This is a genomic window from Promicromonospora kroppenstedtii, from assembly GCF_044389675.1.
Lineage (GTDB): Bacteria > Actinomycetota > Actinomycetes > Actinomycetales > Cellulomonadaceae > Promicromonospora > Promicromonospora kroppenstedtii.
Genome location: NZ_JBIRYI010000001.1, coordinates 400587 through 456195, shown reverse-complemented (window position 1 = coordinate 456195; position 55609 = coordinate 400587). Strand labels below are relative to the sequence as shown.

Annotated in this window: 54 protein-coding genes (2 of these 54 only partly in view); 28 read left to right on the top strand and 26 right to left on the bottom strand. The window is 73.7% G+C overall.

All coding sequences use genetic code 11. The features are described 5' to 3' along the window. Nucleotides 1–1794, bottom strand: partial view of an isoleucine--tRNA ligase gene (ileS, locus tag ACH47X_RS02045; protein WP_397400924.1) — the 5' portion only. 1512 nt of this gene lie to the left of the window's left edge; 1794 of the gene's 3306 nt are visible here — the first part of the coding sequence; its start codon is at nucleotides 1792–1794; its stop codon lies beyond the left edge, outside the window. A 319-nt stretch (nucleotides 1795–2113) separates the two neighbouring features. Between ileS and ACH47X_RS02040 the strand changes: the two genes are divergently transcribed. The 5 genes from ACH47X_RS02040 to ACH47X_RS02020 all read left to right on the top strand — a co-directional run bounded on the left by ACH47X_RS02040 (nucleotide 2114) and on the right by ACH47X_RS02020 (nucleotide 6004). Further along, nucleotides 2114–2740 carry a SigE family RNA polymerase sigma factor gene (locus ACH47X_RS02040; protein ID WP_397400922.1) on the top strand — a complete coding sequence of 209 codons (627 nt, stop codon included), beginning with the start codon at nucleotides 2114–2116 and terminating at the stop codon, nucleotides 2738–2740. Beyond that, entirely contained in the window at nucleotides 2737–3468 is a 732-nt protein-coding gene (locus ACH47X_RS02035) for a hypothetical protein (RefSeq protein WP_397400920.1), read from the top strand. The genes ACH47X_RS02040 and ACH47X_RS02035 overlap by 4 nt, the downstream gene beginning before the upstream one ends. Before the next feature lie 133 nt (nucleotides 3469–3601). Continuing rightward, entirely contained in the window at nucleotides 3602–4633 is a 1032-nt protein-coding gene (locus ACH47X_RS02030) for a type IV toxin-antitoxin system AbiEi family antitoxin domain-containing protein (protein WP_397400918.1), read from the top strand. Nucleotides 4634–4810: 177 nt separating this feature from the next. Beyond that, nucleotides 4811–5458: an FMN-dependent NADH-azoreductase gene (locus ACH47X_RS02025; protein ID WP_397400916.1), complete on the top strand. Its 648-nt coding sequence runs from the start codon at nucleotides 4811–4813 to the stop codon at nucleotides 5456–5458. Between the two features lie 93 nt (nucleotides 5459–5551). Further along, nucleotides 5552–6004 carry a MarR family winged helix-turn-helix transcriptional regulator gene (locus tag ACH47X_RS02020; RefSeq protein ID WP_397400914.1) on the top strand — a complete coding sequence of 151 codons (453 nt, stop codon included), beginning with the start codon at nucleotides 5552–5554 and terminating at the stop codon, nucleotides 6002–6004. Between the two features lie 17 nt (nucleotides 6005–6021). Here the strand turns inward: ACH47X_RS02020 and ACH47X_RS02015 are convergent, their stop codons facing one another. The 3 genes from ACH47X_RS02015 to ACH47X_RS02005 form a co-directional block, all read right to left on the bottom strand. Beyond that, complete coding sequence (locus ACH47X_RS02015; RefSeq protein ID WP_397400912.1) at nucleotides 6022–7599, bottom strand: molybdopterin-dependent oxidoreductase; 1578 nt, start codon at nucleotides 7597–7599, stop codon at nucleotides 6022–6024. An 80-nt stretch (nucleotides 7600–7679) separates the two neighbouring features. Then, nucleotides 7680–8483 carry an SDR family oxidoreductase gene (locus ACH47X_RS02010; protein WP_397400910.1) on the bottom strand — a complete coding sequence of 268 codons (804 nt, stop codon included), beginning with the start codon at nucleotides 8481–8483 and terminating at the stop codon, nucleotides 7680–7682. A 74-nt stretch (nucleotides 8484–8557) separates the two neighbouring features. Beyond that, nucleotides 8558–9061 carry a hypothetical protein gene (locus ACH47X_RS02005; protein ID WP_397400908.1) on the bottom strand — a complete coding sequence of 168 codons (504 nt, stop codon included), beginning with the start codon at nucleotides 9059–9061 and terminating at the stop codon, nucleotides 8558–8560. 352 nt (nucleotides 9062–9413) lie between these two features. On the opposite strand from ACH47X_RS02005, the gene ACH47X_RS02000 reads away from it, so the two are divergent. From ACH47X_RS02000 to ACH47X_RS01965, 8 genes are all read left to right on the top strand, one after another. Next, the gene (locus tag ACH47X_RS02000; protein WP_397400906.1) at nucleotides 9414–10424 is read left to right on the top strand and encodes a putative F420-0 ABC transporter substrate-binding protein; all 1011 of its coding nucleotides are present in this window, start codon (nucleotides 9414–9416) and stop codon (nucleotides 10422–10424) included. Continuing rightward, entirely contained in the window at nucleotides 10421–11470 is a 1050-nt protein-coding gene (locus ACH47X_RS01995) for a putative F420-0 ABC transporter permease subunit (RefSeq protein ID WP_397400904.1), read from the top strand. Before ACH47X_RS02000 ends, ACH47X_RS01995 begins: the two co-directional genes overlap by 4 nt. Further along, nucleotides 11467–12318: an ATP-binding cassette domain-containing protein gene (locus tag ACH47X_RS01990; protein WP_397400902.1), complete on the top strand. Its 852-nt coding sequence runs from the start codon at nucleotides 11467–11469 to the stop codon at nucleotides 12316–12318. Before ACH47X_RS01995 ends, ACH47X_RS01990 begins: the two co-directional genes overlap by 4 nt. A gap of 67 nt (nucleotides 12319–12385) precedes the next feature. Next, a complete protein-coding gene (locus tag ACH47X_RS01985) occupies nucleotides 12386–12781 on the top strand; it encodes a nitroreductase family deazaflavin-dependent oxidoreductase (RefSeq protein ID WP_397400900.1) in 396 nt (131 codons plus the stop codon). A gap of 56 nt (nucleotides 12782–12837) precedes the next feature. After that, nucleotides 12838–13320 (top strand): GNAT family N-acetyltransferase, encoded by a 483-nt coding sequence (locus ACH47X_RS01980; protein WP_397400898.1) that lies wholly within the window; start codon nucleotides 12838–12840, stop codon nucleotides 13318–13320. 19 nt (nucleotides 13321–13339) lie between these two features. Then, nucleotides 13340–13828 carry a GNAT family N-acetyltransferase gene (locus tag ACH47X_RS01975; protein WP_036963994.1) on the top strand — a complete coding sequence of 163 codons (489 nt, stop codon included), beginning with the start codon at nucleotides 13340–13342 and terminating at the stop codon, nucleotides 13826–13828. A gap of 122 nt (nucleotides 13829–13950) precedes the next feature. Further along, nucleotides 13951–14112, top strand: coding sequence for a hypothetical protein (locus tag ACH47X_RS01970; RefSeq protein ID WP_397400895.1), 162 nt, complete (start codon nucleotides 13951–13953; stop codon nucleotides 14110–14112). Then, nucleotides 14112–14633 (top strand): alpha/beta hydrolase, encoded by a 522-nt coding sequence (locus ACH47X_RS01965; protein WP_020016904.1) that lies wholly within the window; start codon nucleotides 14112–14114, stop codon nucleotides 14631–14633. Before ACH47X_RS01970 ends, ACH47X_RS01965 begins: the two co-directional genes overlap by 1 nt. A gap of 23 nt (nucleotides 14634–14656) precedes the next feature. On the opposite strand, the gene ACH47X_RS01960 is transcribed toward ACH47X_RS01965, so the two are convergent. Beyond that, nucleotides 14657–15454, bottom strand: coding sequence for an alpha/beta fold hydrolase (locus ACH47X_RS01960; protein ID WP_397400892.1), 798 nt, complete (start codon nucleotides 15452–15454; stop codon nucleotides 14657–14659). An 84-nt stretch (nucleotides 15455–15538) separates the two neighbouring features. On the opposite strand from ACH47X_RS01960, the gene ACH47X_RS01955 reads away from it, so the two are divergent. The 3 genes from ACH47X_RS01955 to ACH47X_RS01945 all read left to right on the top strand — a co-directional run bounded on the left by ACH47X_RS01955 (nucleotide 15539) and on the right by ACH47X_RS01945 (nucleotide 18410). Beyond that, nucleotides 15539–17116, top strand: coding sequence for a hypothetical protein (locus ACH47X_RS01955; RefSeq protein ID WP_397400890.1), 1578 nt, complete (start codon nucleotides 15539–15541; stop codon nucleotides 17114–17116). Nucleotides 17117–17193: 77 nt separating this feature from the next. After that, nucleotides 17194–17826, top strand: a complete 633-nt coding sequence (locus ACH47X_RS01950) for a ClpP family protease (RefSeq protein ID WP_142033615.1) — start codon at nucleotides 17194–17196, stop codon at nucleotides 17824–17826. Next, nucleotides 17823–18410, top strand: a complete 588-nt coding sequence (locus ACH47X_RS01945; protein ID WP_397400888.1) for a ClpP family protease — start codon at nucleotides 17823–17825, stop codon at nucleotides 18408–18410. The genes ACH47X_RS01950 and ACH47X_RS01945 overlap by 4 nt, the downstream gene beginning before the upstream one ends. Before the next feature lie 31 nt (nucleotides 18411–18441). Here ACH47X_RS01945 and ACH47X_RS01940 read toward each other — a convergent pair whose 3' ends face one another. Continuing rightward, a complete protein-coding gene (locus ACH47X_RS01940; RefSeq protein WP_397400886.1) occupies nucleotides 18442–18825 on the bottom strand; it encodes a helix-turn-helix domain-containing protein in 384 nt (127 codons plus the stop codon). A 99-nt stretch (nucleotides 18826–18924) separates the two neighbouring features. On the opposite strand from ACH47X_RS01940, the gene ACH47X_RS01935 reads away from it, so the two are divergent. Then, entirely contained in the window at nucleotides 18925–19518 is a 594-nt protein-coding gene (locus ACH47X_RS01935; RefSeq protein ID WP_397400884.1) for an HhH-GPD-type base excision DNA repair protein, read from the top strand. A 32-nt stretch (nucleotides 19519–19550) separates the two neighbouring features. On the opposite strand, the gene ACH47X_RS01930 is transcribed toward ACH47X_RS01935, so the two are convergent. From ACH47X_RS01930 to ACH47X_RS01910, 5 genes are all read right to left on the bottom strand, one after another. Further along, complete coding sequence (locus tag ACH47X_RS01930) at nucleotides 19551–20438, bottom strand: hypothetical protein (RefSeq protein WP_397400882.1); 888 nt, start codon at nucleotides 20436–20438, stop codon at nucleotides 19551–19553. Between the two features lie 222 nt (nucleotides 20439–20660). Continuing rightward, the gene (locus ACH47X_RS01925) at nucleotides 20661–21764 is read right to left on the bottom strand and encodes an alpha/beta hydrolase (protein WP_397400880.1); all 1104 of its coding nucleotides are present in this window, start codon (nucleotides 21762–21764) and stop codon (nucleotides 20661–20663) included. 209 nt (nucleotides 21765–21973) lie between these two features. Beyond that, nucleotides 21974–22843, bottom strand: a complete 870-nt coding sequence (locus ACH47X_RS01920; RefSeq protein ID WP_397400878.1) for a putative RNA methyltransferase — start codon at nucleotides 22841–22843, stop codon at nucleotides 21974–21976. A gap of 34 nt (nucleotides 22844–22877) precedes the next feature. Next, on the bottom strand, nucleotides 22878–23933 hold the full coding sequence (locus ACH47X_RS01915) for a diaminopropionate ammonia-lyase (protein WP_397400876.1): 1056 nt from the start codon (nucleotides 23931–23933) through the stop codon (nucleotides 22878–22880). 41 nt (nucleotides 23934–23974) lie between these two features. Further along, nucleotides 23975–24430: a DUF1772 domain-containing protein gene (locus tag ACH47X_RS01910; RefSeq protein WP_397400874.1), complete on the bottom strand. Its 456-nt coding sequence runs from the start codon at nucleotides 24428–24430 to the stop codon at nucleotides 23975–23977. Nucleotides 24431–24623: 193 nt separating this feature from the next. Here ACH47X_RS01910 and ACH47X_RS01905 point away from each other — a divergent pair, with 193 nt between their 5' ends. From ACH47X_RS01905 to ACH47X_RS01895, 3 genes are all read left to right on the top strand, one after another. After that, the gene (locus tag ACH47X_RS01905; RefSeq protein WP_397400872.1) at nucleotides 24624–25247 is read left to right on the top strand and encodes a DUF4126 domain-containing protein; all 624 of its coding nucleotides are present in this window, start codon (nucleotides 24624–24626) and stop codon (nucleotides 25245–25247) included. Further along, nucleotides 25231–26340 carry a winged helix DNA-binding domain-containing protein gene (locus ACH47X_RS01900; RefSeq protein WP_397400870.1) on the top strand — a complete coding sequence of 370 codons (1110 nt, stop codon included), beginning with the start codon at nucleotides 25231–25233 and terminating at the stop codon, nucleotides 26338–26340. The genes ACH47X_RS01905 and ACH47X_RS01900 overlap by 17 nt, the downstream gene beginning before the upstream one ends. Before the next feature lie 73 nt (nucleotides 26341–26413). Beyond that, entirely contained in the window at nucleotides 26414–27097 is a 684-nt protein-coding gene (locus ACH47X_RS01895; protein WP_020016921.1) for an SIMPL domain-containing protein, read from the top strand. Here ACH47X_RS01895 and ACH47X_RS01890 read toward each other — a convergent pair. Further along, nucleotides 27067–28167, bottom strand: a complete 1101-nt coding sequence (locus tag ACH47X_RS01890) for a P1 family peptidase (RefSeq protein ID WP_397400867.1) — start codon at nucleotides 28165–28167, stop codon at nucleotides 27067–27069. The two genes, ACH47X_RS01895 and ACH47X_RS01890, sit on opposite strands and share 31 nt — an antisense overlap. 89 nt (nucleotides 28168–28256) lie before the next feature. On the opposite strand from ACH47X_RS01890, the gene ACH47X_RS01885 reads away from it, so the two are divergent. Then, a complete protein-coding gene (locus ACH47X_RS01885) occupies nucleotides 28257–28706 on the top strand; it encodes a TIGR03668 family PPOX class F420-dependent oxidoreductase (RefSeq protein WP_397400865.1) in 450 nt (149 codons plus the stop codon). 188 nt (nucleotides 28707–28894) lie between these two features. Here the strand turns inward: ACH47X_RS01885 and ACH47X_RS01880 are convergent, their stop codons facing one another. Then, nucleotides 28895–29272 (bottom strand): VOC family protein, encoded by a 378-nt coding sequence (locus ACH47X_RS01880; protein ID WP_036964004.1) that lies wholly within the window; start codon nucleotides 29270–29272, stop codon nucleotides 28895–28897. A 91-nt stretch (nucleotides 29273–29363) separates the two neighbouring features. Here ACH47X_RS01880 and ACH47X_RS01875 point away from each other — a divergent pair, with 91 nt between their 5' ends. After that, nucleotides 29364–30086 (top strand): TetR/AcrR family transcriptional regulator, encoded by a 723-nt coding sequence (locus tag ACH47X_RS01875; RefSeq protein ID WP_397400863.1) that lies wholly within the window; start codon nucleotides 29364–29366, stop codon nucleotides 30084–30086. A gap of 9 nt (nucleotides 30087–30095) precedes the next feature. Here ACH47X_RS01875 and ACH47X_RS01870 read toward each other — a convergent pair whose 3' ends face one another. The 5 genes from ACH47X_RS01870 to ACH47X_RS01850 all read right to left on the bottom strand — a co-directional run bounded on the left by ACH47X_RS01870 (nucleotide 30096) and on the right by ACH47X_RS01850 (nucleotide 33789). Further along, complete coding sequence (locus tag ACH47X_RS01870) at nucleotides 30096–30689, bottom strand: 1-acyl-sn-glycerol-3-phosphate acyltransferase (protein WP_397400861.1); 594 nt, start codon at nucleotides 30687–30689, stop codon at nucleotides 30096–30098. Between the two features lie 132 nt (nucleotides 30690–30821). After that, on the bottom strand, nucleotides 30822–32078 hold the full coding sequence (locus ACH47X_RS01865; protein WP_397400859.1) for an NAD(P)/FAD-dependent oxidoreductase: 1257 nt from the start codon (nucleotides 32076–32078) through the stop codon (nucleotides 30822–30824). A gap of 51 nt (nucleotides 32079–32129) precedes the next feature. Beyond that, on the bottom strand, nucleotides 32130–32516 hold the full coding sequence (locus ACH47X_RS01860) for a DUF1232 domain-containing protein (protein WP_397400857.1): 387 nt from the start codon (nucleotides 32514–32516) through the stop codon (nucleotides 32130–32132). Between the two features lie 84 nt (nucleotides 32517–32600). Further along, on the bottom strand, nucleotides 32601–33284 hold the full coding sequence (locus ACH47X_RS01855; protein WP_397400855.1) for a YdcF family protein: 684 nt from the start codon (nucleotides 33282–33284) through the stop codon (nucleotides 32601–32603). Between the two features lie 190 nt (nucleotides 33285–33474). Then, entirely contained in the window at nucleotides 33475–33789 is a 315-nt protein-coding gene (locus ACH47X_RS01850) for a helix-turn-helix domain-containing protein (RefSeq protein WP_036967456.1), read from the bottom strand. Between the two features lie 179 nt (nucleotides 33790–33968). Between ACH47X_RS01850 and ACH47X_RS01845 the strand changes: the two genes are divergently transcribed. From ACH47X_RS01845 to ACH47X_RS01835, 3 genes are read left to right on the top strand one after another with little or no spacing between them, the layout of a single operon-like run. Continuing rightward, entirely contained in the window at nucleotides 33969–35483 is a 1515-nt protein-coding gene (locus tag ACH47X_RS01845) for a DUF3375 domain-containing protein (protein ID WP_397400852.1), read from the top strand. Continuing rightward, nucleotides 35480–36184 carry a DUF4194 domain-containing protein gene (locus tag ACH47X_RS01840; protein WP_142033593.1) on the top strand — a complete coding sequence of 235 codons (705 nt, stop codon included), beginning with the start codon at nucleotides 35480–35482 and terminating at the stop codon, nucleotides 36182–36184. The genes ACH47X_RS01845 and ACH47X_RS01840 overlap by 4 nt, the downstream gene beginning before the upstream one ends. Continuing rightward, a complete protein-coding gene (locus tag ACH47X_RS01835; protein ID WP_397400850.1) occupies nucleotides 36181–40287 on the top strand; it encodes an ATP-binding protein in 4107 nt (1368 codons plus the stop codon). Before ACH47X_RS01840 ends, ACH47X_RS01835 begins: the two co-directional genes overlap by 4 nt. An 85-nt stretch (nucleotides 40288–40372) precedes the next feature. On the opposite strand, the gene cofE is transcribed toward ACH47X_RS01835, so the two are convergent. Further along, nucleotides 40373–41167 (bottom strand): coenzyme F420-0:L-glutamate ligase, encoded by a 795-nt coding sequence (cofE, locus tag ACH47X_RS01830; RefSeq protein WP_397400848.1) that lies wholly within the window; start codon nucleotides 41165–41167, stop codon nucleotides 40373–40375. A 147-nt stretch (nucleotides 41168–41314) separates the two neighbouring features. On the opposite strand from cofE, the gene ACH47X_RS01825 reads away from it, so the two are divergent. Continuing rightward, a complete protein-coding gene (locus ACH47X_RS01825; protein ID WP_397400846.1) occupies nucleotides 41315–42811 on the top strand; it encodes a serine/threonine-protein kinase in 1497 nt (498 codons plus the stop codon). A gap of 4 nt (nucleotides 42812–42815) precedes the next feature. Here the strand turns inward: ACH47X_RS01825 and ACH47X_RS01820 are convergent, their stop codons facing one another. Genes ACH47X_RS01820 through ACH47X_RS01810 form a run of 3 tightly spaced genes read right to left on the bottom strand, consistent with a single transcriptional unit; the run spans nucleotide 42816 to nucleotide 45473 of the window. Then, nucleotides 42816–43808, bottom strand: coding sequence for a TIGR03557 family F420-dependent LLM class oxidoreductase (locus tag ACH47X_RS01820; RefSeq protein ID WP_397400844.1), 993 nt, complete (start codon nucleotides 43806–43808; stop codon nucleotides 42816–42818). A 26-nt stretch (nucleotides 43809–43834) separates the two neighbouring features. Next, on the bottom strand, nucleotides 43835–44710 hold the full coding sequence (locus ACH47X_RS01815) for a hypothetical protein (protein WP_397400842.1): 876 nt from the start codon (nucleotides 44708–44710) through the stop codon (nucleotides 43835–43837). Nucleotides 44711–44720: 10 nt separating this feature from the next. Then, entirely contained in the window at nucleotides 44721–45473 is a 753-nt protein-coding gene (locus tag ACH47X_RS01810; RefSeq protein WP_397400840.1) for an AraC family transcriptional regulator, read from the bottom strand. A gap of 81 nt (nucleotides 45474–45554) precedes the next feature. Between ACH47X_RS01810 and ACH47X_RS01805 the strand changes: the two genes are divergently transcribed. Further along, nucleotides 45555–49205: an ATP-binding cassette domain-containing protein gene (locus tag ACH47X_RS01805; RefSeq protein WP_397400838.1), complete on the top strand. Its 3651-nt coding sequence runs from the start codon at nucleotides 45555–45557 to the stop codon at nucleotides 49203–49205. Between the two features lie 8 nt (nucleotides 49206–49213). Here the strand turns inward: ACH47X_RS01805 and ACH47X_RS01800 are convergent, their stop codons facing one another. The 4 genes from ACH47X_RS01800 to ACH47X_RS01785 form a co-directional block, all read right to left on the bottom strand. Next, a complete protein-coding gene (locus ACH47X_RS01800) occupies nucleotides 49214–50998 on the bottom strand; it encodes a dipeptide ABC transporter ATP-binding protein (protein ID WP_449582142.1) in 1785 nt (594 codons plus the stop codon). Continuing rightward, nucleotides 50995–52701, bottom strand: coding sequence for an ABC transporter substrate-binding protein (locus ACH47X_RS01795; protein WP_397400836.1), 1707 nt, complete (start codon nucleotides 52699–52701; stop codon nucleotides 50995–50997). Before ACH47X_RS01795 ends, ACH47X_RS01800 begins: the two co-directional genes overlap by 4 nt. 90 nt (nucleotides 52702–52791) lie before the next feature. Continuing rightward, on the bottom strand, nucleotides 52792–53799 hold the full coding sequence (locus ACH47X_RS01790; protein ID WP_397400834.1) for an ABC transporter permease: 1008 nt from the start codon (nucleotides 53797–53799) through the stop codon (nucleotides 52792–52794). Further along, the gene (locus ACH47X_RS01785) at nucleotides 53796–54764 is read right to left on the bottom strand and encodes an ABC transporter permease (protein WP_397400832.1); all 969 of its coding nucleotides are present in this window, start codon (nucleotides 54762–54764) and stop codon (nucleotides 53796–53798) included. Before ACH47X_RS01785 ends, ACH47X_RS01790 begins: the two co-directional genes overlap by 4 nt. A 289-nt stretch (nucleotides 54765–55053) precedes the next feature. On the opposite strand from ACH47X_RS01785, the gene valS reads away from it, so the two are divergent. Next, nucleotides 55054–55609: the 5' portion of a valine--tRNA ligase gene (valS, locus tag ACH47X_RS01780; RefSeq protein ID WP_397400830.1), read on the top strand. The gene runs 2210 nt beyond the window's last position; only the first 556 of its 2766 coding nucleotides appear in the window; its start codon is at nucleotides 55054–55056; the stop codon falls past the right edge of the window.

Below are 55609 nucleotides of genomic sequence, written 5' to 3'. Positions count from 1 at the left end.
CCAGTCCGAGTTCTCGAACGGGTAGTGCACCTGGCCATAGGGCATGGAACCGGAGTCGAACCAGACGTCCAGCACGTCCTCGACGCGGCGCATCGTGGACTGTCCCGTCGGGTCGTCCGGGTTGGGCCGGGTCAGGTCGTCGACGTAGGGGCGGTGCAGGTTCGGCTTACCGTCCTCGTCCAGCGGCAGGCGGCCGAAGTCACGCTCCAGGTCCGCGAACGACCCGTAGACGTCGATGCGGGGGTAGGCCGGGTTGTCGCTCTTCCAGACCGGCACGGGCGAGCCCCAGAACCGGTTGCGCGTGATGGACCAGTCGCGGGCGTTCTCCAGCCACTTGCCGAACTGGCCGTCCTTGATGTGCTCCGGGACCCAGGTGATCTCCTGGTTGAGCTCGCCCATGCGGTCCTTGAACTTCGTCACCTCGACGAACCACGAGGACACGCCCATGTAGATCAGGGGGTTGCGGCAGCGCCAGCAGTGCGGGTAGGAGTGCGCGTACTGCTCGCGACGCAGCAGCACGGTGCCCGGCGTCGTCCGCCCGGCCTCGTCGTCACCCGCGCCGCGTGTACGGGCCTTGAGGTGGTCGATGATCGGGGCGTTCGCCGCGAAGACCTGCAGGCCGGCGTACTCCTCGACCGGGAAGGTGAAGGCGCCGTCCGCGCCCACGGGGATGACCGGCTCCACACCCTCACGGTCGCTGACCTGCTTGTCCTCCTCACCGAAGGCGCCCGCGTTGTGCACCAGGCCGGTGCCGTCGGTGGTGGTGACGAAGTCGGCCTCGACCACGCGGTGCGCGCCCGCGTGCCCCTCGTAGTAGGCGAACGGCGGCTCGTAGGCCGCGCCGAGCAGGTCGCTCCCCTTCAGGTGCCCGACGACGGTGGGCTCCTCGTTGCCCTCGTCCGTCAGCTCGCGCGCGTACGCCGCCACGCGCGCCTCGGCCAGCACGTACCGCTGCGGGGTGCCGGTGAAGGACGACTCGACGATCGCGTAGTCGACGTCCGGCCCCACCATGACCAGGAGGTTGGACGGCAGGGTCCACGGCGTCGTGGTCCAGATCAGCAGGTGGTCGTCCGCGCGCAGCGTGTCCGCGCCCGCCGGCACCTCCGTGACCCGGAAGCCGACCGTGACGGCCGGGTCCTGGCGCTGCTGGTAGACGTCGTCGTCCATGCGCAGCTCGTGGTTGCTCAGCGGCGTCTGGTCGTTCCAGCAGTAGGGCAGCACGCGGAAGCCCTCGTAGATCAGGCCCTTGTCGAACAGCGACTTGAAGGCCCAGACGACGCTCTCCATGAACGTCGGGTCGAGGGTCTTGTAGTCGCCCTCGAAGTCCACCCAGCGGGCCTGGCGCGTCACGTACGCGCGCCACTCGTCGGTGTACTTGAGCACGCTGGAGCGGCACGCGGCGTTGAACTTGTCGATGCCGAGCTCGACGATCTCGTCCTTGGTCTTGATGCCGAGCTGGCTCATCGCCTCCAGCTCCGCCGGCAGGCCGTGCGTGTCCCAGCCGAAGCGCCGCTCGACACGCTGCCCCTTCATGGTGCGGTAGCGCGGCACGACGTCCTTGGCGTACCCGGTCAGCAGGTGCCCGTAGTGCGGCAGGCCGTTGGCGAAGGGCGGGCCGTCGTAGAAGACGAACTCGTTGCTGCCGTTCTCGCCGGCCGGGCGGGCCTCGACCGAGGCGCGGAAGGTGTCGTCCTTCTCCCAGTAGGCGAGGATGTCGCGCTCGAGATCGGGCAGGCTGGGCGACGCGGGCACGGGGTCGGCGGCGTCGCTGGGACGGTGCAGCGGATAGGCCATGGTTCTTCTGGCTCCTGGCGGGTTCAGCGGTTCGGCAGCAGGTGGACTTCTGTGGTGCTCTGCTGCGAGGACGCCGCACCTGGGTGCGCCGCGGTACCACCCCGCTTGCCGTCCGCTGGCGCGGTCGGCCGCTCGTTGACGGCTGTGACGGGCCTACCCGTCCGGGTCTAGTAGGGCTCTCCCGCTGTGGGTTCGCCTGTTCTTCCGGAGGCTCACCGGTGATGGCCGGGTCGATGCCTGTGGGGCAATCGTACCGGGCGTCGGCAAGCCGAAAGATCCTGCGTGCAACCTGATCGCGCCCGGGGTGCGTCCAGGGGGCATGAGCACAATCAGCGAAGCGACCGGTCCCCCGGTCCGCGCCTCCCGGCAGACCGCGCCGCACGTGGGCCCGGACGGCGGGTCCTCGGCGGCCCCCGGGTTCGCGGTGGTCCGCACCGGCGCGTCCGCCGAGGAGCAGTTCCGGCTCTTCGCCGTCGAGCACACCGCGGCGCTGCACCGCATCGCCTACCTCCTGTGCGGGGACGACCACCGCGCGCACGACCTCACCCAGATCGCGCTGGAGCGCACCTACCGCCGCTGGTCCCGGATCGACGGCAACCCGTTCGCCTACGCCCGGAAGGTGCTGGCCACCGCCCGCATCGACGGTTGGCGACGCACCCGCCGCGAGGTGCTCCAGCCGCCGGAGGACGTGGTCGGCGCGCAGGAGGCGCGGCAGGACGCCGTCGGCGACGGCAGTGCCCAGGTCGCGGAGCGGGAGCGCCTCGTGCGGGCGCTCCGGCAGCTCGGGCCGGGCCAGCGGCGGGTGGTGGTGCTGCGGCACCTGCTCGACCGGTCGGAAGCCGACGTCGCCGAGGAGCTCGGCGTCAGCATCGGCACCGTGAAGTCCCAGGGCGCACGCGGCCTCGCCCGCCTGCGCACGTTGCTCTCGGAAGGAGCAGAAGCATGACCAGGAACGACAGCAACCCGCCCGTCGACGACGGCTGGGTGGACCACCTGCGGGACGTGGTGGGCGGCGTGGTGCCGCCGACTCCCGCCGACCCGCACGACCTGGCCCGGGTCGCGGTGCGACGCACACGCACGCGCCGGGCTCTCCTCGCGAGCGGGGGCGGCCTGACGGCCGTGGCGGCCTTCGCGGGCGCTGCGTTCGGCCTCGGGGGCCCGACGACGTCGGGCGAGCTGCTGCCGGCGGCGTCGGCGTCGGCCTCCGATCCTGTTGCTTCCCGGGAGGTTCCGGCGGGGTGGCACACGGAGGAGCTGGAGGGCCTCACCTACGCCCTGCCCCCCGAGATCGTGACGAGCGGACCTGTCGCGGACGAGCCCGGCGAGACGTCGGAGATGTGGCACAGCAAGGAGGACCCCGACTCGCCGCCGTTCCTCCGGATGGCCTACTACGACGAGGGATCCGAGAGCGCGACCTGGCCGGGCATCGCCGAGCGGGGCGACGGCGAACCCTTCGAGCTGACGGGAGCGGCGAGCGCCCTCGAGTTCGACGTCGCCGCCGAGGCGGGAGGGCTGCCGACGGGCACCGAGGTCCCCGACCACGCGCAGGGCCCGACCATGCTGGTCATCGAGCCGACCGCAGGAGATGGCGCGTACGTCATCACGATCACCCAGTTCGGCGACACGGCCGAGGACTTCGTCGAGGCCTTCCTCCCGACGCTGTCGCTCGCCTGACCCTTCGCCGACAAACTACCGACCATGCACCTGCTGCCAAACCCGGACCCGGCCTGGCAGCAGGTGCATGGTCGCTCCCGCACTTGTGGACAACAAGAGCGATCAACGGACGGCATCCGCTGTAATTGAACCCATGCCGCCGAAGCTGCCCGTGCCACCATCGCTGCTGGACCTGGCGCGCAGGCAGGCCGGGCTGGTGTCCTCCGAGCAGTGCGACGCCGTCGGCGTCGGACCGTCTGCGCGGCGCAACCTCGTCGCACGAGGCGGGTGGCGGCGCCTGACCCGCGGGGTCTACGACACGGGCAAGGCCCCGAGCGACCTGCACCTCTTCGACGTCGATCGGCTGCGCGCCGCCTGGACGGCGCTCCTGGCCAACCGCCGCGCGATCGCCGTCGGCGCCTGCGGGCTCGTGCTGCACGGGGTCCAGGGTCTGCCGCGACGGATCGCCCCCGAGGCGACTTTCGCGGGCGGCGTCGCACGCAAGTCACGGGACGGGATCACGTTCCGCCAGTACGCGAGCGAGCTCACCACCGTCGAGGTCCAGGGCCGCCAGGTGGTCGAGATCGTCCAGGCGCTCGTCCAGGCACTGCCGACGCTGTCGCGCGAGCAGGCGGTCGCCTGCCTGGACAGCGCCCTGCACCAGGGGCTGATCAACGCGGAGGACCTGACCACCATCCGGCGCCGACTGGTGAACCGACGAGGATCACGCCGCGTTCTCGACTGGCTGCCGCTGGCGGACGGCCGCGCCGAGTCCCCGCCCGAGAGCCACGCCAGGCTGCGGCTGCACGACGCCGGGATCGCGCCCGACGACCTGCAGCGCGACTTCTTCGACGAGCGCGGACGCTTCCTGGGCCGTGCCGATCTGGCGTGGCATCTGGGCGCCGGTCGATGGCTGATCGTCGAGATCGACTCGCGGGAGTTCCACGGCGCCGACCGGCAGGTACGGCACGACGCCGTCCGCCAGAACGGACTGGCCGGCGAGGGCCAGAACATCGTCCTGCGGTTCTTCCCCGGCCACGTGACGGGTGGCCACCTCGCCGGGGAGGTCGCCCTGGTCCTACGGCGGGAGGGCTGGCAGCCAGGCTCGGCCCTCCCGCCCCGACCGGCCCGATACCTGTCGACAGCGGGCCAGCGGGGCCGCAGGCAGCGCGCCCAGGCGAAATGACCATGCACCCATTGCCAGGACGTGCCCGAGCTTGGCAGCAGGTGCATGGTCGATCGGGACGACCACCAAGAGGAGTGAGCCAGATCACACCCGCCGTGGAAATACTATGTGGTTCACGAATGATTGACCCTGGAGGCCAGATCAGCCGGACACGACACCTCCAGGAGGAACCCGACCATGGCAACACTGCTGCACATCGACGCGAGCATCCAGGGCGACAGCTCGGTCAGCAGGCAGCTCACCGCGCGGGCCGCGAGCGCCTGGCGCGCCGCGCACCCGGAGGGCACGGTGACCTACCGCGACCTCGGCGCCCACCCGGTGCCGCACTTCGATGCCGCCGCGAACCAGAGCCGTGGCCTACCGGCCGACCAGCACACGCCCGAGCAGGCCGAGTCGTGGGCCCGGATCTCGGAGCTTGTCGGTGAGGTCGCCGCCGCCGACACCGTGCTGCTCGGCCTGCCGATCTACAACTACGGGGCCCCGAGCACCGTGAAGTCCTGGGTGGACCACCTGATGGCGCCCGGGCTCTCCTTCGACCCCGAGACCGGGAAGGGCCTGCTGGGCGGCCGCGACTTCGTCGTGGTGGTCTCCCGCGGCGGCGGGTACGGCGAGGGCGCGCCGCGCCAGGGCTGGGACCACGCGACGGCGTGGCTGCCGCACGGTGTGGCGATGGTGGGACTGGAGCCGCGCTTCATCACGGCCGAGCTGACGCTCGCCGGGACCAACCCCGCAATGGCTGGGCTGGTGCCGCTGGCGGAGGAGAGCCGCCGCCAGGCCGAGGCCGAGATCGACGACCTGTGGGCACCTGCGGTCGTCACCGCCTGAGCCGCGCCTGAGCCGCCGCTCACGGCGTAATTCCCCACGTCGCGACCCCGCGCTCCCGTAGAGTTGCGGGGTCGCGACGACGAAGGAGAAGCCGTGGAGGAGTCGCCGGTCCTGGACCAGTCCGTACGCCGGTCGGGCGCGCTCATCGACTACCTGGCCCGCCACCTTCGCCGGCGCAGCGAGTCCGCGCTGGCACCGCTCGGCCTGCGCACCCGGCACCTGGTGGCACTCACCGTGCTGCGCGACCGGACCGAGATCACGCAGCGCGACCTGGCGACGGCGCTCGTGCTGGACAGCACCAACATCGTCGGTCTGCTCAACGAGCTGGAGGAGCGGCACCTGGTCGAGCGCCGCCGGTCCCCGCAGGACCGGCGCCGGCACGTCGTCTCGCTGACCGACGACGGCGTCACGCTGCTCTGCCGGGCGGAGACCGCGCTCAGTGCCGTCGAGGACGAGGTCTTCGAGACCCTCGACCCCGAGCAGCGCGCCCAGCTCCACGAGCTGCTGGTGGCCGCGACGTCGGCGGCACCCGACTCCTTCTGCTGAACCCCGGCTGAGCCGGCTCAGCCCACCGAGACGGTCACGGTGTGCCAGCCCGACGCGCCGTCGGGGGCGGGCGGCGCCTCGGTCTCGGTCTGCACCTGGCCGTCGGCGTCCGTGGCGCGCACCGCGAGCGTGTGGTTGCCCGCGTCGAGGTCGATCGAGACGTGCCACTGACGCCACGTGTCGGGGCCGACGGTCTCTGCGAGCTCGGCGGTGACCCAGTCGCCGTCGTCGGGCCGGACCTCCACCTTGGCGATGCCCGTGTGCTGGGCCCAGGCGACGCCGGCCACGGTCACGGCGCCGGCGGGCGCGGAGCCGCGGGGCACGTCGATGCGCGACTCGATCTTGATGGGCCCCAGGGCGGACCAGCCACGCGGCGTCCAGTAACCCTGGTCGGCGTCGAAGGTGGTCACCTCCAGCGAGGTGACCCACTTCGTGGCCGAGACGTACCCGTACAGGCCCGGCACCACCAGCCGCGCCGGGAAGCCGTGCTCGACGGGCAGCGGCTCGCCGTTCATGCCGATCGCCAGCAGGCTCTCGCGGTCCGGGTCCTGCAGCACCTCCAGCGGCGTGCCCGCGGTGAACCCGTCGCTGCTGCGGGAGAGCACCATGTCGGCGCCGGCGCGCGGCTTGGCCCGCTCCAGGAGCGCGCGGATCGGGTAGCCGAGCCAGAGGGCGTTGCCGATGAGGTCGCCGCCCACGGTGTTGCTCACGCAGGCCAGCGTCACGTGGTGCTCCTCGAGGGGCAGCGCCAGGAGCTCGTCCCAGGTGAGGGTGAACGGCTCGTCCACCAGGCCGCGGACCTCCAGCGACCAGTCCTGCGGGTTCAGCTGCGGCACGATCAGCGCGGTGTCGATGCGGTAGAAGTCCGGGTTCGGCGTGATGTACGGCGTCAGGCCGTCGAGCTCCAGGTCGGCCCCCGCGGGCACGGCGGGGGCCGTGGTGCGCGCGGTCGGCAGGCGCAGCTTCTCGCGGACGGCGCTCACCGCCGTCGAACCCGCCGACAGCACGCGCGAGCCCACGAGCGCCAGCGCGGCGACGCCCACGGCGATGCCGGACACGGTCAGGAAGCCGCGACGGTCGACCGCGCCGTCCGACGTCGACGACGCCCGCTGGGCCGCCGCCGGGCGCAGCCGCGCGACGGCCGCCCGCAGCAGGAGCACCGCGGCGCCGAGGCCGATGATGCTCGGCAGCGCCCACAGCGCCGTCGCGTCCGGCCGCAGGACGGCGACCATCGCCCCGACCACGCCGACCGCCCCGACGAGCACCGAGCCCGCCGGTGGGCGGCGCAGCTCCAGCCAGCCCGCGAGCGCGGCGCCCAGGGCCAGGACCACGCCCATCGTCCCGAGCAGGACCGCCTTGTCGTTCGTACCGAACCACTGGACGGCGAAGTCCTTGAGCCAGCCCGGCACGGCGTCGATCACGGCGGACCCGCCCGCGAAGAGCGTGCTCGAGCCGGGCGCCACGACGGCCGCGACGAGCTCTGCCACGGCGAGCCCCGCGCCTCCGGCCAGCACCCCGGCCAGTGCCGCCCAGCCCGCGTCGCCCGGTGAGCGGTCGGCCTGCGGGGCGGCCGGGCTCTCGGTTTCCTGCGTCATGGGCTCAGCCTGGCACGGCTTCCTGTGCGGGCCGAGCCCCGGCGAAGATCATGACGATCTCGTAAGAACTGCCGGCGGTTTCAGATCCCGGTGCCGCGCACGATCTTCGAGTTGTGTGCCTGGGCGCGCGGCCGGACCGTCACCAGGTCGATGTTGACGTGGTCGGGGCGGGACACGGCCCAGGCCACGATGTCTGCGACGTCGTCGGCCACGAGCGGCGTGTAGCCCTCGTAGACGGCGGCGGCCTTCGCGGCGTCGCCGCCGAACCGGACCAGCGAGAACTCCTCGGTCGCCACCGCCCCGGGCGCCACCTCGATGACCCGCACCGGCTCGCCCGCGATCTCCCAGCGCAGCGTCTGGGACAGCATGTGCTCGGCGTGCTTCGCGCCCGTGTATCCCGCACCGCCCTCGTACGCGCCCTGGGCGGCGGTCGAGGTCATGTTCACGACGTCGGCCACGCCCTTGGTGGCGCCCGCCTCCCGCAGCAGCGGCAGCACGGCCTTGGTCACGCGGAGCGTGCCGAGCACGTTGATCTCGTACATCCGGCGCCAGCCGTCGATGTCGGCGTCCTCCACGCGGTCCAGCCCCAGTGCGCCGCCCGCGTTGTTCACCACGGCGTCCAGCCCGCCGGTCGCGGCGAGGTGCTCCGCGAGGGCGGCCACGGCGTCGTCGTCGGTCAGGTCGACGGCGTAGACCTCGCAGCCGGTCTCCGCCGCGAGCGCCTCCAGCCGGTCCGCGCGGCGCGCGGCCGCCACGACCTGCCAGCCGTCGGCGCGCAGGCGGCGCACGGTGGCGGCGCCGATGCCGGACGATGCCCCGGTCACCAGGGCTCGCCGGGTCGTGGTGGTCTCGGGGCCGGTCTGCGGGGCGGTGCTGTCGCTCATGTCGGCACCCTAACCTCGTCGATGCCCCGCCCGCGGGGTGGTCCGCGGGCGGGGCCGGCCGGACAGGTCGACGGTCAGCGGCGGATCCAGAACGAGCTGATCCGGTCGTTCATGAACGCCCCGACGTAGTCGACGTCAGGTCCGTCGCTGACCGAGCTGAACCAGTAGGCGCTGTCGCCGTCCTGGCTGTAGCCGTCGTACGCAGTGACCTCGTGGCACTGACCGTAGGTGTAGAACCCGGAGATCTCGTTGTCCCAGATGATGTTCGTGCCGAGCCGGTACCCGGAGGAGTCGCACGGGCCGTCCTCCCCCGAGACGATGATCCGGGTGATGTGCGGCGGGCTGTTGTAGGCGTTCCAGAACCACTCCATGAGCAGCACATCGGGTCTGTCGGCGGCCACGAAGGCTGCCGAGGTCGGATCGTCGCTGCACGTCTGCGACTTCACCGGGGAATTGCCCCCGTCCGCCGCCTTCTCGATCTCGACGACGCAGAATCTTCCCTTCCCCGGTTCCTGCGCCGCCGCGGCAGCTGCGGTGCTCGTCGAGATGCTCAGCACGAGCAGTGCTGAGGCGGCCATTGCGGCCGACTGTCGGGCACGTCTCCTGGCGTTGAGTCCCATCGGATCTCCCCTGGTCATCCGGATTCGTGGAGCTTGACGGTTCCCACGGTGTCGGTCCCGAGTCGAAGACGCACCAACGTTCGGTCGAGGGCGAAATTGCCGGTCCACCGGGTGCCCGACGCCGAGAGCGAAAGCGCCCGGGACGCGCAGATCAGCCGGTGTAATGTGGCGGCCGGGTCGCGGGCCACACTTTGGCCCGCCGACGCGGCTCTCGTCGTGAGCCGCTTTCCCACCGGACGCGAGATGGCGCGTCGCTGTGCACCCATGGCATCCACGCCGTGGGCTGTTCGTCGACCCCTGGAGACTCCGCGTGAACCCCCGCGTCCGTCCGTCCCGTCAGTACGCCCTGCCCGCGCTCGCCGCGGCCGCCGTCCTGTCCCTTGCCGCCTGCTCGGCCTCCGCCCCCGGTACCGCCGACGCCGCGGGCGCGTCCCCGGCGTCGGGCGGCTTCCCCGTCACGCTCGACAACTGCGGGTTCGAGACGCAGGTCGATGCGCCGCCGGAGCGCGTCGTGACCATCAAGTCGTCCACCACGGAGATGCTGCTCGCGCTCGGCCTCGGTGACCGGATCGTCGGGTCGGCGTTCCTCGACGGGCCGGTGCCAGACTCGCTGGAGTCCGTGCCCGCCGTCGACGAGCCGTTCGCCGACGAGGCGCCGGGGTCGGAGGCGACCCTCGCCCTGGAGCCCGACCTGGTCTACGCGGGCTGGGAGTCCAACCTGACGGCCGAGACCGCGGGCGACCGCGAGACGCTCGCCACGCTGGGCGTGGCCACCTACGTCTCTCCCGCCGCCTGCAAGGCGGAGGGGTACATGCCGGACCCGCTCACCTTCGACACGGTGTTCGCGGAGATCGAGGAGGTCGGCTCGCTGTTCGACGCCGACGACGCCGCGGCCGCGCTCGTCACCCGGCAGCGGGCGGCGCTGGACGCGATCGAGCCCGACGACCGCGGGCTGACGGCGCTGTGGTGGTCCTCGGGCGACGACACCCCGTACGTGGGCGCGGGCATCGGCGCGCCCCAGATGATCATGGACGCGGCCGGGCTGACCAACGTCTCGGCCGGCGTGCACGACACCTGGACGTCCCTGGGCTGGGAGAACGTGGTCGAGGCCGACCCGGACGTGATCGTGCTGGTCGACGCCGCCTGGAACAGCGCGGACGCCAAGATCGAGGCCCTGGAGTCCAACCCCGCCACCCGCGAGATGAGCGCCGTCAGGGGCGACCGGTACGTGATCGTGCCCTTCCCGGCGACCGAGGCCGGTGTGCGGAACGTCGACGCCGTGGCCTCGGTGGTGGACCAGCTGGCCGAGCTCGGCCTGTGAGCGCCGCCGTGCGGGTGCCCGCCGGGCCGAGACGGCCGGGGAGCGTGCTCGCCCTGCCCGTCGCGGCGCTTGTTCTGGTGCTGAGCGTCGGCGTCGCGGTGACGATCGGGCCGGCCGACATGGCCCTGGCCGAGGTCGGCCGGTCGGTCGCGACGCACCTCGGGCTGGGCGGGCTGCTCGGCCTGGAGCCGCTGCCCGCGCTGCGCGACGGCATGGTGTGGCAGCTGCGGATGCCCCGGATCCTCACGGCGGCGGCGGTCGGGGCCGGCCTGGCGGTGTGCGGCGCGGTGATGCAGTCGCTCACGCGCAACCCGCTCGCCGACCCGTACCTGCTGGGGCTGTCGTCGGGTGCGTCGCTGGGCGCCGTGCTGGTGCTGCTGGCCGGCGTGCCGCTGCTGCTGCCGGTCGCCGCGTTCGCCGGGGCGGTCGGTGCGCTGGCCCTCGCGCTCACCCTGGCCGGGGCACTCGGCACGATCACCCCCACCCGCACGGTCCTGGCGGGGCTGGCGATCAGCCAGCTCTGCGCCGCGGCGGTGTCGTTCGTGGTCTTCTGGTCGGCCAAGGGCGACGCGTTCCGCGAGGTGCTGTCGTGGCTGATGGGCTCGGTCGCATCGGCGACCTGGACGTCTGTGGCGATCGCCGGGGGCGCCGTCCTGGTGCTCGGCACGCTGCTGGCGCTGACCGGGTCCGTGCTCGACGCGTTCACGTTCGGCGACACCGCGGCCGCCGCCCTCGGCGTCCCCGTCAACCGCGCCCGCTGGATCCTGCTGATCGGCGTCGCGCTGCTGACCGGGGCGCTCGTGTCGCAGAGCGGGTCCATCGGGTTCGTCGGGCTGATCCTGCCGCACGCGGTGCGGCTGTTCACCGGCGCGCGGCACCGGCTGCTGCTGCCGCTGTCCGCGCTGGCGGGCGCGTCGTTCCTGGTCTGGGCCGACACCCTGGCCCGCACCGTGTTCGAGCCACGCGAGCTGCCGGTCGGCATCGTCACCGCGGCGATCGGCGCCCCGGTCTTCGCGTTCCTCCTGTGGAAGGGAAACCAGCGGTGAGTGACGAACGTCTGCGGGACCCCGGAACGCCGGGCGCCGGGCTGGCGGCCGACGGCGTGTTCTGGGAGATCGGCTCCCGGGCGATCCTGGACGACGTCGGGGTGCTCGCCCCGGGCGGCGCCGTCACGGGGCTGCTCGGGCCGAACGGGTCGGGCAAGTCCACCCTGCTGCGGGTGCTGGCGGGGGCGCAGCAGGCGGGCCGGGCCGGGTCGGGCGACGCGGCGCCGTCGTCGGCCTCCGGACCGTCGCTGGAGTTCGACGGCGCCGACCTGGCCGCCCTGCCCCGCCGCGAGCGCGCCCGCGTGCTCGCCCTCGTGGAGCAGGACGCCACGACCGACCTGCCGCTGACGGTGCTCGACGCGGTGCTGCTGGGCCGCATCCCGCACCGCTCGTTGCTGGCGGGCGACTCCGACGCGGACCGTGCGGCCGCGCACGCGGCCCTGGACGCCGCGGGCGCCAAGGAGCTCGCGGACCGCGAGGTGGGCACCCTGTCCGGCGGGGAGCGCCAGCGGGTGCACATGGCCCGGGCCCTGGCCCAGACACCGCGGCTGCTGCTGCTCGACGAACCGACCAATCACCTGGACATCGCGGCCCAGCTGCACGCCATGCGGGTGCTGCGGGACCTCGCGGCGGACGGCGTGACGGTCGTCGCCGCCCTGCACGACCTGAACCTCGCCGCCGCGACCTGTGACCACCTGGTGCTGCTCGACCACGGCCGGGTGGTCGCGGCGGGGCCGGTCGGCGAGGTGCTCGTCCCCGAGGTCCTGGAACCCGTGTACGGCGTGCGGGTCGACGTGCTGCGCCACCCCCGGACGGGCCGGCCGGTGCTCTCCTTCGAGCGCGGCTGACGCCCGGCCGCGGACGGATCCCCCTCCTGGGCTGACGGATGCGCCGACCTGTTCCATGATGGGAGCCATGGCCGCACCAGATTTCGTCGTCCAGGCAGCGAAGGTCCTCAACCCGTGGGTGCTCCGGGTGGCGGGCCGGGTCCCGCCGTGGGTGGTCCTGCACCACGTGGGCCGTCGATCGGGCGCCGAGTACCGCACTCCCCTGGTCTCGTTCGCGGCCCGGCCGGACGAGCAGGTCCTGGCGGTGCTGCCGCTGCCGTGGGGTTCCGGCACCGACTGGGCCCGCAACACGATGAGCGCCGGCACGGTACGGCTGACGCGCGGCGGGTCCGAGTTCGTCGTCAAGGACGTGCGGCTCGTGCCGGCGTACGAGGCCGTCGGCTGGCTCGCGACCGTGCCGTCCCGGCTGCTGTCGGCGGTCGGCGTCGAGGAGTGCCTGGTGGGGACGCTGCACAAGGGCTGATCCGCGGGTCGGCCGCGTGTCATCGGACACCCCGGCGCGGGAGTATGTTTCGCGTCGTGATCTTGCGCACAGCCACTCTGTCTGATGCCGCCGCGGTCGCCCAGGTGCACCACACCACCTGGGTCACGACCTACGGGGCGATCCTCCCGCCCGAGTTCTGGGCCACGGCCACGCTCGAGCGGCGCGTCACGACCTGGGAGCGCTGGCTGTCGAACGGCGCGGCGCCCGTGGTAGCCGACGCCGACGGCGAGGTGGTCGGCATCGCGATGGCCGGCGACGCCGTCGAGCAGGAGGACGTCGCCCCTGTTCGCGCCCGGCAGCTCTACCTGCTGTACGTGCTCGCGGCATACCACGGGACCGGCGTCGGGCAGGCGCTGCTGGACGCCGTCGTGCCGCCCGGGACCCCCGCCCAGCTGTGGGTCGCCGAGGACAACCCGCGGGCGCGCCGCTTCTACGAGCGCAACGGGTTCGTCATGGAGGGCGCCCGGGTGGTCGACACGAGCACCGCTGACCTCGCAGAGGTCCGGATGGTCAGGTAGTCGGGTTACCGTTCCCCCCATGTCTGACTTCCACGTCCGCGCCTCGACCCCCGACGACGCCGTCGGCATCGCCGCCGTGCACTGGACCACCCGGCGCGCGATGTTCGAGGATCTGCTGCCGCCCGAGCACTGGAACACCGAGACCCTCGGTACCCGGACCGAGGGGTGGATGCGGATCCTGGCCGCCGGCAACAAGGCGCTCGTCGCCGAGGTGGGCGACAAGATCGTCGGCTTCGCGATGAAGAACCCGTCCGGCCCGCACCTCGGGCAGCCGCCGGCCAAGTCGGTCGAGCTGCACGAGCTGTACGTCGACCCGGCCTTCCACGGCACGAACGTGGGCCACGCGCTGCTGGAGAACATCCTGCCGCCCGGCACGTCGGCCCAGGTCTGGACGTTCGCGTCGAACCCGCGGGCGCGCAAGTTCCTGCAGCGCGCCGGGTTCCTGCCCGACGGCGTCACGGCCACCGACCCGGACACGGACCTGCTGGAGGTCCGGCTGGTCCGCTGAGGACTGCGGCGCGGCGTGGTCGGCAACTGGTGGGTGGTCGGCAGAAGGTCAGGTGGTCGGCAACTCGGAATACCGACCACGTGACATTCTGCCGACCACCCGAAATCGCAGCCGCGGCACTCGTGGCCGGCGTCGCGCAGCGGGTGCTCGACGCCGGACACCGGGTCTGCCTCTACACCGACCAGGTCAACCTGGCCGTCGACCCGGTCATGCAGCCGGGTGAGGCGGTAGCGTCCGCCCCGGAACGGACGCACCCGTCCGTTCCCGCGACGAAGGAGAGCTGATGGGACGCAGGGCGATCATCTTCCACGGGACCAACGCCAGGCCCGAGTGGATCTGGTACCCGTGGCTCGCGGACCGCCTGCGGGAGCGCGGGTACGACGTCGAGACGCCGTACCACCCCGGGACGAACGTCGAGCCGGTCGCCACGTTCCTGCCGACCGTGCTGGACGCGCACACCTTCGACGCCGACACGGTGCTGGTGGGCCACTCGGGCGGGGCAGCCCTGCTGCTCGCGCTGCTGGAACACCTCGACGTGACGGTTGCGCAGGCGGTGCTGGTCGGCGGCTACTCGACCAACCCGAACCCCGGCCCGGAGCCGGTGCTCCAGGAGTCCTACGACTGGGACGCGATCCGCGCGCACGCCCGGGACCTGGTGTTCCTCAACTCCGTCACGGACGAGTTCGGCTGCGACGCCGAGCAGGGCCGCGCGATGTTCGACCGGCTGGGCGGCACGCTCGTCGTGCGCGACGACGGGCACTTCACCGAGGACACCCTCGAGATCGCGGACCGGCTGATCCCCTGACCCCAGCGGCGCCAGGGCACGCGCTACCTGGCCAGGAATTCCAGCAGGCCGCGGTTGAAGGCCGCGGGCTGCTCGATGTTGGCGGCATGGCCGTCCTTCGCGATGACCGCCGCCGTGCCGTGGGGCGCGATCCGGGCCGCCGCGGCGGCGTGGCCGGAGGGCCAGAGCTCGCTCTCGGCGCCCGCCACGAACAGGGCGGGCACGTCGCACCGGGCGATCACCGGCCGCCAGTCCGCGCGGGCGTGGTCGCCGAGGACCTCCAGCTCCGGGTCGGTGATGGTGCGCGAGCCGCCGGCCATCGCCCGCAGGAGGCGCAGGGTGCGCATGCCACGCAGCCAGACGGAGCTGCCGTGCCCGGTGGGCGGCGGGCCGGCCGCGAAGTACGTGTCACGGTTCGACTCGTCGTAGCCGTAGTACCCGTACGGCCAGTCGGCGGTGTTGAGCATCTTCGGTGTCTGGTCCACGATCACGACGCTGCGCAGGCGCGCGGTGCCGCGCTCGGCCACGTACGCCCACACCGTGTTGCCGCCCATCGAGCCGCCCACCAGGGTCACGTCGCGCAGGTCGAGCTGCTCCAGCACGGCGCCGACGTCGCGAGCGCGCCGCCGCATGGTGGCACCGGGCGCCATCGGCTCGGTGGCGCCGTGCCCCGGGAGGTCGACGGCGAGCACGCGGTAGCCCGCCCGCGCCAGCGCGGGGACCTGGAAGCGCCAGGAGGCCGCAGCCGCCTTGAACCCGGCGAGCAGCACGACCGGTCTGCCGTCGGCGGGGCCGGATTCGGTGAGATCGAGGCGGACGCCGTCGTCGGTGCGCAGGTGCATGCCGTCACACTAGCCAGGGGCGACGACGGACCGCCCTGCGAGACGGACCGCCCCTGACGCACAGCCGCGACATACTGGCGGGCGATGCGACACGAACGGCTCACTCGCCATGCCCGTGACCTGACGACACGCTCCCTGGACTGGATGGACCAGCAGTGGGACCCGGAGGCCGGCCTGCTGCGCGCACCGGAGGAGCCCGGGGGCGGGGGCGGCGCGCCCGTGGGGCACATGGTGCGCGAGACCGGCTGGTACGCGCTCGGCCTGCTCGTGCGAAACCTGCCCGCCCGCTCCGGTGCGGACCCAGCCGACGACGCCGCGGAAGCGGACCTCGACCGCGCGCGGCAGGCCCTCGGGCGCGTCCTGGACCACCAGCTCGATGCCCCGGGCGAGCGGTTCCACGGTACGTGGCTGCGCGGTCCGCACGAGCAGCGCCCGACGACGGAGTCCGTCGAGTGGCGCGACTACGACCCGAACTGGCGCGAGTTCATCGGCACCACGCTGGTCATCGTGGCGACCGAGTTCCCCGAGGCCCTGGACGGCGAGCTGGGCCGCCGCGTCGACGCCGCGCTGCGGCTGGCGGTCGAGGGCACGCTGGCCCGCGGTGTCGACCCGAGCTACACGAACATCGCGCTCATGACCGCTTTCCTGCTGCAGGACGCCGCCGTCCGCCTGGGCGAGCCCGCCTGGGACGCGCCGGCGCTGCGGCTCGCGGAGCAGGTGCTCGCGCGGTTCCGGGTGGACGGGACGTTCGACGAGTACAACTCCCCCACCTACTACGGCATCGACCTGTACGCACTGGCGCTGTGGCGGCGGTACGCGCACCAGCCCCTGCTGCGGTCCGCCGGCGCCGAGATGGAGGCGGGCCTGTGGCAGGACACCGCGCGGCACTACCACGCGGACCTGCGCAACCTGGCCGGACCCTACGACCGGAGCTACGGCATGGACCTGCGGCACTACGCCTCCGGGATCGGGCTGTGGATCTGGGCGGCCGTCGGGCGCGACCTGGCGCCGTTCCCGGAGACCGGCCGGCCGTTCCGGCACGCGTGGGACCTCGCGCTCGGCCCGGTCGTCGCCGTCCTGGGCGCCGAGGTGCCGGACGACGCCCTGGCCCACCTGACCGGGTTCCGCGGCGAGCGGCAGGTGGACCAGGTGATCGTGCGCGACCCATGCCGGGTCGCCACGTCGTGGGTCGGCGAGCAGCTGCTGGTCGGCGCGGAGGACGTCGGGGGCGAGCGCGGGAACCTGGCCGACCAGTTCCACCCGGCGACGGTGCACTGGGCGGTCGGGTCCGGAGCGGACGACGGCGGAGCGGACGACGGCGATGCCGGACCAGTTGCCGACGTCGGCTGGATCCGGCTGGTCAGTGACCTGACCGTCGATGCCCGGGCCGATGGGCAGTCGCTGGCCCTGACCTGCACCGGGCACGGCGGCGGCGACCTCGCCCTCGCGTTCCAGGTCCGGGCCCCGGGCCTGGACCCGGCCGGGTTCGCGGCGGACCGCTGGGCGCTGCCGGGAATGGGGGCGGTGGTGCAGGCGGAGGCCGACCTGGTCGCCGTCGAACCCGACCCCAGGGACGACACCTGGTGGGTCCGTTACGTCGCCCGCGCCGTCCCGGCCGACCGGCCGGTCCGGTTCGCGCTCGCCCTGCGGATCACGGACTGACCGCTCGCTGCTCTGAGCAGTGCTGCTGAGGGCAGATCCGCCTCCCCGAGGGCTGCCCGCCGGGGCACGGTGGGCGCATGACCGAATCACCGAAGGCGCCCCAGTTCGGCGAACGCTCCCGCCGCGACCTGTACGAGCGGCGTGTCCTGGTCCTCGACGGACCGCTCGACGACGACAACGGCACGCTGCTGATGACGCAGCTGATCGCGCTGGCCACGGAGGACCCGGCGTCGGACATCGACCTCTGGATCCACTCACCGGGCGGGTCGGTACCGGCGATGCTGGCCATCCGCGACCTGATGCGCACCATCCCGAACGACGTGTCCACGCTCGTGCTGGGTATCGCCTACAGCGCGGGCCAGTTCCTGCTGTCGGCGGGCACGCACGGCAAGCGCCGCGCGCTGCCGAACGCCCGCGTGCTCATGCATCAGGGGTCCGCGGGGATCGCGGGCACCGCCGTCGACATCGAGCTGCAGGCCGACGACCTGCGGCACACCCGCGACACCGTGCTGCGCCTGATCTCGGAGGACACCGGGCAGCCGGTAGAGCGCATCTTCGACGACTCGCTGCACGACCACTGGTACACGGCCGAGGAGGCGCTGGAGTTCGGGTTCATCGACACGATCGTGAGCGGCTTCGACGGCATCCGGCCGCGGGAGCGCGCCCGGACCGGGTTCAGCACGGCGACGACCGAGGGGGACGCGCGATGAGCAGCTACACGATCCCCAACGTCATCGCGGCGCACCCGCGGGGCGAGCGCATCATGGACGTCTACTCGCAGCTGTTGAGCGAGCGGATCATCTACCTCGGCACGGCGATCGACGCCGGTGTGGCAAACGCGCTGATCGCCCAGCTCATCCACCTGGAGTCGAGCAGCCCGGACAGCGACATCCAGCTCTACATCAACTGCGAGGGCGGCGACCCGAGCGCGGGGATGGCCATCTACGACACGATGCGCTACATCCGGTCGCCGGTGTCGACCACCGTCGTGGGGCAGGCGGTCGCCGTCGGCGCCGTGCTTCTGGCCGCCGGCGCCGAGGGCAAGCGGGCGGCGCTGCCGCACGCGCGGGTCATTCTGCACCAGCCGGCCGCGCAGGGCCGGGGCGCGATCCCGGACCTGATCCTGCAGGCGGACGAGGTGGTCAGGATCCGCGCCGACATGGAGGCCGCGCTCTCCCGGCACACGGGGCAGAGCGTCGGCACGCTGCGCACGGACACCGACCGGGACCGGATCTTCACGGCCGGCGCCGCGCTGGAGTACGGGCTGCTGGACCACGTGATCGAACAGCGCTGAGCGGGGCGGCCTGGGTCGGACGCCGTCCGACCTAGGCCGCCAGCGCGAACGCCGCCCGGCAGGTCGGCTGCCCCCAGGTCCCCTGGACGGTGGCCAGCCGGTCGGCGACCGCGCTGACCAGGTCGACCAGCGTGATGTCCAGGGCACCTGCGATCGCGGCGATCATCTCGCTCGACGGCTCCTTGACCCCCCGCTCGATCTCCGAGAGGTACTGGGGCGAGATCCCTGCCCGTCGCGCGGTCCGGTCGAGGGTCTCGCCGCGCTCGTGCCGCAGCTGCCGCAGCCGCTCCCCGACCAGGTGCCGCCACAGGGGCTCGCGTCTCGTCCATGACGGCCGGGCCGACGGCGGCGGGGCGTCGGTGTCCGGAGGCACGTCGTCGTGCACGGGCTGCGGAGGCGGGGCGGTCTCGGCCATGGCTTCGAGCGTAGGGCGGCCCCGCCGACGGGGCGGGGCGTTCTGCTGAGAGCAGCGGGCGCCCGGGACGACGGTGGACGGATCGGGCACTATGGAGGCATGGCTACCGACCTCTGGATCACCGGCGACCCCGACACGGACCGGCTGCTCAGCGACGACCCGTTCGCCCTGCTGGTCGGCATGCTGCTCGACCAGCAGTTCCCGATGGAGCACGCCTTCGCCGGCCCCGGCAAGATCCGTGACCGCATGGGCTCGTTCGACGTCCGCGCGATCGCGGAGGCCGACCCGGACGAGTTCGTGACGATGGCGACCACTCCCCCGGCGATCCACCGGTACGGCCGCTCGATGGCGGGTCGCGTGCTGGAGCTCGCCCACGTCGTCGTCGACGAGTACGACGGCGACGCCGCCCGGATCTGGACCAACCCCGGGGCCGATGGCGGCGCCCCGACCGGCCGCGAGGTGCTCAAGCGGCTCAACGCGCTGCCGGGCTACGGCGAGCGCAAGGCCAAGATCTTCCTGGCGCTGCTCGGCAAGCAGCGCGGCGTCCAGCCGGAGGGCTGGCGCGAGGCTGCGGGCGAGTTCGGCGAAGACGGATCGCGCCGCTCCATCGCGGACGTGACCAGCGCGGAGACGCTGCAGGAGGTCCGCACGTTCAAGAAGGCCCAGAAGGCGGCCGCCAAGGCTGCTGGCTGAGCGGAGACCGCCGAGCCGCGGAACGGGCGGGCTCAGTCGGGCAGCACCTCGACGTACCGTCTCGCCTCCTGGTAGAACGTCCAGTCCGACATCGCACGCAGGTGCTCGAACGCCTCGGCCAGGTCGGCCTCGTCAGACGCGCCGAAGCTGACGAGCCGCACCTCGAAGCCGGGCCCGTTCGCGACGCACTCAAGGGCCGCCTCACCGTTGTCGAACGGTTTCTCGTGACACTCCCCGAACGTGAGACCGTTCCTGGAACGGTCGTCGTGCACCGTCGCGGTCGAGCTGACATGGACCTCTTCGCCGTCCGGCATCTGGTACACCGCGACGGAGGATCCCTCACCGAGCGCGATGTACTGCTCTTCGTAGCCGGGTCCGGCCAGCGTGTACGGCACGCCGTGCGCCGCGGCACGCTCCCGGAAGTCACCAGTCGCCGTGACCGCGAACCAGACGGCCGGGACCAGCACCGGGCTCAGCAGGACGAACCCCGCGATCGCCCGACCCACCTTTCCGATCCGGGGCTGCCCGACCGCCGCCGTCGCACCGGCGATGATCCCCGTGGCGAGCATCGCGAGGCCCGGACCCACCGACATGGGCGATGCCGCCTGCAGGTACCAGGCAGCCAGGGCCGCAGAGGCGACGACCGGCGCCACAACCCCTGCGGCAACCGATCCGCCTGCCCAGCGCACGACGGCGCCGCACGCGACCCCTAGCAGCAGGACGCAGACGCCGAGGACGAGCGCTGCCAGCAGCAGTGAATCCGCGCCCCAGACCAGCAGGATCGACCAGAACCCGACGGGAACGAGTGCCAGCCCGCAGATCAGGCCGACCAGCAAACTGGCCCAGGCGGCACGGCGCCGGTCGGGGCCGTCGCCGGGCTCGTCGGAGTCACGCTCGACGAGGTGATCCACATCCGACACAGGAACCTCCGCATCCCTCGGCGACGCCGAGTCTGCCAGGGGCAGTGGCGGGTGTCATGGAAACTGACGGACAGGCTTGACGCGCCTCACCGGCTTACCGTCGCACCGTCACGGACGAGCGGATGCGCGAGCGGGCCGCCCGCCTGGGCGAGCGTCTGCGCCAGGAGGACGGCATCGGCCGGACGGCGGAGCTGTTCACCAGCTCCCTGCGCACGACCCCGGCTACCGGACCCGCTGCCGCGCGAACGCCTCGGCGGTGAAGGCCTCGACGGCGTTGACGACCGCCGCGAACCGCGGAGACCAGTACAGGTCGAACCCGTGGTGGGCGCCCGGGAGCTCCGCGTGGACGACCAGGTTCCGGGAGTCCGCGCGCAGCCGCTCGGCGAACCGGCGGGCGTCGGCGACGGGCACGAGTGAGTCGTGGGTGCCGTGCACGACCATGACCGGCGGCGAGTCGGGACGGACGCTCTCGGTCGGCGACGTCTCCGGGCGGTCGTCGAAGTAGCGCCCGAGGTAGCCGCCGAGGGACACGACGGCACTCACCGAGGTGTCGGCTTCCTCGAAGCCGGGCTGGTAGGCCGGGTCGCCGTGGGTGAACGCGGCCATCGCCGACATGTGCGCGCCGGCCGAGGAGCCGGACAGGACGATCCGTTCGGGATCTGCGCCCCACTCCGCGGCGTGCTCACGGACCCAGGCGACCAGCCGCTTGGCGTCCACGACGTGGTCCTCGAAGCCCGCGGCGGGGCGCAGCCGGTAGTTCGCACTGATGCAGATCCAGCCCCGCTCCGCGAGGCGGTGCAGCATCGGCAGGGACTGGGAGCTCTTGTGCCCGGTGGTGTAGTAACCGCCGTGGAAGTGGATCAGCACGGGCGCACCGGCGACCGTCCCGCGGCGACGGTACAGGTCCATGCGGTTGCGCCTGCTGGCGGGACCGTAGGAGAGGTCCGCGAACCGCTCGACCGACCGCGGACGGACGGCGAAGGGGAAGCCGAGGACTCGCCACAGCGGCACCCGGCCCGAGACCGCGATCGGCCCCATCGCCCGGCGAAGGACCGACGGCGTCGTGGCCCCGCGCCAGATCTGCAGGCCCAGGCAGGCGGCCGCGACGATCGCGGCGCCGAGCGCGACGGGCGAGGCGAGGTCGCCCTCGGCAAGCGCGAGCGCCGTGCTGGCACCGAACGCGAGCGCCGCGAGGACCGGCAGCTCGTTGATCGACATGGTGATGAGGAAGACCGACGTGCCCAGCGGCATCGGCACGCGCGGCAGGCGCAGCACGGGGAAGGCGAGGATCGCGAGGCCGATGAGGTAGCCGAGGGGGATGCTCATGGCTCCCAGCCTTCCGGGCGCGGCGGCCGGACACATCGGTCGACGGGCCACGGGCCACCCTGCCGCCGGACCGGGTGCCCCCTACTTTGGTCGGTCGGTCGGGCGCTCGCCACGGCACGATGCCTGGTAAGGCTCGTTGCCGACAGAGTGGCCGGACCCACGCGTGGAGCAGGAATCGCGGGCCGGTGCCGGTGCCGGTGCCGGTGCCCTCACCGCCGCCGGTAGGCCGTGGCCAGGACCGACACCGTCACCTCCGCGGGGAGTGTGCCCTCGTCGTCGCGCAGGTCCGCCTCGGTGACGTGGCGCGCGCTGGGCGTCATCAGCACCAGGTCGACCGCCTCCTGGCGGGTCAGCGGCGTGGTGTACTCGACGCGCTCGGTGCGGGCCTCCTCGAACCAGGGGTCGAGTGCCTGGTGGAGGCGGTCCTCCTTGTCCGGGTCGACGGACACCATCCCCGCGACCTGCCGGCGCAGCTCGGCCAGGTGCCCGCCGAACGGCCGCACGACGACCAGCGTCCCGCCCGGCCGCAGCACCCGGTGGAACTCGGCCGGGTTCCGCGGCGCGAACACGTCGAGCACCACGTCGACCTGCTCCGAGCCGATCGGGAACGGCCGGAAGACGTCCCACGTAGCGGCCGCGGCCCGCTCGTGGGCCTTGGCCGCCGTGCGCAGGGCGTGCGCGGAGGTGTCCAGCCCCAGGCCGACGGCGCCCGGCATCGCGTCCAGCACGCCCGCGAGGTAGTAGCCGGTGCCGCAGCCGACGTCGACGACGGTGGCGGGCGGCCTGGCGCCGTCGCCCGCGCCCGCGGACTCGCCCGCCAGGTCCGCGACGGCGTCCTGGACCGCCTCGTACCGGCCCGCGGCCAGGAAGTCGCGGCGGGCGCGCGCCATCGGCCCGTCGTCCCCGCTGGTGGCCCGCGTGCCCGTCAGCAGGCTCACGTACCCGTGGCGGGCGACGTCGAAGCTGTGCCGGCGCGAGCAGCGCAGCGCGCCGGGCGCCGTGGTGAGCGCCTCGCCGCACGACGGGCAGCGCAGCAGCGGGAGGATCGGGTCGAGGGCGGCGGGGACGGCGACGGGCACGGAAAGCTCCTGGCGGGGTGGTCGAGAGGGCGGGCTAGACGCGGTCCTGCGGGACCGGGTTGGCGGCCCGGCCCTCGGTCGACAGGAGCAGGACGACGGCGTCGGCCCCCAGGCCGATCGCCTGGCGCCATCCCGGCTGCCCCAGGACGAGGCGGGCCGCGGCGAGGGTCGCGGCGCCACACGGTCCGGCGTCGACCCCGGAGCGGGCCAGGTCGTCGACGGCGGCGGCCGCCTGGTCGTCGGAGACGGTGACCGCGCCGTCGAGCCCGTCACACAGGACGGGCCAGGCAAGGGCCGAGACCGTGCCGCAGCAGAGGCCGGTCATGATGGTGTCGCCCACCGGCGCGGTGACGGGCCGACCCGCGCGCAGCGACGCGACCAGCCCCGCCGCACGGTCGGGTTCGACGGCGAGCAGCGTGCCGCCGCCGGCCCCCGCGGTGCGGTAGTGGCTCACCACGGCCTGGGCGAACGAGCCGACGCCCACCGGGACCACCACCAGGTCGGGCGCGGCGACGCCGAGCGCCGCGAGCTGCCGGTCGGCCTCGAGGCACAGCGTCGTGTAGCCGTCGACGATCCACTGCGGGATGTCGGTGTAGCCGTCCCAGGACGTGTCCTGCACCAGCAGCGCCGTCGGGTCGGCGGCCGCGTCGGCGGCGGCACGGGCCACGACGTCGTCGTAGTCACCCTCGGACTCGACGGTCCGCGCGCCCTCGGCCGCGATGGCCTTCTTGGCCGCTTCGGTGATGCCGGGCGGGTAGTAGATGGTCGCCTCCGCGCCGACCAGCGCCGCGACGTGCGCGACGGCGCGGCCGTGGTTGCCGTCGGTGGCGGCGTAGAGGCGGACGGCGGTGCCGCGCACGGCGTCCCGGACGGCGTCCAGCGTGATCGTGGCCAGGCCGAACCGCTCCCCCAGGGCGCGCGCGATCGCGTACGACGCCCCGAGCACCTTGAAGGCTGGCAGCCCGAGCCGGCTCGACTCCTCCTTGACGAGCACCCGTCCGACGCCGAGCTCCGTGGCGAGGCGCGGCACGTCCCGTAGCGGTGTGGGCGCGTAGCCGGGCAGGGTGCGGTGGAAGTCGATGGCGGGCACGTCGACGATTGTCCCCGACGCCCGGCCCGGCGCCCGACCCGTCAGAGGAGCCCGACCGCCGCGAGCGCCGTCGCCACGACGCCCGCGAAGGTGCGCACGTGGTTCCAGGAGGTCCACGGCCGCCGGTAGGCGCGCCATTCCGCGGCCTTGTCGTGCGCCGCGAGGAGACGGTTGTTCAGCGGTACGTTCAGCGCCATCGTCACGCCGAAGGTGCCGACCAGATAGACCGCCGCGGCGGCGAGGATCCAGGCTCCGCCGGCGCGCCCGTCCACCAGACCCCAGATGCCGGTGATCCCCGGGACGAGCAGCGCGCCGAAGAAGATGCTCATGAAGGCGGGCAGCGGGGCGGTCTCGTTGATGCCGTTCATCGCCTCGCCCGCCGCTTCGTCGGACGCGCGGGCGAGGCCGCTCATGACGAACGACGAGAACCCGAAGAAGACGCCGGCGGACAGGCCCAGCAGCACCACCGATGCGACGGCGAAGATCGTCCAGATCATGCAAGCCTCCAGGTCAGCGCAGCGGCGCGGCGTATCACAACCACTCTTCCACGTGGAGGCCCGTCAGTTCCAGGAGTACGCCGACAGGTGAACCCGGACCGCCCGGGTCCCCCGTGACACTCGGATAACAGATCGGGCACACCGGACACGTTTGACCCACGGAGTGTCGGTGTGCCATGGAACACTTCGGCTCATGCTCGAAATTGCCACCGGAAGCGGGCTCGCCTTGTCGGCGGGCCTCAACGCATGGATCCCGCTCATCTTCCTCGGCGTGCTCTCGCGCTTCACCGACCTGGTGGAGCTGCCGGGTACGTGGGCGTGGCTGGAGAACGGCTGGGTGATGGCGATCCTGGTCGTGCTCCTGGTGCTCGAGTTCGCGGCGGACAAGATCCCGGTGCTCGACTCGATCAACGACGTGGTGCAGACCGTGATCCGGCCCACCGCGGGTGGTATCGCGTTCGGCGCGGGCTCGATGTCGGAGACGGCGACCGTCACGGACCCGGCGGCCTTCGTGCAGTCCGGGCAGTGGATCCCGATCGTCGCGGGTGTGGTGCTGGCCCTCGGCACGCACGCGGCCAAGGCGGGCGGCCGCGTGGTCGCCAACACGGTGTCGGGTGGCACGGCGGCCCCCGTGGTGAGCGCGGCGGAGGACGCGACCAGCATCGGTGTCTCGTTCCTGGCGGTCCTGGCGCCGCTCGCGATCATCCCGGTGATGATCCTGTTCGTGGTCGGTGTGATCATGCTGATCCGGAGCCTGGTGAAGCACCGGCGCGCCCGGTTGGCGGGGCAAGGCGGCGGGGATGCCTACTACGTCTGAGGTCGAGGGCCTCCAGCGCGCCCGGCTCACCTCCGTGGGCCTGGGCGCGCTGCGGACCCCGGGCGACGACAGGGCCGACGACGGCGCCGTGCCCGGGGTCGTGGCCCGGCTCGGTGCCGTGCAGTCGCAGGAGCTGCACTCGTCGGCCTGGGGCGTGGCGCAGCGCCTGACCGCGCCCGCCACGCTGGAACAGGTACAAGCGGCCCTGGCCGACGGCTCGGTCCTGCGCACGCACATCCTGCGACCCACCTGGCACTACGTGGTCCCCGAGGACCTGGCGCCCCTGATGACGGCCACCGCGCCTCGGATCCGCCGGGCGATGGCCTCGACGGAACGGTCCTACGGCTTCGACCACGCGGCCCTCCCTCGCAGACATGACGTCGTCGTCGACGCGCTGGCGGACGGCCCGCTGACCCGCAAGGAGATCGGCGCCGCGCTCGCCGAGGCCGAGGGCGCACCGCTGGATGCCTGGCACCTGGGCCAGCTCATGATGCACGCAGAGCTCGACCTGATCGTGGCGAGCGGTCCGATGCGTGGCAAGCAGGCCACCTACCGGCTGCTGCCGGAGCAGCGGCCCTGGGACGAGGACGCCGCCCGCGCCCACCTGGCCCGCGTGTACGTGCGGGGGCACGGTCCGTGCCGCGCCGAGGACGTGGCCTGGTGGGGCACCCTGACCAAGACCGCGGCCCGGGCAGCCGTGGCCGACGCCGGGCTCACCCCGCACGAGATCGCGGGTCTGACGCTCTGGACCGACGGCGACCTGCCCGGCCCGGCCCCGGCGGGCACCGTGCGCCTCCTGTCGGTCTACGACGAGTTCTTCTGCCACGACTTCAAGAGCTGGCCGTCCCTGACCCGTGACGGCATGCCGAGCCGCTGGCTGTACACCGGCCTCGTCGTGGTGGACGGGATGATCGCCGGCGGGTGGTCGCGGGTGCTCAAGGCCCAGACCGTGGAGCTCACGGTCGAGCTCATGGACGAGCCGTCGGCCGCGGTGTGGTCGGCGCTGGAGGCCGAGGCCGGGCGGTACGGCGCGTTCTGCGGCCTCGAACCCACGCTGGCCCGCGGCCCGGTGGGCAAGGGCACCATCGGCTGACCCGCCGACGAGCAGCGCGCGGTACGGCGCGCCGGGGTGGCGTCGTCCGCGCCCGGGTGGGCAGACTCCGCACATGACTCGTATCGCCGTCGAAGGTCAGGCCAAGCGCACCCACCCCGCCGAGCGCGGGACCGTCAACCTGCACGTCGCGTTCTCGGGCACCCTCCGCAACGACGTGGTGGAGCAGGTGGCCCGGACCCACACGATCCTCGTGGACCAGGCCAAGGCGCACGTCGAGTCGGGCGCCGCGGAGAAGTGGGACTCCGCCTCCGTGCACTCGTACGTCTACGACGACCGGGTCAAGAGCTCCGGCTCGGGCGGCAAGCAGCGCATCCGCCGGTTCCGGGCCTCGGCGCGGCTCTCGGTCACGTTCAGCGACTTCGAGGTCCTGTCCACGTGGCTCGCGGACATCATGGACGTCGAGGGCGTCGAGATCGACTGGCTGAACTGGACCCTGACCGACGAGACCCGCAAGACGCTGCAGGCGGAGGCCCGCGTCGAGGCCGCCGAGGAGACGGTGGTGCGCGCCCAGTCCTACGCCGACGCGCTCGGCCTGGGCCCGGTGTCCCCCGTCGCCATCTACGAGGCAGGGCTGCGTGGGGGCAACGACGGCGGGAACACCCCGATGTACGCCATGCGGGCCGGCGCGATGGCCGCCCCCGGCGGCGGCGCACAGGTCGAGCTGCAGCCCCGCGACATCGACGTCGAGATCACCGTGTCCGCCGACTACGAGACGGGCCCCGTCGTCGAGGCCTGAGGCAGCACCCCGGCGGAGCGCAGCCGGCCGAGCACCAGGTCGTGGGGCACGGCGGTCGCCGTGCCGCGGTGCCCCACGGTGGTGGTCGCCGTGAACAGCGAGTTGAGCAGGGCCTCCTCCGTCGCGTCCATCGTCGCCGCGAAGAGGGGGTCCAGGTCGCCGTCGGCCACGCTGCCCGACGGCGCGACACCCGGCGCGGCGGCGCTCGTGCTGAACGCCAGGGCGTAGTCGCCGCTGCCGCCCGTGAAGTCGGAACCCACCCGCGCCATCGCGAACACGGCCCGGCGCGCGACCCGGCCGAGCTGGCGCGCGTCCAGGGGCGCGTCGGTGGCGACGACGATCATGCAGGAGTTGCCCTCGGGCTGGTTCGTGGCGTTCGTCGGCGCGCCGGCGGCACCGGCCGGGCTCGCGCCGTCGTCGACCGGCCGGATCGGGACGCCGCGCACGGTGAGCGTGCCCGAGAAGTTGGACTGCACCAGCACGCCCACCGTCCGGCCATCGACCAGGCGGGACGACGTGCCGATCCCGCCCTTGAACCCGAGCGCTATGGTGCCCGTCCCGGCGCCGACGCAGCCCTCGCCGGGCAGGCCGGGGGCCGCGCCGTCGAGGGCTGCCAGTACGTGCGCCTCGGTGACGGGCCGGGCCCGGATGTCGCTGAGCCTGCCGTCGTTGGTCTCGCCCACGACCGGGTTGAGGGTGCGGGTCTCCTCGTGCCCGGGGCCGGCGAGCACGTGCGTGACCAGGGCGTCCGCGGCACGAAACGCGCTCAGCGTGGCCGTCAGCAGGATCGGCGTCTCGATCTCGCCCAGCTCGGCCACCTGGGTGGCGCCGACCAGCTTGCCGAACCCGTTCCCGACGAACAGCCCGCACGGCAGGCTGCGCCCGCCGTCGCCCAACGCGTCAGGGACGATCGCCGTGACGCCCGTATGCAGGCGGGGCGGGTCCACGATCGTGGTGTGCCCCACCCGCACACCAGGCACGTCGGTGATCGCGTTCAGGGGGCCGGTCGCGAACGGCCCGACGAGAATCCCGAGCTCGCGCACCCGCCGGGGTCGCTGGTTGTCCGTCATGGGAACAGCATGCGCGATCGACCCAGCCGACCTTTGCGGATGAGCGGCAACCGAACCGGCGGGCACCCGCGGCGCGGCAGAATGGCAGCGTGCGCCTCGATGCCGACACCTGCCGCTCCCGGTTCGCCGCGGCCCGGCACGCCTGTCTCGCCACGGCCGACGACGACGGTGTGCCGCAGCTCGTGCCGATCACGTTCGCGCTGGTCAGCGCCGTCGGCGGCACGGCTGCGGACGCACCGGCCGACGAGATCGTCGTCGCCGTCGACCACAAGCCGAAGACCACACGGGACCTGAAGCGCCTGCGCAACATCGCGGCGAACCCGCGCGTCGCCGTACTCGCGGACCGGTACGACGACGACTGGTCGCGCCTGTGGTGGGTGCGGGCGGACGGCGTCGCCGCCGTCGAGCACGACGGCGAGCCGCGGGAGGCGGCCCTCGACGCGCTGGCCGCGCGGTACCCGCAGTACCGCGATCACCGGCCCGACGGCCCGGTGATCCGGGTCCGGGTGGGCCGGTGGTCGGGCTGGGCGCACGGCTAGGTGCCGGCAGCTGTCACCGCCGCCCGACGGCGAACGTAGGGTCGGTCGGCTTGAGACGGCTCTTGGGCCGAGCAACCCTACGTTCGACGCCGAGCAACTCCCCCACGAGGCCTAAGTTTCTTCGCTTTGACGCGGCCGAAAGCGAAGAAACTTGGGCCTCGAAGGGGACTTCCGGGTCGGAAGAACCGTCAGACCCACTGCACCAGCTGCCACACGATCCCGTTGGGGTCGGCGAACTGGCAGTAGCGCTCGCCCCAGGGCTCGGTCTCGGGCGGTGTGACGACCTCCGCCCCGGCGGCGGAGATGCGGGCGAACTCGGTGTCGAGATCGTCCACGACGAACGCGATCAGCAGCCCCTGGCCTGCGGGGCCGGCGATCCGCTCGGGCTTGAACGTGCCGAGCCCGACACGCAGGAACACGATGTTGAGGCCGGCCGTCGGGTGCTCCAGCGACACGAACCCGTCGTCGGACATGGCCTCGGTGAACCCGAGGTGCTGCTTGGCGAACTCGGCCGACGCCGCGACGTCGGGCACGTTGAGGGACAGGGCGGTACCGGTGATCTTCAAGCTGACTCCTCGCTCCATAAACCTTGTACGGCGTACAACGTAAGATGGTTGCAGAATGTTCCCGGCCCGTCACTCGGATTCTGGAGACCCCATGCCCCGCGAGCTGATCGACCTGCTCTGGCGCGACCATCCGGCCGCCCCGCGGGGCGGGGCACGCGGTCCGCGGACCCGCGTCTCGACGGGCGCCGTGGTCGAGGCTGCCATGCGGCTGGCCGACGCCGAGGGGCTGCCCGCCGTCACCGTCCGGCGGCTGGGCGAGGTGCTCGGTGTCTCCGCGATGTCCGTCTACACGCACGTGAACAGCCGCGACGACCTGCTGGTCCTCATGGCCGACGCCGCGTTCGCCGCCATGCCGCGGCCGGACCACGGGACGGCCGGCTGGCGCACGCGGGTGCGGCGCGTCGCCGACGCGAACCTGGCATTGCTCGGCGAGCACCCCTGGCTGCTGGAGATCGACGACGACCGCACGGCGTTCGGCCCGGGCACGATCGCCAAGTACGACCACGAGCTGCACGCGCTCGACGACCTGCCGCTGGACGACGTCGCCCGCGACGCCGCGCTCACGTTCGTGCTGGACTTCGTCCGCGGGGCCGCGCGGGCGCAGCGGCCCGACCCGCGGGCCGACGAGATGCCGCAGGCCTGGGCCCGCTGGGCGGAGCGACTGGCGGAGTACCTCGGCGACGACCATGAACTGGCCCAACGGGTGGGTGGGGCCGCGGGTGCGGCCATGAACGCACCGTCGAGCCCGACCCACGCCTGGGCCTACGGCCTGGAGCGCGTCCTGGACTCCCTCACCCCGCCCGCCGAGCGGTGAACGCGGGCGTCAGGGCTGGGCGTCCGGGGTCTCGTTGCGCAGGCGGGGCTCCGTGCGGTTGGCCGGCTTGACCCCCGACTTGTCCTGGTAGAACGCGCGGATCACATCCATGTCCGCGGCGACGTCGCCGGTCAGCTCGATGCTCGGGCCCAGGCCCGCGACCTTGGTGACGCCGTCCACGTACCCGAGCGTCACCGGCAGGCCGGCCTTCAGGGCGATGCGGTAGAACCCCGACTTCCAGTAGCCCGAGCCCTTGCCGCGCGTGCCCTCCGGCGTCACCACGAGGTGGAACTCCTCGCCCCGCTCGACGGCCGCGAGGATCTCGTCGACGATGCTGGCCGGGTCGCTCCGGTCCACGGGGATGCCGCCCAGCGAGCGCATGACACCGGCCATCGGCCCCTTGAACCAGGAGTCCTTGATGAGGAACCGGATGCGCAGGTCCATCTGGAACGCGATGGCCAGCATGAGGAAGAAGTCCGTGTTGGACGTGTGCGGCGCCCCGATGAACACCGTCGGCCGGGTCGGCGCGGGTTCCGTGCGCAGCCGGTAGCCGGTGCCGGCCCAGATCAGTCGTGCAACGGCCCGGCGGATGGTGCGTGACATCGTCGTCCTCGGTTCAGGGGATCGGCGGAAAACCTCAGGCTGCGCTGAGCTTCAGGGTCTGCAGTGTGACAGAACCACGACCCGCTCAACGAGTACCGTCCGCTGCCCGTTCCGCAGCGACCGTCCGGCTCCTCAGCGGCGCAGCAGCGGGCGCACGCTGCTCGCCGCCAGCCGCACCAGTCCTCGCGAGCCGGCCGTCTGCTCGTCGAACAGCATGAGCGCCACGTGCGCCATCGCCTCGTTGGACGCCGCCACGGCGCGCGTCGCGATGCCGGCCCACGTCTTGGAACGCATGAGCTGCTGCGCCAGGTAGCACTCGCGGTAGTGCCGCCCGAACCGGCGGCGGTGTGCTCGCTCGAACCCCGCCAGGGCGTCGGAGAGGCCAGCGCCGGCCCACGTCCCGCCGGCCCGCTCCACCTGCCCCAGGTGCTCCGCGAGCTGCACGCCGGCGGCCATGCCGTAGAAGATCCCCTCGCCGCTGAGCGGGTTGATCGTCGCGGCCGCGTCGCCGACCAGCACCGCGGCCCGGCCCCGCGCCGTCATCGGCGTCCGGGCGGCGGCGTGCGGCAGCTGGTGCGTGGCGACGCGCTCGATCCCGGAGACCGAGAAGCCCCGGCGCTCCAGGTCCTCGACGTACAGGTCGAACAGGTCGCGCAGCTTGCGGCCGTGTCGCGCGGTCTGCCGCTTCAGATGGTTCACGGGGAGGCCGACGCCGATGTTCGCGCCGTCGTCGGGCAGCGGGAAGACCCAGCCGTAGACGGGTAGGAGCGACTCCAGGAAGTCGAACCGGAGGGTGTCGCTCACGGGCTTGTCCGGGTGGGTCACCTCGCCGTACGCGCGCATCGCGATGTGGGTGTGCCGCATCGACGGCCGCTCGACGCCGATGGCGCGGCGCACCGCCGAGTAGGCGCCGTCCGCGCCGACGACCAGGTCGTACGTCTCCTCGCCGTCGGACAGGGCGACCCGCTCGCGCGCGCCGTCCGACGTCGTCCCCTCGAACGAGACGCCCTCGCGCACCTCGGCGCCCGCGTCGCGCGCCGCGCCCAGCAGCAGGTGGTCCAGCTCGAGCCGGGGTGTGACGTAGCCCGCCAGGTCGCGACCCTCCATGAGCGGGCCGCGCGCCATGGCCTCGACCCCGCCCGGGCCGCTGATGGCCACCGACATCGGCATGTGGAACGGCTCGAGCAGTTCCGAGAGGCCGAGCCCGTCCAGCACCCGGCGGGCGCCCGGACCCAGCCCGTCCCCACAGGTCTTGTCGCGCGGGAACGTGGCCTTGTCGACCACGCTCACCTGGGCACCGGGAACCTCACGGCGCAGCGCGATCGCCGTGGCGGCGCCGGCAGGCCCGCCCCCGACGACGAGGACCCGGGGTGCGTTGTCGCTGACCACGCCGTCGACCCTAGACCCGCCCGGACCGGCCGGCCAAGGCAGGCCTTCCGGTCAGCGGCGCGGCTTGCGGTCCGTCACGTCCTCGGCGGTGCCGGGCACGGTCTTGCCGTTGGCGAACCTCGCACCGCCCGAGGTGGTTCCCCCGCTGGTCGTCGTGCCGCCGTGCGAGGCATCGGCGCCCGACGTGCCGCCCGGCGTCGTGTCACCGGTGGTGCCCGGCACGGTGCGGTGCTGCCGGAACCGCCGGATGGCCTTGTAGAGGGTGACGCCCGCGATGACGATCGCGATGGCGTCGTCGCCGAGGCCGAGCGGCCCCAGCACGCCTTCGGACAGGAGGTCGATCGGGCTCGCCACGTACCCGGCGCCCGCGACGAACGTGAGGATCTCCTGCCAGGTGAACTTCCTGGGATCCTTGCCCCGCTTGTTTTCCTCGCGCATGCCCCGGAACGTAACGGAGAACGAGGAAACTCGCCAGGGATGTCCCAGAAGCCCGTTTCATGACAGGACCTCTGGCGGCGTGGATCAGACGTCTATCGGACGCCGGTCCTCCACCAGCCGCGACGTGAACCCGGCCGCCACGAGCCGGTCGAACGCGCCGATGACGTCGCCGGGCACCTCCTCCTCGTGGGAGATGAAGCCCAGCTCGGCGTAGAGCGTGAGGCGCTGCGTCTCGCCGACGAGCATGTCGACCACGCGGTCGGCATCGCCGACACCGGCCACGTACTCGTCCAGCGTCTGGGGCCGCGACACGCACAGCACGTCGACGTCTGGCCACACCATCTGGCTCGTCGCGAACGCCCGACGCTGCTGGTAGGGGTGCGACACGAGCAGCACGGAGGTCGGCTCGACACCGTGCTCGACGAGCAGGTTGCGGCTGTACTCCAGGTTCTCACTGGTGTTGGTCGCCTCCGGCTCGACGAGCACCGCCTCAGCGGGCACGCCGCTCGCGATCGCGTGGTCTCGGTAGCCGAGCGCCTCGCCCTCGGGAAAGGCATCGACGGTGGTGGGCGCGTTCGCGCCCGTGAAGACGATCTGCCGGAACAGTCCCTGGTGGTAGAGCTCAGCGGTGTACTCGGCCACGCCGAGGTCGTGGCCGCCCAGGCCGATGCAGACGTCGACCTGCCGTGGCTCGTGCTGCAGGTCGTGGAACACCCACAGTGTCTCTACGTCCTCCCGCACCTCGGCGGGGATCATGACGTTCGGCATATGACGACCATATTGCTCGGACGAATGGGGGGCACAACCAGAGCGAGAGCGCGCACCTGGATTCCACAGGAATTGCGTGCAATGTCACATTTACCGGGAACGGCCCACAAGCGCCGTCGCTCTCCGTCCCCGCACCCCCCGCACCGGCATCCCATACCGAGACAAGGTAGCGGACCCCGGAGAAACCGCCCTACCGCGGGGGATCCTCGTCCTCCTCCGGCTCACCGGCCGGGTCGGCCGCGACGGGGACCACGTCGTCCTCGAGCTTGCCCGAGAAGAGGTCGTAGTACTGCAGGTGAAGGTGGTAGCCGGCGCCCAGCGCGATGCGCCGGACCATTCCGAGCGTGGGCTCGATCTGCCCCGACTCGATACGACTGATCGTCGACGTGGGCACGCCCGCGAGCACCCCGAGGGAACTCATGCTGAGCCCTCGCTCGGCACGGATCCGGGCAATGATCTGGGCTGCGTTCGTGAGCAAGATGCCCTCCCGTCGACGCTCTGCCATCGAAACGTGCCATGACGCACGACAGGGCCTGCCGGAAAGTGAAGATCTGTTTTCCGGCAAGCCCTGTGGGACCTGACTCTATACGTCTATGGCCGTCGCGGCTCAGCGACGGGGCATGTGCCGCGATGTTTCCTCCGGGGGTGCCGCACCGACACGTTGGCCTACTACTCTCAGCCCCCATGGGTACTGCGAGCTCACCGGGGGACGCCGCGCCCCGGCCGGCCGCCGGGCACGGGACAGGTCGTCGCGGCCAGGCGGCACGCGCCGTGCGCGCCCTTCTCCAGGAGCACCCCGCGTGGGTGCTGCTGCGGTCGAGGAACGCCGCGGCCGCCGTCGTGCTGCTCGACCGCAACCTCGGGGCCTCCCGCCGCCGGCTCCCCGTGGAGCAGCTCGCGGAGCGGATCGACGACGACGTCCCCGAGCTGCGTCGCGCCGGCTTCGAGCTGCCCTACTCGGGCTACTTCTACGTCTCGGAGTGGATCGACGAGGGCGTGCTGGTACGCCGCCGCGCCGCGTCGAGCGGGGGCGAGCCCGGCACCGAGACGGTCGAGCTGTCCGACGGCGCGCTGCTCGCCATCCGCTTCGTCTCCCGCCTGAGCCGGCCCCACCCCGCGGTGACGCCGTCCCGGCTGGGCGCGGTGCTCGACGGCCTGCACCGGCTGGCCGACGAGGCCGACCCCGACCCGGAGGCCCGGCTCGCGGCCCTGCTGGAGCAGCGCGCCGCCCTGGACGCCAAGATCGAACGCGCCCGCCGCGGCGACTCGGAAGCCCTGCCCGCGGACGTCGCCGTCGAGCGTGCCCGGGAGATCCTCGCCCTGGCGGGCGACATCCCCGCCGACCTGGCCCGGGTGCGGACCGAGCTGGAGCGCACGGACCGCGAGCTGCGGCGCCGGCTCCTGGAGTCCGACGGGTCGCGGGACACCTTCCTCGACGACATCTACCGCGGCGTGGACCACCTGGCCGAGTCGGAGGCGGGCCGCGGCCTGGTCGCGTTCCGCGAGCTGCTGCGCCGGTCGGAGCACACCGCGCAGGACGACCTGGGCCGCGTGCTCGACTCCGTGCACCTCGCGCCGAGCGAGGCCTCGGCGCTGCGCCGCCTGCTGCCCACGCTGCAGGACGCCGCCGACGAGCTCACCGACACCATGGGCGTGCTGCGCCGCGCGCTGCAGCGGATGGTGCGCTCCGGCGAGCTCCCGGCCGAGCGCGCGCTGCGCCGGCTGATCGGTGAGGCGCAGGACGCCGCGCTGGCCGCCGCACCCGACGTCGCCCCTGGCGCCGAGCTGCGCCTGAGCCTGCAGCTGGGCGCGGTGGCACCCCGCTCCGTGGGCGGCCTCGCGCCGCACAACCCGGGCGGGGAGGACGTCGAGGCACCGCTCGCCGACCCCGCCCTGCCACCCCGGCCGGTCTCGCTCACGGCGCTGCGCGCGATGGCCCGCGACTCGGAGATCGACGTCGACGAGCTGCGCGGGCACGTGAACGACGTGGTCGACCAGGCGGGCCGGGCCACGGTCGCCTCCGTGCTCGCCGCGCACCCCGCGACACAGGGTGCCGCCAGCGTCGTCGGGCTGCTGACGCTCGCCGAGCGGCACGGCACCCCCACCACGGAGCGAGAGGACGTCGCCTGGCGGTCCTCGCGCGGCGTCGCGCGGCGCGCCACCCTTCCCCAGCACCAGTTCGAGGAGCATGTCCCGTGACAGAACCCGTTCCCGGACGAGGTCCGGCGCGACCCGACCCGGCCGACCTCCGCACCGCGCGCCCCGGGCGGCCGGCAGACGGCGGCACCGCGTCCGCGCCGTCGGGCAGCGGATCCGGCGGCGAGGCAGGCAGCCACCTCTGGCCCGGCGACCACGGCACGCTGCCCGCGGCCGCGCGCCTCGCGCTGGCGCGGCTCGTGCGCGGGCCCTACCTGGCCGCCGAGACCGACGCCGACACCTGGCGCGCGCTCCTCACCCACGAGGACGTGGTGCGCGAGCGCCTCGCGGACCAGTACCTCGACCTGGTGGTGGACGGCGACGCGCAGGTCGCGTTCGTGCGCGACGTGCCGGCGGCCGACGCCCCGCAGGTGGTGCGGGCGGTCACGCTGACGTTCCTGGACACGGCGCTGTTGCTGCACCTGCGCGCCCTCCTGCTGGACTCGGCCGACGGCCGGGTGGCGGTCAGCCGCGACGAGGCGGCCGACCACCTCGCCGTCTACCGGCGGCGCGGCGGGGGTTCGCCGATGGACTTCACCCGGCAGCTGGACGCGACGTGGGCGCGACTGATCGAGTCGGGCATGCTGGAGCCGCTCAGCGGGGACAGGTGCACGGTCTCCCCCGTGCTGCGGACCGTGTTCGGGGCGGACCAGGTCGCGGCGCTGAGCGCCGAGTACGCCCGGCTGGCGAAGGAGAGCGCATGAAGACCCCGCACCCGTCCCCCACCGGGCAGTGGCGCCTCGCGCGCATCGAGCTGGTCAACTGGGGCACCTTCTCGGGGCACCACGTGGTGCCCGTCCCGCGCGAGGGCTTCCTGCTGACCGGCCACTCGGGCTCGGGCAAGTCGTCGCTGGTCGACGCCGTCGCCGCGGTGCTGACACCTCCCGAGCACCTGCGGTTCAACGTGGCCGCGGCCGGCACGGCCGCCACGGAGCGCGAGGCGGGCGACCGTGACGTCGTCTCGTACGTACGCGGCGCGTGGCGGCACCGGACCGACGAGAGCACGGGCGAGGTGGTGGCCGACCACCTGCGCCAGGGCGCCACCTGGTCGGGCGTGCTGCTGCGGTACTCGAACGGCACCGACGCCGACGACGGCACCGTGACCCTCGTCCGCCTGTTCCACCTCACACGCGGCTCCTCCGCGCCGGCGACGCTGCACGTGGTGGTGCGCGGCGAGGTGGGGCTCCTGGACTTCGAGCGGTTCGTCCGCTCCGGCCCCGACGTCGCGGGCGTGTCCGCCGCCTGGCCCGACGCGACCGTGAGCGAGCGGCACGCGCCGTTCGCCGCGGCGTTCACGCAGGCCCTGGGCATCGGCTCGGAGCAGGCGCTGGTGCTGCTGCACCGCACGCAGTCGGCCAAGAACCTGGGCAGCCTGGACGACCTGTTCCGCGGGCACATGCTGGACGAGCCCGGAACGTTCGCGCTGGCGGCCCAGGCCGTGGACCAGTTCGCGGACGTGGCGCGCGCGTACGCGGACATCGAGACCTCGCGCCGGCAGATCGACCACCTGGGCCGGCTCGCCGCCCTGACCAAGACGTACGACGAGGGGTCGGCGGCCGGGGTCCGCGCGGCGACGCTGCGCGGCTCGCTGGAGACCTTCAAGGATGCGTGGAAGCTCGACCTGGCGCACGGCGCCCTGGCGGGGGCACGCGCCGCGGAGGAGCGGGCGCAGCACCACCGCAAGGCCGCCGACACCGAGGTCGACGTCGCCGCCAACACGCACCAGCAGGCCGTGAACGTGCTGGGGGCGCGCGGCGGGCAGGCGCTGGCCACGCAGGCCGACCGCCTGCAGCGCGCCGGCGAGATCGCGGCTCTGGTCCGCACCCGGCGCGGCGAGCTGAAGACCGACCTCGAGTCCGTGGGCATGAACATGCCGGAGACGTTCGCGGAGTTCGCGGCGCTCAAGGAGAAGGCGCGCTGGGAGCTCGGCGGGACCAAGCCGCCGGCCACGGGCGCGGTACCGACCCTCACCGGCGCGATCCCGGCCGTGACGGACCAGGTCGCCGCCGTCGCGACCGGGCAGGTCGCCGCCGTCGCGACCGGCGCCGTCCCCGAGGTGTCCACCGACGCGGTGCCCGCGGTCACGACGGGCGCCGTCGCGACGGTCACGCGGTCGCGCGCCCCCGAGCTGCTCGACGGCGCCATCCGGGAGGCCCTGGCCACGCGGTCCGCGGTCGGGCAGCGGCACGAGGCCGTGGCCACCCGGATCCAGGCCGTGCGGCAGACCCAGACGAACGTGCCGGCCGCGCTCGCCACGGCCCGCCGCGCCGTCGCGGAGGCCGCCGGGCTCGACGTCTCGGTGCTCCCGTTCGCGGCCGAGCTGCTGCGCGTCCGGGAGGACGACGCCGCCTGGCGGCCCGTGATCGAGGAGATCCTGCGCCCGCTCGGCACGCTCGTGCTGGTCTCCCCCGCGCACCGCGCCGCCGTGGCCCGCGCCGTCGAGGCCGGACCCGGCCTGCGCTACCGCGTCGTCGGCGTGCGCAACGACGCGCCGCGGTCCACCGACGACTCGTCTCTGGTGCACAAGGTCGAGGTCAAGGACGGCCCGATGTCGGGCTGGCTGCACCGCCGCCTGTCCGAGCAGTACGACTACCTGTGCGTGGACGAGCCCGCCGGGCTGGACCTGCACGAGCGCGCCGTGACCCGCGAGGGCCTGATCAAGCACGGGCCGGAGGAGATCGAGCAGCCGGTGCTGCCCGGCGTCGAGGACTGGGCGCTCGGCTGGGACGCCGACGACCGGCTGGACCAGCTCCTGGAGCTCGCGCGCGAGACGCAGGCTCGCCTGGCCGAGGCGGACGAGGCCGTGGCCGACGCCGTCGCCGAGCAGCGCGAGGCCGTGCGCCGTCAGCTCACGCTGCGGCACGTGGCCCGGCGCGAGTGGCGCGAGGTCGACATCGAGACCGCCGAGGCCGACCTGACCGACGCCCAGGCGTCGTTCGACCGGCTGCTGGACGGCACGATGGACCTGCTCCAGGCTTCGCAGGACGTCGCGGCCGCCGAGACGCGGCTGGACCAGGCCCGCGCCGCTGCCGCGGAGGCCGCCGACGCGCTCGCCGAGGCCCGCGCGCACCGCCGCAGCCTGGAGCACGTGGTGGCCGAGCTCGGGGACGCGCCGACCAACGCGATCCCGCTGGCGCACCGGCAGGAGCTGGAGAAGCGCTACGCCGCCGTCCGCAAGACCGTCACGCACGAGGTGATCGACGACGTCTCCCTGACCGTCTCCCGCACACTGGACGCGGAGCGCGAGGCCGGGCTGCGCACGTCGGGCGCCGCCGAGCGGGAGATCGTCGGGCTGCTGTCCGAGTTCCGCCGCCGCTGGCCTGCCATCACACGGGACCTCACGGCACAGGTGGGCGACCGCGCCCGGTACCTGGAGGTGCTGGAGCGCATCCGCACCTCCAGGCTGCCCGAGCAGGAGGCCCGGTTCTCCGACCTGCTCACCGACCAGGCGCGCCGCGCGCTGCGGAAGCTCGCCGCGGAGGTCCGGCAGGCGCCCGCGACCATCCGCGAGCGCATCGTCGGCGTCAACACGTCCCTGCGGCGTTCGCCCTTCGACACCGACCGGTTCCTCGAGATCCGCGTCAAGGAGCGGCGTCCGGCCGCCGTCGAGGAGTTCCTGACCACGCTCGACGCCCTCACCGGCGACGCCGAGCCGGAGTACGAGGTGCTGGAGCGACTGGTGCGCCGGCTCGGGTCCAGCGACCCGGCCGACCGCGCGTGGCGGTCCCTGTGCCTGGACACGCGGCGGCACGTGCACTTCACGGGCGTCGAGGTCACCGCGGGCGGCATCGCGCTGGCGGTGCACGACTCCTCCGCCGGTCTGTCCGGCGGCCAGCGCCAGAAGCTCGTGGTGTTCTGCCTGGCCGCGGCTCTGCGGTACCAGCTCGCCGGGGCGTCGGACTCCGCGACGCCCGCCTACGGCACGATCCTGCTGGACGAGGCCTTCGACAAGGCCGACACCGCGTTCACGCGCACCGCGATGGACACCTTCGCCGCGTTCGGGTTCCACATGATCCTGGCCACGCCGCTCAAGCTGCTCCAGACGCTGGAGGACTACGTGGGCGGCATCGGTCTGGCGACCTGCCGCGAGATGCGGGAGTCGCGGGTGGACGTGGTGCTCCTGGAGACCCCGCTGCCCGACGTCGACCCGGTCGCCTCGGCGACCCGGGGCGGGGGCGGAGGTTCGGGCAGCGGTGGTGGTTCGGCCGGCAGCGGTGGCTCCGGTTCGTCCGGTGGGACCACGCCGGGGGACGGCGGAACGCCGACGTCCGGTGGTCCGGCGCCGACGAGCGCACCGGTCACCCCGGCGCCCACCGCGCCGCAGACCGCTGTGCCACAGGCAGCCGCGCCTGTGCCACAGGCCGCTGTGCCACAGGCCGCTGCGCCGCAGGCAGCAGCCAACCCGGCACCAGCCCCGCCCTCGACACCGCGGACGCCTGCGCCCGCCGACCCGGGCACGCCCGGCACCCCGGCCGCTCCCGCGCAGCCGCACGCCCCGGTCCCCCCGCCGCCACCGGCAGCCGGACCAGCCGCGGGACCCGCAGCCGACGACGCCGCCGTCACCCCGCCGCGCGGGATCCCGGCCGTGCCGCCGCCCCCGCCCGAGCCGACGCCGACCGGCCCCCGGCCGCTGACCTCGGTCACGCCCCCACCGCCGTCTGCCCCGACGGCGCCTGCGCCGGCCGCGCCGTCGTCCGACACGGGTGACGACGAGCCGGAGCCGGACTGGTCCGTGACCGTGACCCCCGAGCAGGCGGACGCCGCCTCGCCGGTCGTGCGGATGACGTCCCGCCGTCCGTCCCTCTAGGTAACCGCCGATCGCCTTCGAGGCCTAAGTTTCTTCGCTTTCAGCAGCGCGAGAGCGAAGAAACTTGGGCCTCGAAGGTGAGGTCTCAGCGGCCGCCTGCCCCGCGGCCCGCAGCGCCGTCCGCCAGGCCGCGGGCGTAGGCCTCGGCCGAGCCCTCGCGGAACAGGTCGTCCGCGCTGCCCCGCACGAGGGCCCGCGCGCCGGGGCCGTCGGCGTCGGTCACGTGCCGGTCCATGCCGCGCACGACGGCGACGGCGCGCCCCGCCGACTTGCCGCGCACCAGCTCGGACGCCGCCGCGATCTCGTCGACGACGGCGGTCACGGTCACGTTGAGCGGGCGCCCGTGCGTGTCGGTGCTGCCGCGCAGGTCGTCGGTCGGGGTGATCCCGGCGCAGCCGATGGCGATGTCGACCAGGGCGTCGCGCCACGGCCGGCCCGCCGTGTCGGTGACGACCACTCCGATGCGGCCCAGTCCGAGCCGCTGCGTGAGCGCGGACCGGATCGTCCGCGCCGAGGCGTCGGGGTCCACGGGCAGCAGCAGGACGGTGCCCTCGGGCGTGTTGCTCGCGTCCACGCCCGCAGCGGCCATGACCAGGCCGAGCTTGTTCTCGACGATCCGCAGCGGCGGCAGCCCGGGGCGCTCCCGCCGGGCCACGACACGGACGGTCTCGTCGGTGATCGCCTGCTCGCGGTCGTCGGCGGCCACGACCCGCCCCTCGGCCTTGGACACGATCTTCGAGGTGACCACGACGACGTCGCCGTCCCGGGGCCGGTCCTGCTCCTCCAGGCCCGCCAGGAGGTCGGCGATCAGCTCGCCGAGATGGTCGCCGGGGATGATCTCGGGCAGCCCGTCGGGGGCCCAGACGCTGAGTCGTTCCACGGGTCCATCTTTATACAGCGGTGGCGCGGGTCGGTGCGCTATCGTTCCCGGGTTGTACGCCGAATATGTCCGGTTGGCGCAGGATGCGGGCCGGGACCGACAGGGGGAACGTTCGTGTTGCAGGATCCGCCCCGGCGGACCGTGTCGATGCCCGAACCCGCGGCGCTCCGGAGCGGCGAGCCGCGCACCGTCGGACCGTTCCGCATCCGGGCCCGGCTCGGCAGCGGCGGCATGGGCGACGTCTACCTCGGTTCCGGGAAACGCGGCCGCGAGGTCGCCATCAAGCTGATCCGCGGCGCGGCGCTGCACGACGACGAGTTCCGCGCGCGGTTCCGGCGCGAGGTGCGCGCCGTCGCCACGGTGCGCAGCCGGCACATCGCCAACCTGGTCGACGCCGATCCCGAGGCCGAGGTCCCCTGGCTCGCGACCGAGTACGTCCCCGGGCCGACGCTCTCCCAGGCGCTGGCCGCGGACGGCCCGCTCCCCGAGGCAGTCGTCCTGGAGGTGGTCCGCGGCGTCGCGGAGGCCTTGCAGGCCGTGCACCGCGCGAACCTGGTGCACCGCGACGTCAAGCCGGGCAACGTGATCCTCGGCCCCGGTGGCCCGCGCCTGATCGACCTCGGGGTGGTCGCCACGACGGACGCGACGCGCGTGACGATGACCGGGCAACCGGTCGGCACCCCGATGTACATGGCCCCCGAGCAGGCGGCGGGCAGCCGCGCGACGGCGGCAGCCGACGTCTGGGCGCTCGGCGCGCTGGCCTACTACGCCGCGACGGGCCGGCACCTCTACGAGGGCGACCACCCCGCCGTCGTGCTCTACCGCGTCTCGGCGCAGGACCCCTCCTACGACGACGCGCCCGCCTACCTGCGACCGCTCCTCGACGCGTGCCTGGTCAGGGACCCGGAGCGTCGGGCCTCGCTCACGATGGTCCTGCGCTCGCTGGGTGTGCCCGACCAGTCGGTCCTGGCGACCACGCCGACGCCCGCGCCCGGCCTCCTGCCGTCCGCCCGTCCCGGCGCAGCGCGGCGCCACCCGAGGTGGCAGCGGGTCGCACTGACCGCGGGAGTCGTGACGGCGGTCCTGCTGGCCGGGACGGCGGGCGCAGTGTGGTATTCGCTCTCCGACGAGGTGCGCCGGCCGGGACACACGATGGTCACCGACGCGCCGGACCTGTCGGAGGAGACGGCACCGGCGGGGTCGCCGGCCCCCGTGGAGAGCGGGGAGCCTACCGAGGCGGGCGGGTCCGCGGTAGCCCTCGACCCCGACGGAAGCCTGAGCAGTCCCTGGTCGCAGGGCACGGCCCACCGGCTCGGCCCCGAGTCCTGCTGGATCGCCGACGTCGCCGAGGTGCGGGGCCGGCAGGTCACGCTCGCCCTGAGGTGCGACGAGACAGGGTCGGCCACCTGGGGCCACCCCGTCCCGCGACAGTGGCTACGACTCAACGCCGTCGGGCAGGACGGGACCGTCAAGGAGGCCCTCGCGGAGGACGGCGGCGCACAGGACACGTTCTGGACGCAGGGCGAGCTCCCGGACACCTCCGCCGTGCGGCTCACGATCACGCTGCCCGACGTCGGCCCGCTCGCCGCCGTCGAGCTGCGCCACAAGGACGGCTACGGCGCGTACTGGGCAGCTGCCCCCTGACAGCTCAGCGCACGAGCTTCGGGAGCACCTCGCGGCCGAACGTCTCGATCCACTCGCGCTGGTTGCGGCCCGCGTTGTGCAGGTAGATCCGGTCGAACCCGAGGTCCACGTACCGCTGGATCGACGCGCGGTGCTCGTCCGGGTCGGCGGAGATCAGCATCCGCCCGTCGAAGTCCTCGGGCCGGACCATCCGGGCGAGCTGCGCGAAGTCGTGGGGCGAGCGGATGTCGGAGCGCGGGAAGCGCATGCCCCCCACGGGCCACTCGGTCAGGGCGTTCGCCACCGCCGCCTCGTGGGTCGGGGCCCAGGACAGGTGGAGCTGCAGCGCCTTGGGCATCCGGCCGGGGTCGCGGCCCGACTCACGGGCGCCGTCGGCGAACCGGGTCAGCAACGAGGCCATGCGGTCCAGCGGGGCGGCCTGCGTGATCAGCCCGTCGGCCGTCCGCCCGGCACGGCGGGCCGTGACCGGACCCGCCGTCGCGACCAGGATCTCGGGTGCGGCGTCAGGCATGGTCCACAGCCGGGTCGACTCCAGCTTGAAGTACGTGCCCATGTGCTTGACGTCCCGGCCGGCGAGGGACCCGGCGAAGAGCTTGCGGATGATCTCGACCGCCTCGAACATCCGGTTGATCCGCTCGGGCGCCTCGGGCCAGTAGCCGCCCACCACGTGCTCGTTGAGCGCCTCCCCCGAGCCGACGCCGAGCCAGTGCCGGCCGGGATTCATCGCCGCGAGCGTCGCCGAGGCCTGGGCCACCACGGCGGGGTGCCACCGGAAGGTCGGCGCCGTGACGGGGCCCAGGTCGCCCGTGGTGTGCTCCGCGGCGGCCGCGAGCGCGTTCCAGACAAAGCCTGCCTGGCCCTGCTGCGGGGTCCAGGGCTGGAAGTGGTCGGCGGCCATGACGCCGGAGAACCCGTGCGCCTCGGCGAACGCCGCCAGCTCCACCGCCTCGCGGGGCGCGAACTGCTCGAGCATCGCGGCATAGCCGATGGTCACCACGCGGGACAGCCTACGTCGCGCACCCGTCAGAGCCGGCCGTGCTCCCGGAGCGCCGCGAGCGCACCGAACGTGGCCAGGCCGCGCGCGTCCACCGTCTGGCCCGGTGACCAGTGCAGGTAGTCGAAGTCCCAGCCGCCGTCGTCGAGCTGCTCCCGCTCCAGCCGGTCCAGCTCGCCCTCGATCAGCGGCTCGGGGAACAGCGCACGGCTGGGCGCGCCGGGTCGCGGCGACAGCAGCAGGGGCCGGAGCTTCTCGTCGTCCTCGCCGCCCGTGACGGGGATGGTCCCGTCGTCGGCCAGCGCCGGTCGCAGGCGCTCGACGGCGGTCGCGGCCCGGTCCGGCTCCGGCACGGCGTCCAGGAAGCGGAGCGCGAACAGGACCGTGTACCCGTCCGTGCGGTGCGCGCCGTCGAGCTGCTTCCAGCACCATGCCGTCGCCGCGTCGAGCCAGGGGTGGTCCAGGCCCAGCTCCCAGAGGTGGGCGGCGATGGCGTACGTGAGGAACCCGTCGTCGTTGGGCCGCATCCAGGGGGCGGCCGGGTAGTCGGCGGCGGTGGGCAGCACGTGCGGCGCGCGGCCGTCGGGCAGCGCGACGCCGGCCAGCCAGTCGGCGGTCTCGGTGGCCAGCACCGCAACGGCGGGGTCGGCGGCGGTGCCCAGCTCGGCGAGCACCTCCAGCGCGGACAGGGCGCCCGAGACCTGGCTGTCGGGGCCGCGCAGGTCGGGTTCCAGGGCGTGGCCCCAGCCGCCGTCGTCGTTCCGGTAGGGGCGCAGCGCGTCCAGCACCCGGGTGGCCGGCGCCTCGCCGAGCAGTGCCGCGAGGCGATGGCGTTCCAGCAGGCGGGCGTCGTCGTACACGAACCGCCGGGCCGCTGCGAGGTCGATGCTCGTCGATGTGCTCATGGGCTCGACGCTAGGCCGCGGTCAGGGTGGCGTCTTCCAGAAATCGGACGGGCGTGAGGCCTGTGAGCCGGCGTACCTCGTCCGACATGTGCGCCTGGCTCGCGTAGCCGGCCGCGGTCGCCCGCTCCGCGAGGGGCACCGGGATGCCGGAGGACGGCCCGGCCGCGCCGGAGGACAGCGCGATCAGCCGCCGCAGCCGCGCCACCCGGCCGAGCATCTTGGGCCCGTAGCCGACGGCGTCCACGGTGCGCCGGTGCAGGTGCCGTTCGCTGACGCCGAGCTCTTGCGCCACACCGGAGATGCGCGCCCCCGGGACACCGAGCCGGCGAGCGGCCGCCGCGACCAGGCCGTCGCGCTCGGCCTTGCGTCGCAGCACCGCGAGCGCCAGGAGATCCAGGCGGTGGGCCGGGCCGGCGGCGTCGAGCGCGTCGGCGAGCGCCGGGCCCACGTCGGGCCAGATCTCGGCCAGCGGCACGCGCTGGTCCCGGACCTCCGACGCGGGCAGGCCCAGGACGGCGCCTGCGGCGCCGGGCCGGAGCCGGATGCCGCTGGTGGGCGACGGCTGGGGAGCCCCGCTCGGCCGGGAGACGACGGGGCCTGTGTCTGCGCCGACGATCACCAGCTCGCCGTCGAGCCGCACGAGGTCGACGCAGCCGTCCGGGATGATCCGTTGCTCGTGCCCCGGTGGCACGTCGTGCTCCCACAGGCAGGCGACCACCGGCAGCAGGCCGGCGGGCGGCGCGAGCTCGCGGTACGGGGTCATGGCAGACACGCTACGCGTCGTCTCCGACACTCCCCCGGGCGGGCACCGGGGAGTGTCAGTGGCGGGTGGCAGAGTCGTCGCATGCCCCTCGTACCGGCTCGGCCGAGCCGCAGGCTCCGCCTGCCACGCGATCAGCGCCACAGCCCGTGGCGCCGTCGCGCGCTGCGGGTCGGCGCCGTCGCGGTCCCGGCCGCGCTGCTGGCGGCGGGGGCGTCGTCGTACGCCGCGGTGGTCACGGGGCGGATGGCCGCTGACCCGACGCGGGACACGCTGATCCTGCTCGCGGCGGTGAGCGCCGCCGCCGTGGCGCTGGACGCCGTGACCTGGCTGGTGGTGCAGCGCGGCGTGGCCCGCGCGGAGGCGGTCCTGAGGTCCGACCTGGCGGCGGCCGCCCTGGGCCAGCCGCTGCCCGCGCTGGAGGACCAGGCGGTGGGCGAGCTCCTGGACCGGGTCAACGGCGATCCGCAGCGGCTCACCCGGGCGATCAGCGGGATCGGCATCACGCTGGGCCAGGCGGGGATCAGCCTCGTGGTCGGGTGGGTGGCCGCAGGCCTGGTCTGGTGGCCGGCGTGGTTGGCGTTCCCGCTGGTCGCGGCTGCTGTGCTGGTGTTCGCGCGCCGGTCGGCGCGACCGCTGCGTGACCTGAGCAGGCGCAGCTCCGAGGCCGGCTCGGAGCACATGGCGCAGTTCGAGGAGGCCGTGGCGGCCCGGGACGACCTGCGCACCGCGCAGGGGCAGCCGTACGTGCTGCGGCGGTACGCCGAGCTGGCTGCGCGCCAGATCCGGCTCCGTGAGGAGTGGTCGGTGGCGTTCTCGCGCGTGCGGCTGCGCACGGAGCTGCCGCTGGATGCTCTGGTGGGCGCGGTGCTCGTGGGCGGGGTCTGGGCGGTGACGGGCGGAGCGCTCGACCTCGCGCGGCTGGTCACGCTGTGGCTGCTCGTGACGGGGTTCGTCGGCCGGGTCGACGTGCTCGGCCGGTTGCTGCCCCGGGTCGAGGAGGCGATCGGCACCCTTCACCGGGTGCGCGACCTGCTGGCCGCACCGCAGGAGCCCGAGGGCGGCGCGCCGTTCCCCGTGCGGGCGGGCGGCGTCGAGATCGAGCTGCGCGACCTGACCTTCTCCTACGGCGAGGGCTTCGCCCTGGGCCCGCTGTCCCTGACGGTCCCGGCGGGCACCACGTGCGCGCTCGTGGGGCGCACGGGCTCGGGCAAGACGACGCTGACCAAGGTGCTCTCCCGTGCGGTCGACCCGCCAGCGGGCAGCGTGTTCCTGGACAGCCGGGACATCACTGGCCTGGACGTGCACGGGCTGCGCACGCGCGTGGGCGTCGTGGGTCAGCGCACGGAGATCCTCGCAGCGACGCTCGCCGACAACATCACGCTGTGGGCGCCCGTCCCCGCCGCCCGGGTGGAGCAGGCGGTGGACGCGCTCGGCCTGCGGGCCTGGGTCGCGTCGCTGCCCGACGGCCTCGAGACGCGCCTGGGGTCCGACGGCGTGACCCTGTCCGCGGGCGAGGAGCAGCTCGTGGCCTTCGCGCGGCTCCTGGTGCGCGACGTCGAGGTCGTCGTGCTCGACGAGGCCACCGCCCGTATGGACCCCGCGACGGCGGAACGGGTCACCCTGGCCGCGCAGGCCCTCCTGGCAGGGCGGACGGCGATCGTGGTGGCGCACCGGCTGCCCACCGCACGCCATGCCGACACCGTGGCCGTGCTGGACGGCGGCCGGCTCGTGGAGCACGGGGCCTGGGACCACCTCGCGGCCGCGGACGGCCACTTCGCGCGGCTGGTCGCGGCAGCGGGGCTCACGGAAGCGGGCCCCGCCGGGACGGCGCCCTCCGTGGCTGTGGCCGCGGCGGCCGGGCTCGCCCCGGGACCGCAGACGGACGACCAGCAGGTGACCGGCCGAGCTGACGCCGATGGTCAGGGCGCGGCCGCACGTGCGCCCGGCCCTCCCGCGACCGCCGAGCCCGCACCGCGTCCGCGCACCTCGATCGCGCGGGCCGTGTGGAGCACGCTGCGCGCCCGGCCGCACGGCATGCTGGTCCCTGCAGTCGTGTTCGAGGTGGCCGACTACCTGACCTCTACCGGGCTGGTGGTCGGCTGGCTGTGGGCGTCGGCCGTCGTCGGCCTGGAGCAGGGCTCGGCGCCCTGGCTGCTCGTGGGCGCCATCCTCGCGGCCATCGTGGCCAACACCCTGCTCCCGATCACGGTCCGACTGACGAGCACCCGCTGGTGGGTCGACTCCCGGATGCGGCTGCACCTCTCCCTGCTGCGCGGGCAGACGGCGCAGCGACGCACCGTCCGCGACGCCCCCGGGGAGATCGCGGCCCGCGCGCAGGAGGACTACCGGCTCACCGGCCACACCCAGGCGTGGACCGAGGTGCTGACGGCGCCGCTCACCCTCGCCGTCCTGGTGATGCTGAGCGGAAGCTGGCTCGCCGGCGCGATCGGCCTGGCCATGGCGGGGGTCATGTTCGCGGCGCAGGTGCTCGGCAGCCAGTCCGTTGCCGCTGCGGCACGGCGGGCCGGCGACGCCGCAGCGGAGCTGGGCCGGCTGCTCGGCTCCGCCCTCGACTCGGTACGCACGGTCAAGCTCGCGTCGGCCACCGGCGGCGTCCTCGCCCAGGTCGCGCGGGTCGACGGACGCCGCGTGCACGCGTCCCTGGTCGAGGAGCGGACCAGCTTCCTGGTGGGGCTGGCCCCGTCCGTCCTGAGCCGGGTCGCGACGGTGCTCGCCTGGACCCTGCACCTGACGGGCACCTGGTCCCTGGGCACGACGCTCCTGGTCAGCACCTCGATCGGCACCTTCAGCTGGATCGGCTACAGCCTGGGCGCGCTGGTCACGAGCGCGGCGTCGGCCCGGCGCTGGGTCGAGGTCTCCGCGCGGTACGCCGGCACCGAGCGCCTCGCGGACGTGCCCCGCGACGTGGACCTGTTCGCCGGCACCACCACGCCACCGGCCACACCGGCCGGGCCGGGTGCCGGCGCGCCGGGGACGGCCACGATTCCCGCCGGGCCGGGCGGACCGGCCGCTCCCGCCGCCCCCGGTCGCCTGCGCGAGCTGCACCTCGACGGCCTCAGCGCGACCCACGACGACGGCACCGTCGGTGTGTCCGGTGTCGACCTGACCGTGCGACGCGGTGACCTGGTCCTCGTGGTGGGCCGCGTCGGCTCCGGCAAGTCGTCGCTGCTAGGCGCACTGTCGGGCCTCGTGGACCTCGGCGGGCGGCTCGCCTGGAACGGCACGACGGTCACGGACCCCGAGACGTTCCTGCGCCCGCCGCGCGTCGCGCACGTCGCACAGGTGCCCCACGTCGTGTCGGGCACGGTGGCCGACAACGTCCGGCTCGACCACGACCGCCCGGTCGACGGTCCCGTCCGCTCGGCAGGGCTCGACCGCGACGTCGCCGAGGCAGGCGGCACCGGCACGATGGTCGGTCACCGAGGACTACGGCTCTCGGGCGGCCAGGTGCAGCGACTCGGCCTGGCCCGGGCGCTGGCCACGGGCTCGGACCTCCTGCTCGTCGACGACGTGTCCTCGGCGCTCGACGCCGTCACCGAGGCGCAGGTGTGGACCGCCCTGCGGGCGGCGGGCACCACGGTGCTGGGCACCACGTCGCGCACCGCCACCCTCGCCGTCGCCGACCAGGTGGTGGTGCTCGACGGCGGACGCATGACCGCCGTCGGGAGCTGGCGCGACCTGGAACCCAGCTGGTCCCACCTCGCCGGCTGACCGACCGGTCAGACCCTGACGGCCTGCCGGTCGGCCCGACGGGCGGCCTGCGCGTCCGGGTCCGCGACGGGCGCGGCGGCCACCAGGGCCCGCGTGTACGGGTCCTCGGGCGCGCCCAGCACCCGCGCCGTCACACCCGTCTCGACGATGCGCCCCTCCCGCATGACGGCGACCCGGTCGGCCACGCGCTCGACGACCGCGAGGTCGTGCGACACGAACAGGCACGCGAAGCCGAGCTCGGCCTGCAGGTCGCCGAACAGGTCCAGGACGTGCGCCTGCACCGACACGTCGAGCGCCGAGGTCGGCTCGTCGGCGACCAGCACCCGCGGCCCGAGGGCCACGGCCCGGGCGATCGCCACCCGCTGCCGCTGTCCGCCCGACAGCTCGTGCGGGTACCGCGGCCCGTACTGCGGGCCGAGCCGCACCAGCTCCAGCAGTTCACGCACCCGCGCCTCGCGCGCGGGCCGGTCCAGCCCGGAGTGCAGACGCAGCGGCTCGTCGACCGACTGCGCCACCGTCCAGCGCGGGTTCAGCGTCGAGGCCGGGTCCTGGAACACCACACCCGTCGCCCGACGCCGCTCCGCGCGCTGCCGGCGTGAGGCCCGCGCCAGGTCGACGCCGTCCACGACCGCCCGGCCCGACGTCGGGCGCAGCAGCCCGGCGACTACCTGGCCGAGGGTCGACTTGCCCGAGCCCGACTCCCCCACCAGGCCCAGCACCTCACCGCGCCCGATCTCCAGCGTGACGCCGTCGGCAGCGAGCACAGGGTGCCGGCCGCCGTAGGCGACGGTGACGTCGTCGAGCAGCACGGCGGCGCCGCTCGCCCCGACACCGTTGGTCGAGCCAACACCGCTGGCCGAACCTGTCGAGACCTGGTTCCCGGCGGAGGAGGTCTCGACAGGCTCGACCAGCGGGGTGCGCTCGACCGGCAAGCCCCGCTCCCCCAGCCGCGGCACCGCCGCGAGCAGCGTGCGTGTGTACTCCTCGCGCGGCGCCGCGAACAGCTCGCGCACCAGAGCCGCCTCGACGATCCGCCCGTCGCGCATCACCACCACGTCGTCCGCGAGGTCGGCCACCACGCCCATGTCGTGCGTGATGAGCAGCACGGCCGTGCCGCGCTCGTCGCGCAGCCCGCGCAGCAGGTCGAGGATCCCGGCCTGGACGGTGACGTCCAGCGCCGTCGTCGGCTCGTCGGCGATGATCGCCACCGGGTCCTGGGAGAGCCCCATCGCGACGAGCGCACGCTGGAGCTGGCCGCCGGAGAGCTGGTGCGGGTAGGACGCCGCGACCCGCTCCGGGTCGCGCAGGCCCGCCTCGAGCAGCAGCTCGAGCACCCGCGTGTGCGCCTCGCGCCGGTTCGGCCGGTCGGGCCCGTGCCGGTGCGCCCGCAGCGCCTCGGCGATCTGGTCGCCGACGGTCAGCACGGGGTTCCAGGCACTCATCGGCTCCTGCGAGACGAGCGAGAGCACCGCGCCCCGCACCTCGCGGAACGCCTCGGCCGGCGCACCGACCAGCTCCGTACCAGCTGCAGCGGCACCGGACCTGGCATCGGCACCACCAGAACCGAGCCTGATCGACCCGTCCACCACGGCAGCCTCAGGCAGCAGTCCGAGCACCGCCATCGCGGACACCGTCTTGCCCGAGCCGGACTCGCCGACCAGCGCCGTCACCCGGCCGGGCCGCAGCGCCCAGGACACGCCGTCGACGGCGGGCACCGCTGCGTCGTCGAACACGACGGACAGCCCCTCCACCCGCAGGAGGGGCTGCCCGTCGGTCATCGGAGTGCTGCTCACGGAGCCAGCGAGACCTGCATGTAGTTCGGGTAGGCCGGGAAGTCCGGGATCCGGAAGTTCTCGACCTTCGAACCGTGCAGGAACGAGTTCTTCGTGTAGATCAGCGGGACCACCGGGGCGTCGCCCAGGATGAGCTGGTCGGCCTCGACCCACAGCTTCGCGGCGGCATCCAGGTCGGTCTCCTCGGTCGCGCGCTCGATCAGGTCGTCCGCCTCGGGGTTGGAGTAGCGGGCCAGGTTGTACCCGCCGTCGCCCACCTGCGAGGAGTCGAACAGCGGCTGGATGTTGCCGTTCGCACTCGGGAAGTCCGGCTGCCACGACGACAGCGTGAGGTCGTACTTCGAGCCGTCGCCCTGCGTGACCGTCTCGGTCCACACGTCGTCTGCCTGCGGCACGATCTTGACCTTCAGTCCCGCTCGCTCCAGGCCCTGCTGGATCGCCTGCGCCTTGGCGAGCGTAGGGGCGTCGTCGGTCACCACGAACCGCAGCTCGCGACCGGACCAGCCGGCGTCGTCCAGCAGCTTCTCGGCCTGCTCGACGTCGCCCTCCGGGGCCACGTCGTTCACGCCGTTCGAGTACTCCTCCCGGCCCGGGATTCCGGGCGTGACGAGCGTGGTGGCGAAGTCGCCCGCGATCTCGCCGCCGGAGGCGACGCGGTACGCGTTCTTGTCCACGGCCAGGCTGATCGCCTGACGGACGTCGAGGTCGTCCAGGCCGTCGGCCTCCGTGTTGATCGCGAGGTACGCGAGCGCCCCCGGACCCGAGGTGACCAGCCGGTCCTTGGCCGGACCCTGCTGCACCTGCGCGAGCTGCGCCGGGGGCACGAACGTGGCGCCGAACGCCGAGGCGTCCGCGCCCGAGTCGGCGATGAGCCGCTGGGCCACGACCGTCTCGTCCTGGCTCAGCTCGAACACGACCGTGTCCGGGCCGGCGGTGCGGGCCTCGTCCGTGGCGGCGTCCCACTCGGGGTTGCGCTCCAGGGTCACCGAGGTGCCCTCGACCGTGTCCGCGACCCGGTACGGCCCGGTCGCGACCGGCGTGGTCGTGTAGGTCTCGATGTCGTCCTTCGCCTCGGGCACGGCGCCGAACGCCGGCATCGAGACGATCCACGGCCAGTCGCCGTACGCGCTGTCCAGGTGGAACACGATGGTCTTGTCGTCCGGCGTCTCGATCGAGTCGAGCTCGTCGCCCTGGAACGGCCCGGTGTACTCGTCGGCCCCCTCCAGCAGGTTCTTGTGGTAGCTCAGGCCGCCCGACAGCTCCGGGGCGAACGAGCGCTCCACCGAGTACTTGACGTCCGCCGAGGTGATGGGCGTGCCGTCCTCGAACGTGAGGCCGTCCTTCAGCGTGAAGGTCCAGCTCGCCCCGTCGTCCGACGGCGTGCCGGTGTCGGTCGCGAGGTCGGGGACCACCTCGGTGGTGCCGTCGGGGTTGGTCTGCCACGAGGTCAGGCGGCGCTCGACCAGGCCGAGCGTGGTGATCGCGAGGTTCTGGCTGGTGGCCGGGTCCCAGTTGATGGCGGGGGCGCTGGTCAGGATGTGCAGCTCACCGCCCTGCTGGACGGCGGTGGCCGGGTCGCTCGAGGTCGCGGCGGGCTGCGAGTTGGCGTTGCACGCCGTCAGCGCGAGCGTCGTGGCGACGGCGATGCCGGCGATCGCCGTCCGGCGGGCAGGCCTGCGCGAGGTGCGCGGTGCGTGGGTCATCTGGTCCTTCTCGTCTCTGGGGTGGAACGCGTCTGGTGCGGCTCGGGCCGCGGGTGTGCGGGGTCGGGGGTCACCGACGACATCGCCTGGTCATCGGGTTCTCCCTCCGCGTCGCACCCGCGGGTCGAGCACGCCGTGGACGACGTCGACCGCCAGGTTCGCGACCACCACGATGGCCGCGGTGAAGACCGTGACGCCCACGAGCAGCGGCACGTCGGTGCTGCCGACCGCCTCCATGAGCAGCGCGCCGAGCCCGGGCATCGAGAACACCCGCTCGGTGATGACGGCGCCGCCGAGCAGGGCGCCGAGGTCGAGCGCGAAGAGCGTGACCACGGGGATCGCCGCGTTGCGCAGCGCGTGCCGGGTCACGACCCGGCCCTCCGTCAGCCCCTTGGCGCGCGCCGTGCGGACGTACGGCGCGCCGAGCTCCTCCAGCATCTGCGAGCGGGTCAGCCTCGCGTAGACCGCCGCGGACAGCAGCGCGAGCACGGCCCACGGCAGCGCCAGGTGCCACGCCCAGTCCACGGGGCTCTGGGCGAACGGCACGTAGCCGGACACCGGCACCATGTCGAGCGTGAAGCCGAACAGCAGGATCCCGAGCAGGCCCACGAGGTAGCTCGGCGCGGAGACGCCCGTGATGGCCGCCACCATGAGGCCGCGGTCCAGCGGGGTACCGCGGCGTACGGCGGCCACGGCGCCCGCCCCGACGCCGACCACGAGCCACAGCACCGCGGCGCCCACCGCGAGGGAGGCCGTGACGCCGAAGCGCCCCACGACAAGCTCGGTGACCGGCGTGTTCCGCGCGAAGGAGTAGCCGAGGCACGGCCGCGGGCAGTCGATGGTCGCGCCCGCCGAGCCGAAGGTGCGGCCCGTGAACACGCCCCGCACGAAGTCCCACCACTGCTGGACCACGGGCGCGTCGAGGCCCATGAAGGCGCGCGCCGTCTCCAGCCGCTCGGGCGTGCACGGCTTGCCGCACGCGAGCGCGGCCGGGTCGGCGGGCAGCAGCACGAACAGCGCGTAGGTGAGGAACGAGACGGTGAGCAGCACGAACGCGAGCGTCGCGAGGCGGACGCCGAGGAACCGGACGAGCGTCATCGCGCACCTCCGCGCCGTCGGCGCCTGGGGGAACCCCCGCGCGGGTCGAGCGCGTCGCGCAGGCCGTCGCCGAACGCGTTGAACGCGAGCGTGACGCCGAACAGCGCGAGCCCGGGGAACAACAGGTACACGGGATCGACGGCGAACCAGGTCACGGCGTCGCCGATCGACCGACCCCAGGACGGGGTGGGCGGCGGCACGCCGACGCCCAGGAACGACAACGCTGCCTCGGCGCCGATGGCGCCCGGGATCGAGATGGTCGTGAACACCACCACGGTGGAGGCGAGGTTGGGCAGCACCTGGCGGAACAGCACGTGGGCGTGCGAGGCGCCGAGCGCGCGGGACGCCCGCACGAACCCGGAGGCGCGCAGCGCCATGGTCTGGCCACGCACGACCCGTGCGATGGACGACCAGCCGAACAGGCCGATCACCAGCACCAGGAGCAGCAGCCGCGGGAACCAGTCGGGCGCGACGGCGCCGACGGCGATCATGAAGACCAGCGCGGGCAGCCCGATCAGCACGTCGATCAGGCGCGCGACGACCCAGTCCACCCAGCCGCCGAAGTAGCCCGCGACCAGGCCGAGCACGGTCCCGACCAGCATGGACACGACCGTCGCACCGATCCCGACCAGCAGCGAGGTGCGCGAGCCCATCACCACGATCGCGAACAGGTCCCGGCCCGTGAGCGGCTCGACGCCGAACCAGTGCTCGGCGCTGACACCGCCCAGCGGCCCGGCAGGGGCCCCGCTCGGGCCGAGCGCGTCCAGGTCGTAGGTGTAGGGATCCACGCCGAGCGCCCGGGTGATCAAGGGCGCGGCCAGGGCCACGAGCGCGTAGGCCACGACCACGACGGCGCCCACGAGCGCGAACCGGTCGCGGGCCAGCCGGCGCCACAGCGGCACGCGGCCGGCGACGGCGGTCGTCGCGGTCGGGGCGACCGGCTCGGCGGAGCGGTCGAGCGACATGGGACTCCTAGGGACGACGAGACATGGCGGGAAGGCGGTGCTGCGAGCACCGACAACACGACATGCGCACGATTCGTCTCCTGGGCTGCGGCCGACGGCCAGGGCATGACCGCCCTGACCGGTGTGCCCTGTTCGGGCCGAGCAGAACCATAGCCCATGCCTCTGGCACCTATCGACCATCTCGAACAATCTGTGGCGCACGTCTCGGCCGCGCACCCCGCGCGCACCACCGTCGCGACCTGTGGAAAACGTGCGCTTCGGCTTGCTCGAATCTGGGACACTGGTGCGCATGAGCATTCCCGCCTCCACCGGGCCGACGGACCCGGCTGCGACCACACCCGCACCTGACACGACACCGACTCCTGCCGCCGCCGCGGTACCGGGCGCCGAGGTCGTACGCGCGGTGGTCAAGGAGGTACCGGACAAGGTCAGCACGGACGGTCTGGAGACCAAGTTCGACGAGCGCTGGACCGCCGAGCAGACCTTCGCCTTCGACCGCAGCAAGACCCGTGCCGAGATCTACTCGATCGACACCCCGCCGCCCACGGCGTCGGGCTCCCTGCACGTGGGGCACGTGTTCAGCTACACGCACACAGACATCGTGGCGCGCTACAAGCGCATGCGCGGCCTCGAGGTCTTCTACCCCATGGGCTGGGACGACAACGGCCTGCCCACCGAGCGCCGCGTGCAGAACTACTACGGCGTGCGCGTGGACCTGTCGCTGCCCTACGACCCCGACTTCACACCGCCGTTCGAGGGCACCGACAAGAACGTCAAGGCCGCCGACCAGGTGCCGGTCAGCCGGCGCAACTTCGTCGAGCTGTGCGAGCGCCTGACGGCCGAGG

Excerpts from the sequence above, each read along its gene's own strand:
- ACH47X_RS02040 (WP_397400922.1), top strand. The coding sequence starts at position 2,114 with ATGAGCACAATCAGCGAAGCGACCGGTCCCCCGGTCCGCGCCTCCCGG.
- ACH47X_RS02035 (WP_397400920.1), top strand. The coding sequence starts at position 2,737 with ATGACCAGGAACGACAGCAACCCGCCCGTCGACGACGGCTGGGTGGAC.
- ACH47X_RS02030 (WP_397400918.1), top strand. The coding sequence starts at position 3,602 with ATGCCGCCGAAGCTGCCCGTGCCACCATCGCTGCTGGACCTGGCGCGC.
- ACH47X_RS02025 (WP_397400916.1), top strand. The coding sequence starts at position 4,811 with ATGGCAACACTGCTGCACATCGACGCGAGCATCCAGGGCGACAGCTCG.
- ACH47X_RS02015 (WP_397400912.1), bottom strand. The coding sequence starts at position 7,599 with ATGACGCAGGAAACCGAGAGCCCGGCCGCCCCGCAGGCCGACCGCTCA.
- ACH47X_RS02010 (WP_397400910.1), bottom strand. The coding sequence starts at position 8,483 with ATGAGCGACAGCACCGCCCCGCAGACCGGCCCCGAGACCACCACGACC.
- ACH47X_RS02005 (WP_397400908.1), bottom strand. The coding sequence starts at position 9,061 with ATGGCCGCCTCAGCACTGCTCGTGCTGAGCATCTCGACGAGCACCGCA.
- ACH47X_RS01985 (WP_397400900.1), top strand. The coding sequence starts at position 12,386 with ATGGCCGCACCAGATTTCGTCGTCCAGGCAGCGAAGGTCCTCAACCCG.
- ACH47X_RS01975 (WP_036963994.1), top strand. The coding sequence starts at position 13,340 with ATGTCTGACTTCCACGTCCGCGCCTCGACCCCCGACGACGCCGTCGGC.
- ACH47X_RS01965 (WP_020016904.1), top strand. The coding sequence starts at position 14,112 with ATGGGACGCAGGGCGATCATCTTCCACGGGACCAACGCCAGGCCCGAG.
- ACH47X_RS01960 (WP_397400892.1), bottom strand. The coding sequence starts at position 15,454 with ATGCACCTGCGCACCGACGACGGCGTCCGCCTCGATCTCACCGAATCC.
- ACH47X_RS01955 (WP_397400890.1), top strand. The coding sequence starts at position 15,539 with ATGCGACACGAACGGCTCACTCGCCATGCCCGTGACCTGACGACACGC.
- ACH47X_RS01950 (WP_142033615.1), top strand. The coding sequence starts at position 17,194 with ATGACCGAATCACCGAAGGCGCCCCAGTTCGGCGAACGCTCCCGCCGC.
- ACH47X_RS01945 (WP_397400888.1), top strand. The coding sequence starts at position 17,823 with ATGAGCAGCTACACGATCCCCAACGTCATCGCGGCGCACCCGCGGGGC.
- ACH47X_RS01940 (WP_397400886.1), bottom strand. The coding sequence starts at position 18,825 with ATGGCCGAGACCGCCCCGCCTCCGCAGCCCGTGCACGACGACGTGCCT.
- ACH47X_RS01935 (WP_397400884.1), top strand. The coding sequence starts at position 18,925 with ATGGCTACCGACCTCTGGATCACCGGCGACCCCGACACGGACCGGCTG.
- ACH47X_RS01925 (WP_397400880.1), bottom strand. The coding sequence starts at position 21,764 with ATGAGCATCCCCCTCGGCTACCTCATCGGCCTCGCGATCCTCGCCTTC.
- ACH47X_RS01910 (WP_397400874.1), bottom strand. The coding sequence starts at position 24,430 with ATGATCTGGACGATCTTCGCCGTCGCATCGGTGGTGCTGCTGGGCCTG.
- ACH47X_RS01905 (WP_397400872.1), top strand. The coding sequence starts at position 24,624 with ATGCTCGAAATTGCCACCGGAAGCGGGCTCGCCTTGTCGGCGGGCCTC.
- ACH47X_RS01900 (WP_397400870.1), top strand. The coding sequence starts at position 25,231 with ATGCCTACTACGTCTGAGGTCGAGGGCCTCCAGCGCGCCCGGCTCACC.
- ACH47X_RS01895 (WP_020016921.1), top strand. The coding sequence starts at position 26,414 with ATGACTCGTATCGCCGTCGAAGGTCAGGCCAAGCGCACCCACCCCGCC.
- ACH47X_RS01890 (WP_397400867.1), bottom strand. The coding sequence starts at position 28,167 with ATGACGGACAACCAGCGACCCCGGCGGGTGCGCGAGCTCGGGATTCTC.
- ACH47X_RS01875 (WP_397400863.1), top strand. The coding sequence starts at position 29,364 with ATGCCCCGCGAGCTGATCGACCTGCTCTGGCGCGACCATCCGGCCGCC.
- ACH47X_RS01870 (WP_397400861.1), bottom strand. The coding sequence starts at position 30,689 with ATGTCACGCACCATCCGCCGGGCCGTTGCACGACTGATCTGGGCCGGC.
- ACH47X_RS01860 (WP_397400857.1), bottom strand. The coding sequence starts at position 32,516 with ATGCGCGAGGAAAACAAGCGGGGCAAGGATCCCAGGAAGTTCACCTGG.
- ACH47X_RS01855 (WP_397400855.1), bottom strand. The coding sequence starts at position 33,284 with ATGCCGAACGTCATGATCCCCGCCGAGGTGCGGGAGGACGTAGAGACA.
- ACH47X_RS01850 (WP_036967456.1), bottom strand. The coding sequence starts at position 33,789 with ATGGCAGAGCGTCGACGGGAGGGCATCTTGCTCACGAACGCAGCCCAG.
- ACH47X_RS01845 (WP_397400852.1), top strand. The coding sequence starts at position 33,969 with ATGGGTACTGCGAGCTCACCGGGGGACGCCGCGCCCCGGCCGGCCGCC.
- ACH47X_RS01835 (WP_397400850.1), top strand. The coding sequence starts at position 36,181 with ATGAAGACCCCGCACCCGTCCCCCACCGGGCAGTGGCGCCTCGCGCGC.
- ACH47X_RS01825 (WP_397400846.1), top strand. The coding sequence starts at position 41,315 with ATGCCCGAACCCGCGGCGCTCCGGAGCGGCGAGCCGCGCACCGTCGGA.
- ACH47X_RS01815 (WP_397400842.1), bottom strand. The coding sequence starts at position 44,710 with ATGAGCACATCGACGAGCATCGACCTCGCAGCGGCCCGGCGGTTCGTG.
- ACH47X_RS01810 (WP_397400840.1), bottom strand. The coding sequence starts at position 45,473 with ATGACCCCGTACCGCGAGCTCGCGCCGCCCGCCGGCCTGCTGCCGGTG.
- ACH47X_RS01805 (WP_397400838.1), top strand. The coding sequence starts at position 45,555 with ATGCCCCTCGTACCGGCTCGGCCGAGCCGCAGGCTCCGCCTGCCACGC.
- ACH47X_RS01795 (WP_397400836.1), bottom strand. The coding sequence starts at position 52,701 with ATGACCCACGCACCGCGCACCTCGCGCAGGCCTGCCCGCCGGACGGCG.
- ACH47X_RS01790 (WP_397400834.1), bottom strand. The coding sequence starts at position 53,799 with ATGACGCTCGTCCGGTTCCTCGGCGTCCGCCTCGCGACGCTCGCGTTC.
- ACH47X_RS01785 (WP_397400832.1), bottom strand. The coding sequence starts at position 54,764 with ATGTCGCTCGACCGCTCCGCCGAGCCGGTCGCCCCGACCGCGACGACC.